54 protein-coding genes and 1 tRNA gene (2 of these 55 only partly in view) are annotated in these 56,111 nt (G+C 70.5%); 40 read left to right on the forward strand and 15 right to left on the reverse strand.

What is annotated here, in order from left to right:
- Together KLO01_RS09795 and KLO01_RS09800 are read right to left on the reverse strand one after the other, a co-directional pair.
- A protein-coding gene (locus KLO01_RS09795; RefSeq protein ID WP_371860268.1) for a 2-oxoacid:ferredoxin oxidoreductase subunit beta crosses the window boundary here: on the reverse strand, positions 1–339 show its start. Its footprint begins 774 nt before the window's first position; 339 of the gene's 1,113 nt are visible here — the first part of the coding sequence; the start codon lies at positions 337–339; the stop codon falls past the left edge of the window.
- Positions 336–2,204 (reverse strand): 2-oxoacid:acceptor oxidoreductase subunit alpha, encoded by a 1,869-nt coding sequence (locus tag KLO01_RS09800; RefSeq protein WP_147064567.1) that lies wholly within the window; start codon positions 2,202–2,204, stop codon positions 336–338. Before KLO01_RS09800 ends, KLO01_RS09795 begins: the two co-directional genes overlap by 4 nt.
- Before the next feature lie 194 nt (positions 2,205–2,398).
- Here KLO01_RS09800 and KLO01_RS09805 point away from each other — a divergent pair, with 194 nt between their 5' ends.
- The 3 genes from KLO01_RS09805 (at position 2,399) to KLO01_RS09815 (ending at position 5,022) form a co-directional block, all read left to right on the forward strand.
- Positions 2,399–2,698 carry a hypothetical protein gene (locus KLO01_RS09805; protein ID WP_147064569.1) on the forward strand — a complete coding sequence of 100 codons (300 nt, stop codon included), beginning with the start codon at positions 2,399–2,401 and terminating at the stop codon, positions 2,696–2,698.
- Between the two features lie 3 nt (positions 2,699–2,701).
- The gene (locus tag KLO01_RS09810) at positions 2,702–4,429 is read left to right on the forward strand and encodes an alpha/beta hydrolase (protein WP_147064572.1); all 1,728 of its coding nucleotides are present in this window, start codon (positions 2,702–2,704) and stop codon (positions 4,427–4,429) included.
- Positions 4,430–4,590: 161 nt separating this feature from the next.
- Positions 4,591–5,022 carry an LppA family lipoprotein gene (locus KLO01_RS09815; protein ID WP_186827993.1) on the forward strand — a complete coding sequence of 144 codons (432 nt, stop codon included), beginning with the start codon at positions 4,591–4,593 and terminating at the stop codon, positions 5,020–5,022.
- A 105-nt stretch (positions 5,023–5,127) separates the two neighbouring features.
- On the opposite strand, the gene KLO01_RS09820 is transcribed toward KLO01_RS09815, so the two are convergent.
- Entirely contained in the window at positions 5,128–5,493 is a 366-nt protein-coding gene (locus tag KLO01_RS09820; protein WP_147064575.1) for a hypothetical protein, read from the reverse strand.
- Between the two features lie 202 nt (positions 5,494–5,695).
- On the opposite strand from KLO01_RS09820, the gene KLO01_RS09825 reads away from it, so the two are divergent.
- A complete protein-coding gene (locus KLO01_RS09825; protein ID WP_186827994.1) occupies positions 5,696–8,614 on the forward strand; it encodes a helix-turn-helix transcriptional regulator in 2,919 nt (972 codons plus the stop codon).
- A 19-nt stretch (positions 8,615–8,633) separates the two neighbouring features.
- On the opposite strand, the gene KLO01_RS09830 is transcribed toward KLO01_RS09825, so the two are convergent.
- On the reverse strand, positions 8,634–8,918 hold the full coding sequence (locus KLO01_RS09830; protein ID WP_147064580.1) for a DUF4242 domain-containing protein: 285 nt from the start codon (positions 8,916–8,918) through the stop codon (positions 8,634–8,636).
- A gap of 105 nt (positions 8,919–9,023) precedes the next feature.
- Here KLO01_RS09830 and KLO01_RS09835 point away from each other — a divergent pair, with 105 nt between their 5' ends.
- From KLO01_RS09835 to KLO01_RS09860, 6 genes are all read left to right on the forward strand, one after another.
- The gene (locus KLO01_RS09835) at positions 9,024–9,383 is read left to right on the forward strand and encodes an NADH-quinone oxidoreductase subunit A (RefSeq protein WP_147064582.1); all 360 of its coding nucleotides are present in this window, start codon (positions 9,024–9,026) and stop codon (positions 9,381–9,383) included.
- 4 nt (positions 9,384–9,387) lie between these two features.
- Entirely contained in the window at positions 9,388–10,047 is a 660-nt protein-coding gene (locus KLO01_RS09840) for an NADH-quinone oxidoreductase subunit B (protein WP_147064584.1), read from the forward strand.
- A complete protein-coding gene (locus tag KLO01_RS09845; RefSeq protein WP_246136169.1) occupies positions 10,047–10,478 on the forward strand; it encodes a DUF2568 domain-containing protein in 432 nt (143 codons plus the stop codon). The genes KLO01_RS09840 and KLO01_RS09845 overlap by 1 nt, the downstream gene beginning before the upstream one ends.
- Positions 10,475–10,891, forward strand: a complete 417-nt coding sequence (locus KLO01_RS09850) for a DUF2256 and DUF3253 domain-containing protein (RefSeq protein ID WP_147064588.1) — start codon at positions 10,475–10,477, stop codon at positions 10,889–10,891. The genes KLO01_RS09845 and KLO01_RS09850 overlap by 4 nt, the downstream gene beginning before the upstream one ends.
- 179 nt (positions 10,892–11,070) lie before the next feature.
- Positions 11,071–12,120 carry an SGNH/GDSL hydrolase family protein gene (locus tag KLO01_RS09855; protein WP_147064590.1) on the forward strand — a complete coding sequence of 350 codons (1,050 nt, stop codon included), beginning with the start codon at positions 11,071–11,073 and terminating at the stop codon, positions 12,118–12,120.
- A gap of 95 nt (positions 12,121–12,215) precedes the next feature.
- Positions 12,216–12,782, forward strand: coding sequence for an NADH-quinone oxidoreductase subunit C (locus KLO01_RS09860; RefSeq protein ID WP_246136137.1), 567 nt, complete (start codon positions 12,216–12,218; stop codon positions 12,780–12,782).
- Between the two features lies 1 nt (position 12,783).
- Here the strand turns inward: KLO01_RS09860 and KLO01_RS09865 are convergent, their stop codons facing one another.
- Both KLO01_RS09865 and KLO01_RS09870 read right to left on the reverse strand, forming a co-directional pair.
- Positions 12,784–14,301: a multicopper oxidase family protein gene (locus KLO01_RS09865; RefSeq protein WP_246136138.1), complete on the reverse strand. Its 1,518-nt coding sequence runs from the start codon at positions 14,299–14,301 to the stop codon at positions 12,784–12,786.
- A complete protein-coding gene (locus KLO01_RS09870; protein WP_147064592.1) occupies positions 14,288–14,773 on the reverse strand; it encodes a DUF6220 domain-containing protein in 486 nt (161 codons plus the stop codon). The genes KLO01_RS09865 and KLO01_RS09870 overlap by 14 nt, the downstream gene beginning before the upstream one ends.
- 212 nt (positions 14,774–14,985) lie before the next feature.
- On the opposite strand from KLO01_RS09870, the gene KLO01_RS09875 reads away from it, so the two are divergent.
- From KLO01_RS09875 to pepN, 10 genes are read left to right on the forward strand one after another with little or no spacing between them, the layout of a single operon-like run.
- Positions 14,986–15,942 carry a complex I subunit 1/NuoH family protein gene (locus KLO01_RS09875; RefSeq protein WP_147064594.1) on the forward strand — a complete coding sequence of 319 codons (957 nt, stop codon included), beginning with the start codon at positions 14,986–14,988 and terminating at the stop codon, positions 15,940–15,942.
- Positions 15,939–16,499: a 4Fe-4S binding protein gene (locus KLO01_RS09880; protein ID WP_147064596.1), complete on the forward strand. Its 561-nt coding sequence runs from the start codon at positions 15,939–15,941 to the stop codon at positions 16,497–16,499. Before KLO01_RS09875 ends, KLO01_RS09880 begins: the two co-directional genes overlap by 4 nt.
- Complete coding sequence (locus tag KLO01_RS09885) at positions 16,496–17,023, forward strand: NADH-quinone oxidoreductase subunit J family protein (protein WP_147064598.1); 528 nt, start codon at positions 16,496–16,498, stop codon at positions 17,021–17,023. Before KLO01_RS09880 ends, KLO01_RS09885 begins: the two co-directional genes overlap by 4 nt.
- Positions 17,020–17,415 carry an NADH-quinone oxidoreductase subunit NuoK gene (nuoK, locus tag KLO01_RS09890; protein WP_246136139.1) on the forward strand — a complete coding sequence of 132 codons (396 nt, stop codon included), beginning with the start codon at positions 17,020–17,022 and terminating at the stop codon, positions 17,413–17,415. Before KLO01_RS09885 ends, nuoK begins: the two co-directional genes overlap by 4 nt.
- Positions 17,412–19,274, forward strand: coding sequence for an NADH-quinone oxidoreductase subunit 5 family protein (locus KLO01_RS09895; protein WP_147064599.1), 1,863 nt, complete (start codon positions 17,412–17,414; stop codon positions 19,272–19,274). The genes nuoK and KLO01_RS09895 overlap by 4 nt, the downstream gene beginning before the upstream one ends.
- Entirely contained in the window at positions 19,265–20,776 is a 1,512-nt protein-coding gene (locus KLO01_RS09900) for a complex I subunit 4 family protein (RefSeq protein WP_147064601.1), read from the forward strand. The genes KLO01_RS09895 and KLO01_RS09900 overlap by 10 nt, the downstream gene beginning before the upstream one ends.
- Positions 20,773–22,224, forward strand: a complete 1,452-nt coding sequence (locus KLO01_RS09905) for a proton-conducting transporter transmembrane domain-containing protein (RefSeq protein WP_147064603.1) — start codon at positions 20,773–20,775, stop codon at positions 22,222–22,224. Before KLO01_RS09900 ends, KLO01_RS09905 begins: the two co-directional genes overlap by 4 nt.
- A gap of 46 nt (positions 22,225–22,270) precedes the next feature.
- Complete coding sequence (gene htpX, locus KLO01_RS09910; RefSeq protein WP_147064605.1) at positions 22,271–23,158, forward strand: zinc metalloprotease HtpX; 888 nt, start codon at positions 22,271–22,273, stop codon at positions 23,156–23,158.
- Between the two features lie 49 nt (positions 23,159–23,207).
- Positions 23,208–23,816, forward strand: coding sequence for an NADPH-dependent FMN reductase (locus KLO01_RS09915; protein WP_246136140.1), 609 nt, complete (start codon positions 23,208–23,210; stop codon positions 23,814–23,816).
- A 57-nt stretch (positions 23,817–23,873) separates the two neighbouring features.
- Positions 23,874–26,336, forward strand: a complete 2,463-nt coding sequence (gene pepN, locus KLO01_RS09920) for an aminopeptidase N (RefSeq protein ID WP_147064607.1) — start codon at positions 23,874–23,876, stop codon at positions 26,334–26,336.
- Between the two features lie 53 nt (positions 26,337–26,389).
- Here the strand turns inward: pepN and KLO01_RS09925 are convergent, their stop codons facing one another.
- Together KLO01_RS09925 and KLO01_RS09930 are read right to left on the reverse strand one after the other, a co-directional pair.
- Positions 26,390–27,280 (reverse strand): SGNH/GDSL hydrolase family protein, encoded by an 891-nt coding sequence (locus KLO01_RS09925; protein ID WP_147064610.1) that lies wholly within the window; start codon positions 27,278–27,280, stop codon positions 26,390–26,392.
- A gap of 202 nt (positions 27,281–27,482) precedes the next feature.
- Entirely contained in the window at positions 27,483–27,977 is a 495-nt protein-coding gene (locus KLO01_RS09930; protein ID WP_147064612.1) for a YajQ family cyclic di-GMP-binding protein, read from the reverse strand.
- A gap of 86 nt (positions 27,978–28,063) precedes the next feature.
- On the opposite strand from KLO01_RS09930, the gene KLO01_RS09935 reads away from it, so the two are divergent.
- Positions 28,064–28,147, forward strand: a tRNA-Tyr gene (locus tag KLO01_RS09935).
- A 52-nt stretch (positions 28,148–28,199) separates the two neighbouring features.
- Here the strand turns inward: KLO01_RS09935 and KLO01_RS09940 are convergent.
- Positions 28,200–30,149, reverse strand: coding sequence for a glycoside hydrolase family 15 protein (locus tag KLO01_RS09940; RefSeq protein WP_246136141.1), 1,950 nt, complete (start codon positions 30,147–30,149; stop codon positions 28,200–28,202).
- Positions 30,150–30,241: 92 nt separating this feature from the next.
- Here KLO01_RS09940 and KLO01_RS09945 point away from each other — a divergent pair, with 92 nt between their 5' ends.
- The gene (locus tag KLO01_RS09945) at positions 30,242–30,991 is read left to right on the forward strand and encodes a ZIP family metal transporter (RefSeq protein WP_147064613.1); all 750 of its coding nucleotides are present in this window, start codon (positions 30,242–30,244) and stop codon (positions 30,989–30,991) included.
- A 9-nt stretch (positions 30,992–31,000) separates the two neighbouring features.
- Here the strand turns inward: KLO01_RS09945 and KLO01_RS09950 are convergent, their stop codons facing one another.
- Positions 31,001–32,134, reverse strand: a complete 1,134-nt coding sequence (locus KLO01_RS09950; RefSeq protein WP_147064615.1) for a zinc-binding dehydrogenase — start codon at positions 32,132–32,134, stop codon at positions 31,001–31,003.
- Positions 32,135–32,236: 102 nt separating this feature from the next.
- Here KLO01_RS09950 and KLO01_RS09955 point away from each other — a divergent pair, with 102 nt between their 5' ends.
- Genes KLO01_RS09955 through KLO01_RS09970 form a run of 4 tightly spaced genes read left to right on the forward strand, consistent with a single transcriptional unit; the run spans position 32,237 to position 35,984 of the window.
- Positions 32,237–32,827: a nucleotidyltransferase family protein gene (locus KLO01_RS09955; protein ID WP_147064617.1), complete on the forward strand. Its 591-nt coding sequence runs from the start codon at positions 32,237–32,239 to the stop codon at positions 32,825–32,827.
- Positions 32,828–32,853: 26 nt separating this feature from the next.
- Positions 32,854–33,744 carry an AAA family ATPase gene (locus KLO01_RS09960; RefSeq protein WP_147064619.1) on the forward strand — a complete coding sequence of 297 codons (891 nt, stop codon included), beginning with the start codon at positions 32,854–32,856 and terminating at the stop codon, positions 33,742–33,744.
- Positions 33,713–34,876: a vWA domain-containing protein gene (locus KLO01_RS09965; protein ID WP_246136142.1), complete on the forward strand. Its 1,164-nt coding sequence runs from the start codon at positions 33,713–33,715 to the stop codon at positions 34,874–34,876. Before KLO01_RS09960 ends, KLO01_RS09965 begins: the two co-directional genes overlap by 32 nt.
- Positions 34,869–35,984, forward strand: a complete 1,116-nt coding sequence (locus KLO01_RS09970) for an XdhC family protein (protein WP_147064621.1) — start codon at positions 34,869–34,871, stop codon at positions 35,982–35,984. The genes KLO01_RS09965 and KLO01_RS09970 overlap by 8 nt, the downstream gene beginning before the upstream one ends.
- 74 nt (positions 35,985–36,058) lie before the next feature.
- Here the strand turns inward: KLO01_RS09970 and KLO01_RS09975 are convergent, their stop codons facing one another.
- Positions 36,059–36,256 carry a hypothetical protein gene (locus KLO01_RS09975; RefSeq protein WP_147064622.1) on the reverse strand — a complete coding sequence of 66 codons (198 nt, stop codon included), beginning with the start codon at positions 36,254–36,256 and terminating at the stop codon, positions 36,059–36,061.
- Between the two features lie 90 nt (positions 36,257–36,346).
- Between KLO01_RS09975 and KLO01_RS09980 the strand changes: the two genes are divergently transcribed.
- The 3 genes from KLO01_RS09980 to KLO01_RS09990 all read left to right on the forward strand — a co-directional run bounded on the left by KLO01_RS09980 (position 36,347) and on the right by KLO01_RS09990 (position 40,786).
- Positions 36,347–37,303, forward strand: coding sequence for a helix-turn-helix domain-containing protein (locus KLO01_RS09980; protein ID WP_186827995.1), 957 nt, complete (start codon positions 36,347–36,349; stop codon positions 37,301–37,303).
- Between the two features lie 91 nt (positions 37,304–37,394).
- Complete coding sequence (locus KLO01_RS09985; protein WP_147064625.1) at positions 37,395–38,108, forward strand: response regulator transcription factor; 714 nt, start codon at positions 37,395–37,397, stop codon at positions 38,106–38,108.
- Positions 38,105–40,786, forward strand: a complete 2,682-nt coding sequence (locus KLO01_RS09990) for a DUF4153 domain-containing protein (RefSeq protein WP_147064626.1) — start codon at positions 38,105–38,107, stop codon at positions 40,784–40,786. Before KLO01_RS09985 ends, KLO01_RS09990 begins: the two co-directional genes overlap by 4 nt.
- Positions 40,787–40,898: 112 nt before the next feature.
- Here KLO01_RS09990 and KLO01_RS09995 read toward each other — a convergent pair whose 3' ends face one another.
- Positions 40,899–42,536: an alpha/beta fold hydrolase gene (locus KLO01_RS09995; RefSeq protein ID WP_147064628.1), complete on the reverse strand. Its 1,638-nt coding sequence runs from the start codon at positions 42,534–42,536 to the stop codon at positions 40,899–40,901.
- A 145-nt stretch (positions 42,537–42,681) separates the two neighbouring features.
- On the opposite strand from KLO01_RS09995, the gene aroQ reads away from it, so the two are divergent.
- The 5 genes from aroQ (at position 42,682) to KLO01_RS17185 (ending at position 44,052) form a co-directional block, all read left to right on the forward strand.
- A complete protein-coding gene (gene aroQ, locus KLO01_RS10000) occupies positions 42,682–43,125 on the forward strand; it encodes a type II 3-dehydroquinate dehydratase (RefSeq protein WP_147064630.1) in 444 nt (147 codons plus the stop codon).
- 47 nt (positions 43,126–43,172) lie between these two features.
- Complete coding sequence (locus KLO01_RS10005; RefSeq protein ID WP_147064632.1) at positions 43,173–43,361, forward strand: hypothetical protein; 189 nt, start codon at positions 43,173–43,175, stop codon at positions 43,359–43,361.
- Positions 43,362–43,444: 83 nt separating this feature from the next.
- Positions 43,445–43,621 carry a hypothetical protein gene (locus tag KLO01_RS17175; protein WP_186827996.1) on the forward strand — a complete coding sequence of 59 codons (177 nt, stop codon included), beginning with the start codon at positions 43,445–43,447 and terminating at the stop codon, positions 43,619–43,621.
- A gap of 18 nt (positions 43,622–43,639) precedes the next feature.
- Complete coding sequence (locus KLO01_RS17180) at positions 43,640–43,801, forward strand: hypothetical protein (protein ID WP_186827997.1); 162 nt, start codon at positions 43,640–43,642, stop codon at positions 43,799–43,801.
- Between the two features lie 92 nt (positions 43,802–43,893).
- On the forward strand, positions 43,894–44,052 hold the full coding sequence (locus tag KLO01_RS17185; protein WP_186827998.1) for a hypothetical protein: 159 nt from the start codon (positions 43,894–43,896) through the stop codon (positions 44,050–44,052).
- A gap of 23 nt (positions 44,053–44,075) precedes the next feature.
- Here KLO01_RS17185 and KLO01_RS10010 read toward each other — a convergent pair whose 3' ends face one another.
- Positions 44,076–44,447 (reverse strand): VOC family protein, encoded by a 372-nt coding sequence (locus KLO01_RS10010; protein ID WP_147064634.1) that lies wholly within the window; start codon positions 44,445–44,447, stop codon positions 44,076–44,078.
- Between the two features lie 169 nt (positions 44,448–44,616).
- Complete coding sequence (locus KLO01_RS10015; RefSeq protein WP_147064636.1) at positions 44,617–46,254, reverse strand: HNH endonuclease signature motif containing protein; 1,638 nt, start codon at positions 46,252–46,254, stop codon at positions 44,617–44,619.
- 119 nt (positions 46,255–46,373) lie between these two features.
- Here KLO01_RS10015 and icmF point away from each other — a divergent pair, with 119 nt between their 5' ends.
- The 5 genes from icmF (at position 46,374) to KLO01_RS10040 (ending at position 54,808) form a co-directional block, all read left to right on the forward strand.
- Complete coding sequence (gene icmF / locus KLO01_RS10020) at positions 46,374–49,625, forward strand: fused isobutyryl-CoA mutase/GTPase IcmF (RefSeq protein WP_147064638.1); 3,252 nt, start codon at positions 46,374–46,376, stop codon at positions 49,623–49,625.
- A gap of 350 nt (positions 49,626–49,975) precedes the next feature.
- Positions 49,976–50,782, forward strand: coding sequence for a DNA adenine methylase (locus KLO01_RS10025; RefSeq protein ID WP_275938379.1), 807 nt, complete (start codon positions 49,976–49,978; stop codon positions 50,780–50,782).
- A gap of 8 nt (positions 50,783–50,790) precedes the next feature.
- Positions 50,791–51,969 (forward strand): metallophosphoesterase family protein, encoded by a 1,179-nt coding sequence (locus KLO01_RS10030; protein WP_186827999.1) that lies wholly within the window; start codon positions 50,791–50,793, stop codon positions 51,967–51,969.
- Positions 51,966–53,846: an ORC-CDC6 family AAA ATPase gene (locus KLO01_RS10035; RefSeq protein ID WP_147064645.1), complete on the forward strand. Its 1,881-nt coding sequence runs from the start codon at positions 51,966–51,968 to the stop codon at positions 53,844–53,846. The genes KLO01_RS10030 and KLO01_RS10035 overlap by 4 nt, the downstream gene beginning before the upstream one ends.
- 5 nt (positions 53,847–53,851) lie before the next feature.
- Positions 53,852–54,808 (forward strand): hypothetical protein, encoded by a 957-nt coding sequence (locus KLO01_RS10040; protein ID WP_147064647.1) that lies wholly within the window; start codon positions 53,852–53,854, stop codon positions 54,806–54,808.
- Between the two features lie 172 nt (positions 54,809–54,980).
- Here the strand turns inward: KLO01_RS10040 and KLO01_RS10045 are convergent, their stop codons facing one another.
- Positions 54,981–55,718, reverse strand: coding sequence for an IclR family transcriptional regulator (locus KLO01_RS10045; protein WP_246136144.1), 738 nt, complete (start codon positions 55,716–55,718; stop codon positions 54,981–54,983).
- Positions 55,719–55,835: 117 nt separating this feature from the next.
- Between KLO01_RS10045 and KLO01_RS10050 the strand changes: the two genes are divergently transcribed.
- Positions 55,836–56,111: the 5' portion of an MFS transporter gene (locus tag KLO01_RS10050; RefSeq protein WP_147064651.1), read on the forward strand. It continues 141 nt past the right edge of the window; the window shows 276 of its 417 coding nt (coding positions 1–276); the start codon lies at positions 55,836–55,838; its stop codon lies off the right edge, out of view.

Raw genomic sequence — 56,111 nt, forward strand, 5'->3', positions numbered from 1 at the left:
GGGCCGCGAGGTCGCCAGACCGGTGGCGATCGCCGGCGCGCGCCCGTGGATCGAGTGCATGCCGTAGGTGTCGAGGTAGTACGGGAAGCGCGAGGAGCAGCCGATGCCCGAGACGAAGGTGATGTTCTCGCGCTTGAGCCCCAGCTCGGGCAGGAACGACTGGACCGCGGCGAGGATGGCGTAGTCGCCGCACCCGGGGCACCAGCGCACCTCCTGGTCGGAGGTGAACTCCTTCTTGGTCTGTGCGGGTGCGTCCGGGGCCAGCAGGGGTATGCCGGCCAGCCCGCTCGGGCGCGCGGCCGCGCCGTTGCTCGTGGTCGGGTGGTCGATGGTGGTCACGCGAGCTCCTCGAGGTGGGTGAGGATGACGTCGGCGAGGTCGACCGTGGAGAACGGCAGGCCGCGGACCGACGTGTGGGGGCGGACGTCGACGAGGAACTCGGCGCGCAGCAACATCGACAGCTGGCCGAGGTTCATCTCGGGGACGACGACGCGGTCGTAGGACCGCAGCACCTCGCCGAGGTTGGCGGGGAACGGGTTGAGGTGGCGCAGGTGCGCGCTGGCGACGGAGTGACCGGCGTTGCGAACGGCCCTGACCGCAGCGGCGATCGGGCCCTGCGTGGAGCCCCAGCCGAGCACGAGGAGGCGCGCCTCGCCCGAGGGGTCCTCGACGACGACGTCGGGGATGCCCGCGATGCCCGCGACCTTGGCGGCACGCAGCCGCGTCATCTTGTCGTGGTTGTCGGGGTCGTAGGAGATGTTGCCGGTGACGTCGGCCTTCTCGATGCCGCCGATGCGGTGCTCGAGACCGGCGGTGCCGGGGACGGCCCACGGCCGGGCCAGCGTCTCGGGGTCGCGCAGGAACGGGTGGAAGACCGGCTCGCCCTTGTCGTCGACGCCGTTGGGCTCGCTCGCGAACTCGACCTGCAGGTCGGGCAGCTCGCTCACCTCGGGGACCGCCCACGGCTCGGAGCCGTTGGCGAGGTAGCCGTCGCTGAGGATGAACACCGGAGTCCGGTATGCCGTCGCGATCCGGACCGCCTCGAAGGCGGCGTCGAAGCAGTCGGCCGGCGTCGAGGGCGCGACGATCGGGACGGGGGACTCGCCGTTGCGGCCGTACATCGCCTGGAGCAGGTCGGCCTGCTCGGTCTTGGTCGGCAGGCCGGTCGAGGGGCCGCCGCGCTGGACGTCGACGATGATGAGCGGCAGCTCGAGCGAGACGGCGAGGCCGATGGTCTCGGACTTGAGCGCGACACCCGGGCCGGACGTCGTGGTCACGCCGATGGCGCCGCCGAAGCTCGCGCCGAGGGCGATGCCGATGCCGGCGATCTCGTCCTCGGCCTGGATGGTCGTCACGTCGTGGCGCTTGAGCGCCGACAGCGCGTGGAGGATGTCGGACGCGGGGGTGATCGGGTAGGACCCGAGGACGAGCGGCAGCTTCGCCTGGTGCGCGGCGGCGACGAGGCCGTGGGCGAGCGCGGTGTTGCCGGTGATGTTGCGGTAGGTGCCGGGCGGCATCACCGCGGGTGCGATCTCGTAGCTCGACGCGAAGTCCTCGGTCGTCTCGCCGTAGTTCCAGCCGGCCCGCAGCGCCGCGAGGTTGGCCTCGAGGATCTCGGGGTGGGCGCCGAACTTCTTCGTGAGGAAGGCCTCGGTGCCGGTCGTCGGGCGGGTGTACATCCACGACAGGAGCCCGAGCGCGAACATGTTCTTGGCGCGCTCCTTCTCCTTGCGGGTCAGGCCGTCGAACGCGGCGAGCGCGTCGACGGTGATGCTCGTGAGGGGCACCGGATGCACGTGGAAGGACTCGAGGCTGCCGTCGTCGATCGGGCTCTCGGCGTAGCCGACCTTGGCGAGGTTGCGCTTGGAGAACTCGTCGGTGTTGACGATGATCGTCGCGCCGCGGGGGACGTCGGCGAGGTTGGCCTTGAGCGCTGCCGGGTTCATGGCGACGAGGACGTCGGGAGCGTCGCCCGGCGTGAGCACGTCGTGGTCGGCGAAGTGGAGCTGGAAGCTCGAGACACCGGGCAGCGTCCCCTGGGGCGCGCGGATCTCGGCGGGGAAGTTGGGCAGCGTCGAGAGGTCGTTGCCCATGGCCGCCGTCTCGGAGGTGAACCTGTCGCCGGTGAGCTGCATCCCGTCGCCGGAGTCACCGGCGAAACGGATGACGACGCGATCGAGCTTCTGGACGGTCTTGCTGGACATGAACACCTGACTCGAGAGACGTCGGTCGGGACGCGTGCGTCGTGTCCCGACGTGGTGTCCCCATCGTACGACCGAGGTAAGGCAAGGCTATGGAGGTGTCCATGCACGCCCCGTTGCCGGGGAGCTCTCCCCATTGCCCGGGCAGGGGAGGGCTGACAGGCTGGCGCCGGGGACACACACGACGGGGGGTGCAGATGGCGTACGAGGTCGAGATCAAGGACCTGCGCGACTCGGCGAAGGCTGCTCGGACGGCTGCCACCGAGGTCGCGCGCCAGACGCCGGGCAGCCACCTCACCGGCGCGGGCACCGGCATGCCCGGCGCCGCCAGCATCGCGGTCATGGCGCGGGTGAGCTCGGGGTGGACCACCGAGCTGTCCGACTGGGCCAAGGCGGCTCGCGGCTACGGAAGCACGTTGGACACCAACGCCGACCAGTACGAGCTCGACGACGAGGCCGCCCGTGACGCGTTCGGGCCCCTCGGCCAGGGGCGGTGACGAGTGCCCCTGACCTGGTCCGACATCACGGCGTGGAGGCACGAGCCACTCGCCACCGCCGAGCGCGAGCTGCGCACCACGCGACGCGACCTGCTCGACCTCGCCGACGAGCTGGCGACGATGGGCCTTCCCAGGAACTGGACCGGCGACGCCGCCGAGACCTCAGGCACCCGTCTCGGCACGGTCGCCGACGACCTCCGCGACGTCGTCGCGGAGGTGTCCGCGGCATACACCGCGGTCTGTGACGCGGCGGACGGTGTCCTCGGCGTCGTGGGTGCCGTGGACCAGGCGAAGGAGTACGCCCGCCTCAGCTCCCTGACGATCAGCGCCTCCGGTGTGGTCACGACCAACGAGCTCCTCGTATGCCGTGTCGACGACACCGAGGAGGACGTCGAGGCCCGCCGTGCCCGGCAGGCCCAGGTCGACGAGTGCGTCACCCGGATCTCCGAGGCCCTGCGCAAGGCCGCGGACGTGGACGCGGACCTCTCCGCCGTCCTCACGAGCATCGAGCGGGGCCGGATCGACGGTGGCAAGGGCACGCTCGCGCAGGCCTCGGCGATCGGCGAGGTGGAGGGCGACCTCAGCGTGCTCGAGCCGCCGCAGGGCGGCTCCCCGACCCAGAACGCCGCGTGGTGGGCGACGCTCTCGCCGGACGAGCGCGCCCTCGTCATCGCCCTGCACCCCGGGTGGATCGGCAATCGCGACGGCATCGACGCCACGTCGCGGGACCTGGCCAACCGCAACCTCCTCGACACGCGCCGCACCCACGTCACGTCGAGGCTCGCCGAGCTCGAGGCCGGCTTCGTGAGGGCCGACGGCACCCTCGACCCGGTCTTCTACCAGGACCACATCGACGAGTACACCGACCTCAAGGAGGAGCAGGGAGCGATCGCCACACTCGACGAGATGCTCGCGCGTCCCGGTGAGCACCAGCTCATCGGTGTGGACTTCACGACGCCTCGCACGCAGGCGATCGTCGCCAACGGCAACGTCGACACCGCCGATCACGTCGCCGTCTTCACTCCCGGGCTGACCTCCACCGTCGAGGGCATGGGCGGCTACGACTCCTCCATGGCTCAGCTGAGGCTCCGCACCGAGGAGGAGCTGTTCAACCGCGGAGAGTCGGGGACGGTCGCGACGGTGACGTGGCTCGACTACCAGGCGCCGCAGTGGGGCACGACGTTCGCCGGTGACTCCGTGGCCCTCTCGGGGTCCGCCGAGGACGGCGGCCGTGACCTCGCGGCGTACTTCACCGGCCTCAACGCCTCCCGGCTGGAGGACCCCGACCTCACCGCGCTCGGCCACTCCTACGGTTCGACGACGACGGGCTACTCGCTCCAGCACGAGGGCACGGGTGTCGACCGCGCCGTCTTCTTCGGCTCCCCGGGGCTGGGGACGAGCGACCTCGGTGACCTGCACCTGCCCGAGGGGAACGCCTACTACGCGGAGGCCAAGTGGGACCCGGTCGGCGACCTCGGCCGGTTCGGCAGCGACCCCACCGGTCTCGACGGGATGAACCACCTCGAGACCGGCGACGGCCAGTCCGCGGACGGACGCTCCTGGCACGGTGTCACGGGCCACTCCGACTACCTCCAGGACGGCTCGACGAGCCAGTACTCGATGGCGCAGGTCGTGGGCGGCCACCCGGACGACGTCATCGAGGGCCACAATGTGGGCTTCTGGACCGACCCGCTCGACGCCCAGCCGTGGTGGCCGGGGTTCCTCAAGTGAAAGGCGACGACCCGATGACCGGCCATCGCCGCACTCCGACCGACCGACGACGCCCCGGGGCACGGGTCGCGACGAGGGCAGTCGTGGTCGTCGCCGCCGTCCTGGCCCTGCTTCCCGGGTGCACCGGGGGAGCCGGCGACACCCCCAAGACAGGAGACCCAGTGGACGCACGACAGCAGCTCGACTCGCGTCGCAGCGAGGCCGAGGCCAAACGAGACAACCTCGCCCTCCTCACCGAGGTCCGTGAGGCCCTGAGCCAGGTCAATCCAGCTCTGAAGTGGCGCACCCCCGAGCCCGCCGTCGACTCCGGCTCCCTGTGCAAGGAGCCCTTCGACGCGGTCGACGGCGCCGGGACGCTCAACCTCACCGCCGGTGGAGCGTTCGGTGCGATCCCCGACGCCGACTGGCCGCGCGCGTGGGCGGCGGTCAAGGAGGTCGCGGCCAAGCGTGGCTACGGCGACGAGCACACCCTCAAGGACGAGCCGGGTGCCCACCAGATGTCGGTCTACGACAAGGACGGTTCCGAGCTGTCGGTCGGCACGAACGTCAACACCGTGGCGACGATCTACGGAGCCTGCTACCTCACCAAGTGAGGCACCGCGACAGCCCGACTAGGTCTACGCAGGCATGCGCCGGGCACGGGAAGGCGTGGCGCCCCCCCGGGATTCGGGTGACGCCACGCCTCGTCAAGGTCTGGGTCAGGCCGGGCGGTGCCCCGACGCGTGCGGGTGACGGTGCCGCGTCGTGACGAGGGCCGCGCCCGCGAGCGCTGCCGCGCCGAGCACGACGACGCCGAGCTGTCCCGGCTCGAGACCGAGCAGGCCTCCCTCGACGTGGAGGTCGGGGATCGAGGCCGGAGCGCTGCGGGGGACCGTGGTGGTGCCGGCGCCCTGGCAGGCGGCCCGGTCCTCGGGGACGACGTTGCGGCAGGAGGCCGACGAGGTGGTGCCGGGGAGGGCGTCCCCGGGGCCGATGTCCTTGGCCGACGTGGGGCCGGCGAGGAGGAGCAGGCCGAGCAGCGATCCTCCGACAGCTGCGGTGCCCCGTGCGAGGTGAGTGTTCACGGTGTGTCCTTCCATCGGTGGGGATCTCTGTGCCAACGACGTTAGGGACGCGGCCGAGCCGGCACCTGACCAGGACTGGCGACCTCCGCAGTGCCGCTGGCATGGCCAGATCTGGCCATCTTCGGAGCGAGGTGAGCGTGCGCCACCGTGCGGTTCGGGCGAGTGCCGCACCACGGCATACGACGGGCCTACCGTGGGTGACGTGGAGCGGTGGACGCCCCCAGACCTCCCGGCCCGATGGCGGGTCCACGCCAGCCCGTTCGTGGGCCGGCGCGCGGAGTTCCGCGCCCTCGAGGAGGCGTGGGCCGCCGTGGAGTCGGGGGTCGCCCAGGTCGTCTTCCTCGAGGGTGAGGCCGGCGCGGGCAAGTCCCGCTTCATCGCGGAGGCCGGCCGGATCCTGCACGCCCACGGTGCGGCCGTCCTGCTCGGGTCGTGCGTGGCCGAGGGTGGGGCGCCCTACCAACCGTTCGTCGGTCCGGTCGAGGCGCTGACGTCGGCGGTTCTGGCAGGTGAGCTCGCGGAGGTGCCCGGTGACGGGGGGACGGCACTCGCCCAGCTCCTGGGCACCCTCGTCGGGACCGGCGCGGCCATCGGGTCCTCGCGCCCCCCGACGACCCGTGAGCTCCACGCGGCGCTCGTCACGGCGCTGCGAGCCGCTGCCCGGGAGCGCCCGGTCCTGGTCGTCCTCGAGGACCTGCACTGGGCCGGTGCCACCTCACTCGAGCTGCTGTCCCACGTGGCCCGGCACACCGGCGACGTCCGGCTGCTGTGCCTGGCGTCGTACCGCAGCACGGCCCCCGACCGGTCGGCGCCGCTGGCCGGCGCGGTCGCCGAGCTCCACCGGCTCGAGGGCGTGAGCAGGGTCCGGCTCTCCCCGCTCACCGAGGGCGACGTCGCGGAGTACGTCACGGCGCGCACCGGCGCACCTCCCGACAGGGCGCGTGCGGTGGCGCCGTTGCTGCTCGAGCGCACGGGCGGCAACCCGTTCTACCTGCGCGAGGTCGTCAGGGACCTCGTGGACGCCGGGGGCGATGGCCTCGCGCACCTCGGCTCCGGTGAGCTGCCGACGCCGCAGACGGTGCGCGACCTGTATGCCGGTCGCCTGGGGCGGCTGGGGACCGGCACCCGCCGGCTCGTGGAGGTCGCGGCGGTCGTCGGGGACGAGGTGCCCGTCGAGCTCCTCGCCCGCGTGGCAGGGCAGGACGTGGACGAGACGCTCGAGGGCCTGGGCCAGGCAGAGATGGCCGGCCTGCTGCGGAACCTCGCGGGTGACGGGTCGCGCGTCGCCTTCGACCACGTCCTCTGCCGGCAGTCCGTGCTGGACCTCATGCCCCGCAGCGACCTGCTCCACCTCCACGTCGACGTCGCGCGAGCCCTCGAGGCGGGCCCCTCGTCGGTGCCCAACCGGGTCGAGCGCATCGCCCACCACTACGCACGTGCCGAGGTCCTGGGACACCGCCGCGAGGCCGTGCACTACCTCACCGAGGCGGCGTCGGTGGCCCGTGCCCGGCTGGCGCACCACGAGGCGGGGCAGGCCCTCGCCCGGGCGGCCGAGCTCGCCGACGACGACGCCGACCGTGACGACCTGCGCCTGCTCGCGGCGGAGTCGTTCCGGGCCGCGGGTGACTTCGCAGCGGCGTGCGACCTCGACCGGGCGGTGGCGGCGCAGGGCAGCCAGCGCGACCGGCTCCGCGCGGCCGTCGCCTTCGAGGGTGCGACCTGGCGCATCGGGGACCTGGGGTTCGAGGCGGCGGACCTGCTCGCCACCACCCTGGGCCAGGCCGACGTCGCGGAGACCGACCCGTTGCGGATCGCCGCCGTCGCGAGCCTGGGTCGGGCGCTGACGTTCACGGGTGACTTCGACCGCGGACGCGAGGTCTGCGCCCGGGCCATCGAGCTGGCCACCGCGTCCGGTGACCGCGCGACCCTGGCCCACGCCGTGGAGTGCAGCATCATCATGAACGTGCGGCCCCGGACCGCTCCGGAGCAACGGCCCCGGTGCGAGGAGCTCGTCCGTCTCGGCACCGCCGGGGGCGAGTCCGAGTGGGTCTTCAACGGTGCCTCGATCCTCGCGCTCGTCGCCCACCTCGTGGGTGACGCGGAGCAGTACGAGCGGTCCCACGCGGACCTGGTGCGGGCCGCGGCGGCGAGCGGCGAGCCGTTCTTCCAGGTCCAGTCCTCGTGCTTCGAGTGGGTCCGGGCCTTCGTCCGGGGTGACCTCGCCCGGGCTGAGGCGATCGGGGAGGAGCTCCTGCAGGCCCACCGCGTCGGCACCCGGGCCGAGCTCACCGAGCGGCTGTCGGTGCAGACCTTCGTCCTGCGCAGGGAGCAGGGACGGCTCGGGGAGGTCGCACCGTTCATCTCCGGGAACGAGTCCGTCGAGCAGCACTGGACCCCGGGGCTGCTGGCCCTCTATGTCGAGCTCGGTCTGCGCGAGCCGGCCCGCCGGGTGCTCGACTGGCTCGTCGAGCAGGACCTGGCCCGGTTCGTGGCTTCGCCCACGTGGCCGGCGACGATCGCCTTCGTCACCGAGGCGGCGGTCTGGCTGCGCCACCGACCCGCCGCGGACCGGCTGCGTGAGGCGGCGGAGGAGTACGCCGGGCACAACCTCACCGTCGGGCCGATGCTCGCCGCCTTCGGCTCCGCCGACCGCTACCTCGGGATGCTCGAGTCGACCCTGGGCCGCCCCGGGGCCGAGGGCCTGCTGCGGTCGGCGATCGAGATGGACGGCCGGATGGGCGCCCCGCTCTTCGTGGCCTATGACGCCGTCGCGCTCGTCGAGCACCTCCGTCGCTCGGGGGCCGGACCCACGGCGCTCGAGGTGGCCCGCCACGACGCCTCGGCACGCGTCGGCGCCCTGCACTCGCCGAGGCTCACCGCGAGCCTGGAGCGCGTCGTGCCACCTCGTCGCCGGGCCGACGGGCTGACCCCTCGCGAGGTCGAGGTGCTGCGGCTGCTCGCGCAGGGCCTGAGCAACCGGGCGCTCGCCGAGGAGCTCTTCATCAGCGAGAACACCGTGACCAACCACGTGCGCTCGATCCTCATGAAGACCGGCGTGACGAACCGGACCATGGCGTCGAGGTATGCCGCCGAGCACGGCCTGCTCGACCCCGGCCCCTGAGCGGGTGTCCGGCCGGGTCTCAGCCCACGGACTCCCGGATGTCGTGGCTCGCGCCGTCAGGCGTGAGGGTGTGCGTCACCTCGACGATGACGTCCGCGGGGACGCCGGCGCGCTCGGCGGCGCGCAGGATCGCCTCTGCAGAGTCGGCCTCGTAGAGGCAGAACGTCCTGCGACGGTCCGCGGACAGGAACGAGTAGAGCCAGCGCACGTGCTCGTCGTCGTTGATCTCACGGAGCTCACGCGCGTCCTCGGGCTGGAGGTCGAGCCGGTCGGCGAACTGGCGCTCGATCATGAAGATGGCCATGACCCTCCTCTCTGCGCTCGCAGTCTAGGCCCGGGACGCGACCGCGCGGGTGGTCATTTCGGTGCAGCCCGTCCGGTTCGGGTGCGGCTCGCTAAGGTGACCTGCATGACCGGATACGTGGCGGCGGCAGCGGTGCTGGCCACCGGCATGCTGCTCGTCATCGCGGCCATGGGTGCCCGTGTCCTGCTCGCGCCGCGCGCCGCGACGCCGGCCAAGCTCACGACCTACGAGTCCGGTGTGGACCCGGTCGGGCAGGGCTGGGCGCAGAGCCAGGTGCGCTACCTCTCCTACGCCTTCCTCTACGTCGTCTTCGCCGTCGACGCCGTCTATCTCTTCCCGTGGGCCTACGTCCTGCGTGATGCCGACCTCGGTGTCGCCTCGCTCGTCGAGATCGCGGTGTTCATCGGGATCATCGTCGTCGGGCTGCTCCACGCCGCCCGGCGCGGGCTGCTGCGATGGACGTGATCGCATGAGTGACGTGAGCGACGTGACCCACGACCGGTCCGTGCCGCTGCCGATGCCCCGCGTCGGCCCCGTGGGCGAGCACGCGCCGAAGCCGATCCGTGTCGTCCTCAACTGGGGCCGGCGCTACTCGCTGTGGGTGTTCAACTTCGGGCTGGCCTGCTGCGCCATCGAGTTCATCGCCGCGTCGATGGGCCGGCACGACTTCATCCGCCTCGGGGTCATCCCGTTCGCGCCCGGGCCACGCCAGGCCGACCTCATGGTCGTCTCGGGGACGGTCACCGACAAGATGGCCCCCGCCATCCGGCGCCTCTACGACCAGATGCCCGAGCCCAAGTACGTCATCTCGTTCGGTGCGTGCTCCAACTCCGGTGGGCCGTACTGGGACTCGTACTCCGTGACCAAGGGCGTGGACCAGCTCATCCCCGTCGACGTCTACGTCCCGGGCTGCCCGCCGCGACCCGAGGCCCTGCTGCACGGCATCATCCGGCTCCAGGAACAGATCGCCGGCGAGCGCCTCTCCGGCCGGGCGATCGCCGAGCGCCTCGGTGGCGCCGGACGGCTCGGTCCGGCCGACGGCGAGGGCGCCGCGGCCCCCCGCTACACCGCCCACCGCACGGGGTCCGCCGCCGAGGTGACGCGCGCTCGCGTCGAGCCGCCTCGGTGATGCTCGTCGCCCTCGGGCTGCTCGCGTTCGTCATCGAGTTCGCCTTCATGGTGGGCGTGTTCATGCTCGCGTCCGGCAGCGTCGGCGGGGGAGTGGCGGGCAGCCTGCTTGGCGTCCTCGCGGTCGTCGTCGTCGCTGCGCTGTGGGGACTGTTCCTCGCTCCTCGGGCGAGACACCGACTGCCCAAGCTGCCGCGGGCGCTCGTGGCCGGGGGCGCCGTCGCCTCCGTCGGGGCCGGGCTGCTCGGCCAAGGGCACCAGCGCTTCGGTCTCGTGCTGCTCGGGGCCGGGCTCGTCCTCGTCGCGGCCCAGATCGCCCTCGACGACGGCCTGCCCGCGCCGCCGCCGCAGCGTCGACGGGCTCGCGGGGAGGCCGGGGACGCCCCGGAGACACGGCGCTCACGCCGGCGTCAGCGCTCGCGACGACGATGAGCGCCCAGCGGGAGCCCAAGACGTGCGCGGCGTGCGGTCGACGGATCGAGTGGCGCAAGAAGTGGGAGAGGGACTGGGACCAGGTCCGCTACTGCTCGGCCGCCTGCCGTCGCCGAGGCGTCGGTGCCGTCGACCGGGCTCTGGAGGGCTCGATCCTCGACCTGCTCGGCAACCGGGCGGCCGGCGCGACGATCTGCCCGTCCGAGGCGGCGCGGGCGGTGGCGGCGTCTGACGACGGCTCGGGTGCAGGCCCTGGTGCGCAGGAGTGGCGAGCCCTCATGGAGCCGGCCCGCCGCGCCGCCCGTCGGCTCGTCGACGCGGGCGAGGTCGAGATCGTCCAGGGCGGCAAGGTCGTCGACCCGTCGACGGCCAAGGGGCCGATCAGGGTGCGGCGCGTCCACGGCCGCGGCTGACCACGCACGCCGCGGGACGGCATACGCACGACGTCCGCGACCGTGGTCGCGAAGCCGACCAGCACTGCGGACGCAAAGGTTCGCTACCCGCAGGTAAGAACTTGGCAAAGTTCTGTGACGGGGGTCACTGCCCGGCCCTAGGTTGCGAGCACCAGTCCTGCCACCCATGGGAGATGTCAATGACGACAGTTCGAGCGTTGGGCCTGATCGCCGCGGGAGCCGCCGCGACCAGCCTCGTGATCAGTGCCGCGCCTGCACAGGCCGCCAGTTTCTATGTCGCCCTGGGCGACTCCTACTCCTCGGGGACCGGCACCCGCAGCTACATCGCTGACGGCACCTCCTGCCAGCGCTCGACCTCGGCCTACCCCTCGCTCATCGCGGCGTCCAAGGGGCTGGCCCTCAACTTCCGCGCCTGCTCGGGCGCCACCATCCCCGACGTCACCAACACCCAGCTCAGCGCCCTCACGTCGTCGACGACCCACGTGACGCTCTCGGTGGGCGGCAACGACGCCGGGTTCGCCGACGTGCTCACCGAGTGCGCCATGCCCGGCTGGGCGAGCAACTGCAACGGCGCGATCGACACCGCCCAGAGCTTCGTCAACAACGTGCTGCCGGGCCGGCTCTCGACGCTGTACACGTCGATCCGGAGCAAGGCGCCCAACGCCAAGGTCGTCATCGTCGGCTACCCGCGCATCTTCCAGGGTGAGGACTGCAACGCCCTCACGTGGTTCTCGCCGGCCGAGGAGACCCGTCTCAACGCGATGGCGGACCTGCTCAACAGCAAGACGGCGGCCGCTGCGAGCGCCAAGGGCTTCAGCTTCGCGAACCCGACGTCGCGCTTCATCGGCCACGCCGTGTGCGACGACGTCGAGTGGCTCAACGGCCTCTCGAACCCGATCAGCGAGAGCTACCACCCCAACAAGCCGGGCCACGCGAGCGGCTACGCGCCCACGGTGAGCACGCCGCTCACCGGCAGCGCGTTCCGCCTCACCTCGGCGACGTCGAAGCGTGCGGCCGCCAGTGCCGATCGCCTTGCGGCGCAGCAGCGCTCGTATGCCGTCCAGGACGCCTCGATCACGCCGAAGGAGTTCCGCACGCCGAACCTTCGGACGGCCGCGGTCAAGGCCGCTGCGGCACGCGCCGGTGTCGACCTGTCCTCGCGGGCGAGCATCGACGCCGCCGACCGCGTCTGGTCCGCCCGCCAGGCGAAGCAGGCCGCGACCCGCTGACCACCACGACTTCTTGCCCCGTTGGGACGCCGAGCGCCAGCGAGGTGTCCCAACGGGGCAAGAAGTCGGACCAGCTGTCGGTCTAGGGTGACGACGTGAGCACCGACGTGAGCACCGACGAGCTGCACGACGTGGCGCCGGCCGACTGGCACGGGGCCGTCGCGGCCGCGCACGCGACCGGGTTCACGTTCTTCGACTGGCTCAGCGCCGTCGACCGCACCTACGACGAGGCGGCGCCCGGCTACGACGTGGTGCTCAGGGCCCTCGCCCTCCAGCGCCGCGACTCGGTGACGGGTGACCAGGTCGCGGGAGTGCACGGCATACGGATCGCGACGCGGGTCCCCGAGGGTGCCTCGCTCGCCTCGGTGACCGACGTGTATGCCGGCGCGGCCTGGCACGAGCGCGAGACGCACGAGATGTTCGGGGTCGAGTTCGAGGGGTTCGACGACGGGTCCGGGTCCGGGCTGCGGCCGCTGCTCCTGCCCGACGGCTTCGAGGGGACGCCGCTGCGCAAGTCCTTCGTCCTCGCCGCGCGCGCGTCGAAGCAGTGGCCCGGTGGCAAGGAGCCGGGTGAGGGCCACGACTCCGCGAAGTCGCCGTCGCGCCGCCGCGTGCAGGCGCCCGGGGTGCCCGACCCGTCCTGGGGACCGCGCGAGTCCTGACTCACTCGGGCTCGTTGGGGGTCGTGCCGCCGAGCCGGTAGGGCGTCGTCACCCCCTCGTACACGAGGTGGGCGAGCAGCCCCTCGCGGGCGTGGGGGAGGTTGTGGCAGTGGTCCATCCAGATGCCGGGGTTGTCGGCGACGAACGCGACCTCGTAGCGCACGCCGACCGGGACCTCGAGCGAGTCGGTCCACCACGGGCTGCCCGTGGCCTTCACACCGTTGCGTGAGAGCACGACGACGTGGTGCCCGTGCAGGTGCATCGGGTGGGTCTCGTTGCTGCGGTTGAGGATCTCCATCCGCACGACGTCGCCCTCGGTGACGGTGAACATCGGGATGTTCGGGTAGAGCTTGCCGTTGACCGACCACCACACGCCCGGGCGACCCTTGACGAAGCCGGGCCGCCGACCGATCGAGTACGCGAACGTCCGGTCGGGCCGGTCCGGGTCGAACTCCAGCGGCGTCGGCGAGCCGTAGGTCAGCAGGTCGACCGAGGCCTTGGGTCGAGGGGTCGGGGGCGTCGTCGACCCGGCCGGCCCCACGACGAGCGAGGCGCCGCTCAGCTCGACGCGGACGGCGCTCGTCGCCGGCACCTCGACGAGGAGGTCGGCCCGCCCGCCCGCGGGGACGACGTAGGCGCGGCCCTCGACCTCGCCCGGCGCGTTGACGTCGGTACCGTCGACCGCGACGACCCGGTATGCCGCACCGCTCACCCAGAGCGGCGCGACGCCGGCGTCGGTGTTGACGACGCGGACGCGCACCCGGGTGCCGGGCGCGGCGTCGACGTGCTGCTCGCCGACGCGGCCGTTGATGGTGCGCCTGCCGCCGTAGGTGTGGGAGAGGGCGACGACGTCGGTGGGGGCCGGCGACGCGCCCGCGCTCTTCGGTGTGATGACGACGGCCCCGAGCAGGCCCTTGCGCACCTGCTCGTGCGAGACCTGGTGCGAGTGGTACCAGTACGTGCCGGCCTGCGCGGCGACGAACCGGTAGGTGCGCGACTGCCCCGGGTGCACCGCGTCCTGCGTGACCCCGGCGACGCCGTCCTCGGCATTGGGCACGTCGAGCCCGTGCCAGTGCAGCGTCGTGCCACCGGGCACCGACTCGTTGACGAGCGTCACCTCGACGAGGTCGTCCTGGGTCGCGCGGATCACGGGCCCCGGGGAGGTGCCGTTGAGGGTGATGCCGGGGACGGTGGTGCCGGGCGCGATCGTGATCCGGCCGGTCGCGGCGACGAGCCGGACGGTGACGTCCGCGGGTCCCTTCTCCTTCTCGACGAGGTCCTTGACCGACACCGTGTCGACGTCGGCGCCGGGCAGTCCGTGCCCGCTCCCGTGACCACCGGCGGCGGCCACGATCCCCGGCTCGTGGACCCCCAGGTCCATGACCGACCACGAGTCGGGCATCCGGCTGGCGTTCCACATCCAGAGCAGGGGGAGCGTGACGACGAGCGTCGCGACAAGGGCCAGCAGGAGTGCCAGCCGGCCCTTGTCGCGAGGTGGGGCGTCGTCAGGCGATGACACGTTCCCTCGGGACGTCGGACGTCGTCGCGTCGCCACCGACGAGACGGCGCGACCGCCAGAACGTCCACACGGCCGACGTGAAGAGGAGCAGAGCGTTGATCCCGTGCAGCGCCCCGAGGACCGGGAAGCTGTGGCCCATGAGGCCCAGGGTCACCTGGAGCAGGACGAGACCGAGGACGATGGCTCCCCACTTGACGCCACCGGGGACCTTCGCGAAGAACGACGACACGAGGAGGAGGAGGGCGAGGAGCGGGATGACGAACATCCCGTTCATGCCGTGGAGGACGAAGGCGATGAACTCCGAGAAGGGGGCGTCGCCGCTGTCGAACGCGGCCTCCATCCCTGCCTTGTCGATGACGCCACCGTCCTCGATGTACTTCCCCATCCCGGCGTCGCCGTAGACGATGAATGACGCTTGGAGCATGACTTCGACGGCGATCAGGCCGGCGAGCACGCGGTAGACGTTCCGCATGTTGGAGCCTTTCTGACAGGGCCCGGCCGAGACGACGTCACTGCCGCGCCGCGAGAACTGCGTGTAGTGGTGCCCGTGCGATGTGGTGAGGCTCCGGCTCAACCACCGATCCATGGTCCCGCCGAGGCCCCCGACTGTCCGCTCATCAGCCAAAAATGGCCCTTCCGGGCGGCGCCCACCATGGGGTGCCGGTCCCAACTAGGCTGCCTCCGATGAGCGTGCTCGAGGTCGTGGTGAGGTCGGTGGCCGTCCTGGCCGCCTTCCTCGTGTTCCCCCTCCTCGTCGGCCAGGCCGAGCACAAGCTCATGGCGCACATGCAGGGCCGGCTCGGACCGATGTATGCCGGTGGCTTCCACGGCTGGGCCCAGCTCGTCGCCGACGGGGTGAAGTTCGTCCAGAAGGAGGACATCACCCCGCGCGCGGCCGACCGCACGGTCTTCCGGATCGCACCCTTCGTCGCGCTCGTGCCCTACCTGCTGGCGCTCGGTGTCCTCCCGCTCCAGTCGGGGGTGGCCGGGGTCGACGTCCCCGCCAGCGCCGTCCTCGTCCTCGCGGCGACGAGCGTCGGCGCCCTCGGCACGCTCATGGCCGGGTGGGCGAGCGCCAACAAGTACGCCCTCCTCGGTGCGCTCCGCTCCGCCGCCCAGCTCGTGTCCTACGAGCTGCCGCTGGTCCTCGCCGTCGCGTCCGCGTGCCTGGCCGCCGGCACCCTGAGCCTGTCCGGCGTCGTCGCGGCGTGGAGCCCGTGGTGGCTGCTCTGGCAGCTCCCCGGGATGCTCGTCTTCCTCGTCGCCGCGCTCGCCGAGCTGCAGCGCCCGCCGTTCGACATGCCGATCGCGGACGCCGAGCTCGTCATGGGCCCGTGGACCGAGTACACCGGGCTGCGGTTCGCCTTCTTCCTCCTCGCCGAGTACGCCGGGATCGTCGTCTTCTCGGTCCTCTTCGCCGTGCTCTGGCTCGGCGGCTGGCGCGGCCCGTTCGACGAGCACCTCGGCTGGCTGTGGACCCTGCTCAAGGGGTTCGTCGTCGCCGTCCTCGTCATCTGGTTCCGCGTCGCCTGGCCGCGCATGCGCGAGGACCAGCTCCAGCGTCTGGCGTGGCTCTTCCTCCTTCCCCTGGCCCTGATCCAGCTGGCCCTCACCGGAATTGGCGTGGTGATGACGCAATGAACGACGAGACCAAGCGCAACGGACCGACGAACAAGGGACTGCTGCCCGGCATACTCAAAGGTCTGGCGACGACCGCGAAGACGGCCACGCGCACGACGCACACGCACGAGTACCCCGACGTCGCGCCCGACCTGCCACCGCGCAGCCGCGGCGTCATCGCGCTGCTCGAGGAGAACTGCACGAGCTGCATGCTCTGCGCCCGCGAGTGCCCGGACTGGTGCATCTACATCGACTCGCACAAGGAGACGGTCCCTGCGACGACCGAGGGTGGGCGCGACCGGCAGCGCAACGTCCTCGACAACTTCTCGATCGACTTCTCGCTCTGCATGTACTGCGGGATCTGCATCGAGGTGTGCCCGTTCGACGCGCTCTTCTGGAGCCCGCAGTTCGAGTACGCCGAGACCGACATCCGCGACCTGCTCCACGACAAGGAGCGGCTCGGCGGCTGGATGGAGACCGTGCCGCCGCCGCCCGCGCTCGACGAGCGCGCGGCCGAGCCGGCCGAGGTTGCCGCCGCGAACAAACCTGCCCGTATGCCGCGGGGTCGCGCCACATGACCTCTCTCGACCTCGCGTTCGCGGCCTGCGGACTGCTCGCCGTCGTGGCGGGTCTGCTGGCGGTGACGACCCGGCAGGTAGTGCACGCCGCCCTGTGGCTCGTCGTCGCGCTGCTCGGGGTCGCGGGGTGCCTGCTCGTGCTCGGTCACGAGCTCGTGGCGCTGGTGCTCGTCCTCGTCTATGTCGGCGCGATCGTCGTCCTCGTCCTCTTCGCGCTCATGCTGACCCGCGCGCCCATCGGCCCGGATCTCGCGCACGCGGTGCCGTGGTGGCGCCGGGTGCTCGCGGGGCTGGCCGGTGCCGCGACGACCGGGCTGCTGCTCGCGGCGCTGCTGCCGCTCGCCGGCGAGGCGGTGGAGCGCCGCGAGGTCGCGAACGCCGCGGTCGCCACCGAGCTCTTCGGCACGTGGGTGTGGCCCTTCGAGGCGCTGTCGGTGCTGCTGCTCGCCGCCCTCGTCGCCGCCCTCGCCGTCTCGCGTGGCGCCGGTGTCGACACCTCGAGGGGCGGGGGTGGTGCCGCGTGATCCACCTCGCCGGTCCCTATGTCGTCGCCGCCCTGCTCGTCGGGCTCGGCGTCATGGGTGTGCTCGTGCGTCGCAACGCCGTGCTGCTGCTCATCGGCGTCGAGCTCATCCTCTCGGGCTCGCTCGTGCTGCTCGTCGCGTCGGGTGCCACGTCGGCGTCGCGGTGGGAGGCGTCGAGCATCCTGCCGCTCTTCGTCATCACCATCGCCGCGGCCGAGGTCGTCGTGGCGCTCGCGGTCATCCTCACGGCGTTCCGGCTGCGTGGCTCGATCGACCTCGACGAGCCCTTGGACGAGCGACTGATTGCCCCACCGCGAGGCCCTCGCTCCGCTCCCGCCTCGCGATGGGGCAATCAGTCGGGGGTCGGGGCGAGTGGGGGTGAGGGGGCATGAACGGCGCCCTGTGGGTCGCCCACCTTCTCGTCGGGATCCCCGTCCTCGCCTCGGTCCTCACGCTCGCGCTGCGTCGCACACCGGCGCTCGCCGCCCTCGTCGCGACCGGCGCCGGGCTGGTGTCGGTCGTCGTGTCCTTCGTGGGGATGGCCGTCGCACCGACCCGTGGCGTGAACCTCCTCCAGCTCCGTGAGCCGCTGCGCGTGGGTTCGATCGAGATGCCGTTCGAGCTCGGGTCGGGTCCGTCGACGGTCGCCGTCGCCGCCGTCGTCGCGGTCGTCGCCGCAGCAGTCCTCGTCTTCACCCGCTGGTACCTCGCCGACGACGACCGCCTGGCCCAGTTCGCCGCCACGGTCCTGCTCTTCACCGCCGCGATGATGCTCGTCGTCCACGCCCGCGACCTCGTCCTCACCCTCGTCGGGTGGGAGGTCATGGGGTGGTGCTCCTACCTCCTCATCGGCCACTGGTCGCGCAAGGAGTCCGCACGCCGCGCCGCGCACAAGGCGTTCCTCGTGACGCGGGTGGCCGACATCGCCTTCGTGCTCGGCATCGTCATCCTCGCCGCCGGTGCCGGCTCGACCGGTCTCGACGCCGTCGTCGCCCACTGGTCCGAAGGGGGCGTCGAGCCGTGGGTGCGCAGCCTCGCCCTCGCGTTCGTGGTCATCGGCGTCCTCGGCAAGTCGGCGCAGTTCCCGTTCCAGGACTGGCTCCCCGACGCCATGGAGGGCCCGACGCCTGCCTCGGCACTCATCCACGCGGCGACGATGGTCGCCGCTGGCACGGTCGTCCTCGCCCAGCTCTTCGAGGTGCTCGTCGTCGCCGACGGCGCGCGGTGGCTGCTCGGGCTCGCGACCGCCGTGACGATGGTCGGCGCCGCCGTCCTCGCCCTCGGGCAGTCCGACCTCAAGCGCCTCCTCGCGTGGTCGACCGTGAGCCAGGTCGCGATCATGCTGTCCGCGCTCGCGACGACGACGAAGGAGCTCGGCCCCGACCCGGCGCTGTTCCACCTCTGGTCGCACGCAGTCTTCAAGTCGCTGCTCTTCCTCACGATCGGGTGGCTCTCCGTCGTCGCCGGCTCGACGCTCGCGGTCGCCCTGCGCGGCAGCGCCAACGTCCACCAGCTCGCCCGGGTGGCGTGGCTCTTCGGGCTGCTCGCCCTCGCCGGCGCACCCTTCGTCGTCGGTGGGCTCTCCAAGGAGCACGTCATCACCACGGCCTACGAGGGCGCGATCGGCGCCGGCGGACCCGGCGTCATCGTCCTTGCGGCGCTGCTCGTCACGGTCGTCCTCACCGCCGCCTACGCGACCCGCGCCCACCTCGTCGTCGCTGCCGCGCTGCCCGACGGCGAGTCCCTCGACGACGAAGCCCGTATGCCGTCCGCCCCCGTCATCGTCGCCCTGGCCGTCCTCACCGTGGTCACCGTCGTCGGTGGGTTGGTGCTGCTCACGGGACTGTTCGACATCCACGGCGTCTCCCCATGGTGGATGCTGCTCACCGTCGTGCTCATCCTCATCGGGGGCGGCACCGTCTGGTCGGCGCGCAGCCGGACGACCGACGGCGACCCGCGCGACGCCTTCGTCCGCACCCCGCGCCAGCGCGCCCTGGCCGACGGTGGCCTCGGGTTCGACACGGCATACCGACGGGTCGTCGTGACACCGGTGCTGGGACTGGCCCGTGTCGTCGCGTTCCTCGACCGCGAGGTCGTCGACGGCTACGTCCGTGGAGCGGCGGCGTCGGCCGGCATCGCCGGCTGGCTCACCGAGCGCGGTCACCGTCGTGAGGCCGCCTCGGGCGGCGTCGCGCTCGTCGCCCTCGGGCTCCTCGTCGCGGCCGGGACGGCGGTGCTCGCGTGGCGCTGATCCTCATGTTGCTCGTGCCCGGCGCCGTCGGGCTGTGGCTCGTCACCGGTGGCCGGGCGCTCGCGCCGTCGACCGCGCGGCTCGTCGCCCTCGTCGCTGCCTCCGTGGGCGGCGCAGCGGCCGTCGCAGCGACCGTGATGCGCCCCGTCGTCGACCGTGCGTGGATCCCCGACCTCGGGGTGCGGTGGCACTTCGAGGTCGACGGGGTGAGCGCCCCGCTCGTCGTCCTCACCGCCGTCATCGGCGTCCTCGTCGTCGCCCACGCGTTCGTCGAGCAGCCGTGGGCCGACGCGCCCGGCAGCGGCAGTGCCGCGACCTATCTCGGTGCTCTGCTGCTCGTCGTGGCGGGTGCGCTCGCGGCCTTCTCGGCCCGCGACGCCGTGCTCTTCTTCCTCGCGTTCGAGGTCGTCCTCGTGCCGATGTGGGTGCTCATCAGCCGCTACGGCGACCGCCACGGCGCCGCGGCCCGTGCGGACGCGTCGGCGCGGTTCATCCTCTACACCGCCGTCGGCTCGACGCTCATGCTCGTCGGGATCCTGCTCCTCGTGACGCGGGCCGGGACGGCCGACCTCGGCGAGCTGCCGTCGGCGGCGGCCGGGCTGGGCCTCGGCGAGCAGACGACGATCGCGCTGCTCCTCACCCTCGGCCTCGCCGTCAAGGTCCCCGTTTTCCCGCTGCACACCTGGCTGCCCGCCGCGCACACGACCGCGCCCACCGCGGGCTCGGTGCTGCTCGCCGCCGTCCTCCTCAAGCTCGGCACCTACGGCCTCGTCCGGCTCCCCATCGCCAACGTGCCCGACGGGTTCGCCCGCATCGCGCCGGTGCTCGCCATCGCGGGGGTCGTCGGCATCCTGTGGGGAGGCCTCATCTGCCTCGTCGAGCGCGACCTCAAGCGGCTCATCGCCTTCTCGTCGGTGGCGCACATGGGCTTCGTCGTCCTCGCCCTCGCCTCGGGCACCGAGACCGGGCTCCAGGCGGCGCTCATCGGCAACATCGCGCACGGCGTCATCTCGGCCCTGCTCTTCGTCATCGTCGGCGGCCTCAAGCACCGCTGGGGATCGGTCGACCTCGCCGTCGTCCGCCCCGCCCTGCGCGAGGTGTCGCCCCGGCTCGGGTTCGCGCTCATCCTCGGGCTGGCCGCCGGCCTGGGCCTGCCCGGCCTCGCCGGGTTCTGGGGCGAGTTCCTCGCCCTCCTCGCCGCGTGGAATCCGGCCCACCACACCGGGATCCTGCGCACCTGCGCCGTCATCGCCGCCGTGGGCGCGGCGCTGGCTGCGGCCTACTCGCTGCGCGTCGCTCGGGTCGTCTGGGTGGGTGACGCCGTGCCGGACGACGTCGCCGGCGACCCGGACGCCGCTCCCTCGACCCCGGACGCGCGCTCCGTCGAGCTCGCCGTCATGGGTGTGCTCGGCACCGCGGTCGTCGCCATCGGCGTCGCGCCCTTCCTCGTGCTGTCGGTGACGGCCGACGCGGTCACCGCCCTCGTCGGAGGCGGCCGATGACGCTCCAGATGCAGTGGAGCCTGCTCCTGCCCGTCCTCCTCCCGGTCGCCGCGATGGTCCTCGTCCTCGTCGTCGACGCGGTCGCGCCGCGTGCCCGCCTCGCCGCACCCGTCATCGGGGCGTTCGGCCTCGTCGGGGGAGCGGTCACGGCCCTGCCCGGGCTCGTCGCCACCGGCCCACGCCTCACGCTCTGCACCCCGGCGCCTGACGGTCGCTGCCTCTGGGACGGCGGCCCGCTCGCGAGCACCCTCCAGGTGGCGGCGCTGCTCGCGACCCTCGCCGTGCTCGCCCTCATGTCGATCCGGCGGGCGGGCGTCATCGAGGTCGTCCTGCTCCTCGCCTCGGCGAGCGGCGCCGCCGCGGTCGTCGCCTCGCGCGACCTCGGCACCTGGCTCATCACCCTCGAGCTGGCCACGCTGCCCGTCATCGCGCTCGTCGCCTGGCGCGACCGGCGCGCCGCCGCCCACGGAGCCCTCACGCTGCTCACGACGTCGCTCGTGTCGTTCGGGCTGCTCGTCCTCGGCACGGCGCTCTGGGTCACGGCGACCGGAGACCCCACCCTCACCGGTCAGTCGCTGGCCGCTGCGTGGGAGGCCCCCGAGACCCGCACCCTCGCCGGGCTCGCGACGGTCGTGCTCCTCGCCGGGCTCGCGTTCAAGCTCTCGGCGGTGCCGTTCCACGCCTGGACGCCCACGACGCTGACGTCCGGCCCGCTGCCGGTGTCGGCGCTGCTCGCCTCGGCCTCCAAGCTCGCCGCCGTCGGCGCCCTCGTCGTCGTCCTCGCGCCCTACGACGCCGTCGTGGGCGGGCGCCCCGGTCCGCACGTCGTCGTCTCCGCCCTCGTCGTCCTCACCGTCGCCTCGATGCTCGTCGGCACCGTCATGGCGCTGCGCCAGAGCGAGGTCGTCCGCCTCCTCGCGTGGTCCACCGTCGCCCAGGCCGGCTGGATCCTCCTGCCCCTGACGGCGCTCACGGTCGCCGGCCGTCAGGCTGCCGCGGCCTACGCCCTCGTGTATGCCGTGGCCAGCCTCGTCGCGTTCGCTGCGGTCCGCGCCGTCCACGGATGGCGCGTCGAGGACGGCCGGGAGCTCACGGCATACCGCGGTCTGCTCCGACGCGACCCGGTCGCGGGAGGGACGCTGGCCCTGGCGCTGCTCGTCCTCGCCGGGCTGCCGCCGGGGGTCATCGGGCTCGTCGCCAAGGTCGTCGCGCTGCGCCCGGCCGTCGCAGCGGGGCTGTGGCCCGTCGCGCTCGTGGCGGTGGTCGCCGCGGTCCTCGGGATCGCGGTCTACGTGCGCTGGTTCGCGGTGCTGTTCGGTGAGCCCGAGGCTGGTGCACCGGCCCGCCCGCGGTCGCGCCGGGCGAGCCTCGCGGTCGCCGTCGTCGGTGCCGCGGTCCTCGTCGTGACGAGCGTGCTCCCGCAGCTGCTCGTCGGGCTGGTCTCATGATGGTTGTCGCGGAACGTTTCTGCCGAGGTCGAGCGTTGGAGGAGACATGCACAACCATTTCAACGGCCTGAAGACCGCCGGTCTCTTCGGGCTCATCTTCGGTCTGCTGCTCGCCCTCGGCTGGGCTGCGGCGATCTACTTCAACAGCAGCGTCTTCATCCTCGTCTTCGCCCTCATCGGTGTGGCGGTGACGTTCTACTCGTACTGGAACAGCGACAAGCTCGCCATCAAGGCGATGCACGCGTTCCCGGTGAGCGAGACCGAGGCGCCGGCGATGTACCGGATCGTCCGCGAGCTCTCGACCAAGGCCGGCCAGCCGATGCCGCGCCTCTACATCTCGCCGACCGAGGCGCCCAACGCGTTCGCGACCGGTCGCAACCCGCAGAACGCCGCCGTCTGCTGCACCCAGGGGATCCTCCAGCTGCTCGACGAGCGCGAGCTGCGCGGCGTCCTCGGCCATGAGCTCATGCACGTCTACAACCGCGACATCCTCACCGGCTCCGTCGCCGCGGCCATCGCCGGCGTCATCAGCACCGTCGGCCAGATGCTCTCGTTCAGCGCGATGTTCGGCGGCAACCGCGACAACGACAACCCCGGTGGCGCGATCGCCGGCCTCGCCATGGCGTTCATCGCCCCGATCGCCGCGATGTTCATCCAGCTCGCCATCTCGCGCACCCGTGAGTACGACGCCGACGAGGACGGCGCCACCCTCACCGGCGACCCGCTGGCCCTCGCGTCGGCGCTGGCCAAGCTCGAGGCCGGGGTGTCCCGGGCGCCGCTCGCGCCCAACAAGGACCTCGTCAACGCGAGCCACATGATGATCGCCAACCCGTTCCGCGCACAGGACATCTCCCGCCTCATGGCGACGCACCCGCCGATGGCCGACCGCATCGCCCGCCTCCAGGGCATGGCGACGGGCTACCGCCCGAACTGACCCGCCCTCCCGCTGGCGACGGCCCGGGTCCGGTGACACGCTGGAAGGCGTGACCCGGACCCGGGCCGCCGTACGTTCCCAGGAGGTCGGCGTGACGCACAAGGTCGGATATCTCATCGGAAGCCTGTCCAAGGACTCGATCAACCGGGTCCTCAGCCAGTGCCTCATCGCCGTCGCACCCGACGACCTCGAGTTCACCGAGATCCCCATCGGTGACCTCCCGCTCTACAACCGGGACCTCGACGACGCCTACCCGGCGGAGGCCACGGCGCTCAAGGACGCGATCGCCGCCTCGGACGCCCTGCTGTTCATCACGCCGGAGTACAACCGCTCCATCCCCGGCGCGCTCAAGAACGCCATCGACTGGGCCTCGCGACCGTGGGGGCAGAACTCGTTCGACCACGTCCCCGCGGGCGTCATCGGCGCCTCGGTCGGGGCCATCGGCACGGCGCTCGGGCAGCAGTCGCTGCGTGGGTGCCTGAGCTTCTGCAATGCCCGCCAGATGACGGCGCCGGAGGCCTACATCCAGTTCGACCCCGAGGTCTACCTCGCCAGCGGCGAGGTGACCGACGCGGACTCGAAGGCGTTCCTCACGGCCTACATGGCCGAGTTCCGCGACCACGTCGAGCGCGTGCTCACGGTCCTCCCGCGCGGCTGACCCCGGCTCGGCCGCGACCCCTGACGGACGGCCCCGGCCGTGTGACACCATCGCGGCGTGCCATCTCTGACTCGCGACGAAGCCCGGCAGCGGGCGCAGCTCATCTCCGTCCAGCGCATGGAGGTCGACCTCGACCTCGACCGCGGCACGGAGCACTTCGGGTCCAGCACCCGGATCACGTTCTCCTGCAGCGCTCCTGGCAGCGCGACGTTCCTCGACCTGCGCGCGGTGAGCGTCGAGACCATCGAGCTCAACGGCATACCGGTCGACCCGGCCGCGGTCGTCGACGGGCGGCTGCCGCTCGCGGACCTCGGGGCCGACAACGTCGTCGAGGTCCGGTCGACGATGGCCTACTCGCGCGACGGCCAGGGGCTGCACCGCAGCACCGACCCGGCCGACGGCGAGGACTACGTCTACGGCCACCTCTTCCTCGACGCGGCCCCCACGGTCTTCGCGTGCTTCGACCAGCCGGACCTCAAGGCGTCGTATGCCGTGTCCGTCCGCGCGCCCCAGGAGTGGGTCGTCCTCGGCAACGGCCGCGCGACGCGGACCGCGCCGGGCCAGTGGGACCTCAGCGAGACGCTGCCGCTCGCGACGTACTTCGTCACCGTCTGCGCCGGGCCCTACGTCTCGGTCCACGACGAGCACGACGGCATCCCGCTCGGCATCCACGCCCGCCGCAGCCTCCAGCGCGAGCTCGAGGCGCACGGGCCGCAGATGTTCGAGGTGACGAAGCAGTCGTTCGACCACTACCACCGCACCTTCGACGTCCGGTACCCGTTCGGCGACTACGACCAGGTCTTCGTGCCCGAGTTCAACGCCGGGGCGATGGAGAACCCCGGCTGCGTGACCTTCCGCGACCAGATGCTCTTCCGCGGTGCTGCCACGCGCCAGGAGGTCATGCAGCGGAGCAACACCATCGCGCACGAGATGGCGCACATGTGGTTCGGCGACCTCGTGACGATGCGCTGGTGGGACGACCTCTGGCTCAACGAGTCGTTCGCCGAGTTCATGGCCTACACCGCCACCTCGCGGGCGACCGAGTTCACCGACAGCTGGGTCGAGTTCGGCATCTCGCGCAAGCAGTGGGGCTACGCCGCCGAGCGGGCGCCCTCGACCCACCCGGTCGCCGGCTCGCCCGCACCGGACGCCCAGAGTGCCCTCGCGAACTTCGACGGCATCTCCTACGCCAAGGGCGCCTCCGTCCTGCGCCAGCTCGTCGCCCACATCGGCGAGGAGGCGTTCAACGCCGGTGTCACCGCCTACCTCCGCTCGCACGAGCACTCCAACGGCGAGCTCTCCGAGTTCCTCGCGACGATGGAGGAGGCGCACGGCTCCTCGCTCGCCGACTGGAGCGCGGCGTGGCTCGAGACCGCCGGTGTCGACGTCCTCGCCCTCGACCGCGACGGCACGCTGACCCGCACCACCCCGCAGGCCCACCCCGCCGACCGCTCGCACGCGCTCGACGTCGCCGGCTTCGACGACGGCGCCGAGGTCTTCCGCACCCGGCTCACCCTCGACACCGCGTCCGCCACCGTCGACGGGGTGCAGCGCGAGGCTGCCCTCCTCGTGCCCAACGCCGGCGACCTGACCTGGGCCCAGGTCGACCTCGACGCCGAGTCGCTCGCCGCCCTGCCGAGGGAGCTGCCCCGGCTCGACGACTCGATCGCCCGCTCGGTGCTGTGGGGCGCCGTTCTCACCGGTGTCTACCGCGCGAGCGTCGACCCTGCGGTCGCCCTTGACGTCTTCACCGCTGCCTGGCCGCACGAGAGCGACGACGCCCTCATGTCGCGGGTGGCGCTCGCCTTCACCGACCGGCTCGTGCCGCAGTTCCTGCCACCGGAGGGTGTCGCAGGGGCCAGGGCACGTCTCGCCAACGCCGCCCTCACGACGTTCGAGGTCGCCGAGCCCGGCTCGGACCGTGCCCTCGTCGCGGCCCGCGTCCTCGCCGCCACGACGACGGACGAGGCGCGGCTCGAGGCCTGGGTCTCCGGCCGGTCGCTGCCGACCGAGCTCGAGCACGACTCCGACTTCCGCTGGATCGTGCTCCAGACCATGGCCCGTCTCGGCCTCGCCGACGAGCACCGCATTGCCGCGGTCGAGGCCGACGACACGACCCTTTCGGGACGCCTCGCCGGACTGGCCGCGCGAGCGGCGCGACCTGGCACGCGCGAGAAGGCATGGGCCTGGTCCGAGATCTCCGGCAACCGCGAACGCTCCAACTACGAGCTCAACGCCCTCGCGACCGGGTTCTGGTCCAGCGGCTCCCTCGAGGACCTGCGCCCGTATGCCGCGCGCTACGTCGCGGACATCCCTCGCCTCGCGGAGTGGCTCGGGGCCGACGCGCTCGACCGGGTGGCGACGCTGGCCTTCCCCTCGCGCATCGTCGAGACCGAGACGGTGGCTCTCGTGCGGGCCGCGATGGAGCGTCCGGACGTCACGTCCGGCGTGCGCCGCTCGATGGGCGACGAGCTGAGCAAGCTCGAGGAGGCGCTGGCCTCACGCTCCCGCTGGAGCTGAGACCGGCGCCCCCTCGCCCCCTCCCGGGGTCGCCTGGTCGGAGGTGGCTCCGATCAGAGGGCGACCCTGGCCGAGATCTGGTCGGCGTAGGCCCGCTCGCCCGCAGCGTTCGGGTGGACCGGGACGTAGTTGAGCGACCCGGCGAGCGGCTCGACCCAGCGCACCCACGGCAGCTGGCACGCGTCGCGACCGGCGGACGGCGCCCACATGTCGACGAAGGTCGCACCGTTGTCGGCGGCCGCCTGCTTGAGCGCGGCGTTGAGGGTCTGCTCGATGCCGTTGACGTAGGGCACGTCACCGGTCGCGATCGGCATCTTCGCGAAGCAGCCGGTGGTGGGCGGGAGGATCTGCGGGTAGCCCGGGACGACGATCCGCGCCTGGGGTGCGCGCGCCTTCGCGGCGGCGATGGCGGCACGGACGGCGGGATAGGTCTTGGTGCGGATCGTGTCGGCGTAGGACGAGCCGTAGGTGTCCTTGCAGGGGCTGCCCTGGCCCGCGGTGCCGAGCCCGGCCGTCGCGCACTGCCGGATGATGCTCGTGAAGACGCTGGAGTCGTTGCCGCCGATCCCGATGGTGACGAGGCGGGCCGCGGGGGTGACGGCGTCGAGCTGCGGGGTGACGCCGGTGAACTGGGACGTCGTGAAGTCGCTGGTGTCGGCGCCGCCGCAGGTGACGTCGGTGAGCGCGCGGCCGCTGCGCTGGGCGAGGAGCTTGGGGTAGTTGAGCGCCGACTGGGTGCACTGCGGGTTCGCCGTGGGGCTCAGCGGGAGGACGCCGGAGCCGGCGGAGAAGCTGTCACCGAGGGCGACGTAGGGGCCGGCGGGGACACGGGGACCGGTGGTTGCTCCCGTGGCGGCCAGGGCCGGGCTCGCGAGCCCGAGGGCGAGGGTCGCGCCGGCGGCGCTGGTGAGGGCGGCGAGGGCGAGGGCGGGGCGGCGGCGCATGTGAACTCCGTTGTTCGGCGGCGTTGGTTACCTCCACGTAACCAGAAATCGCGCCGCCGTGACGCGCCAGGGTGGCGCCGATCACGTCCCGGCCCCACGGCATACGCACGCACGTCCGGAGGCAAACGCGAGGGTCCGGAGGGGAACGTTCCCTCCGGACCCTCAAGCTCCCCGCACGGGGAGCACAAGCTGAGGCGCTCGCTCAGCGGTAGTTCGTGTACTGCAGCGCCACGTCGAGGTCGGCGCCGCTGAGCATCCGCTGCACGGCCTGCAGGTCGTCGCGCGACTTGCTCGACACGCGCAGCTCGTCACCCTGGATCTGCGACTTCACGCCCTTGGGGCCCTCGTCGCGGATGAGCTTGTTGATCTTCTTGGCGTTCTCGGTCGAAATGCCCTGCTTGAGCGGCACGTCAAGCTTGTACTCCTTGCCCGACAGGCGCGGCCCACCCTCGGGCATGTCGAGGTGCTTGAGCGAGACCTTGCGCTTGACGAGCCAGGTCTGGACGACGTCGAGGACGGCGAGGCAGCGCTCCTCGGAGTTGGCCTGCATGGAGATCGACTCACCGGACAGCTCGACCTTGGCGCCGACGTTCTTGAAGTCGTAGCGGTTCGCGACCTCCTTGGCCGCAGCGTTGACCGCGTTGGCGATCTCCTGCTTGTCGTAGTTGCTCACGATGTCCATGGAGCTGTCCGCCACGGGTCCTCCTCGTTCGGGTGCCCCGGGGGCGTGCGGGGGCACGGTTTCGTTGTTGCGTGGTTGGCTTGCTATCCTTCCACGCGCACGGCGGGTTGCCCGAGCGGCCAATGGGAGTGGACTGTAAATCCATCGCGAAAGCTTCGAAGGTTCGAATCCTTCACCCGCCACCAGTGCTTGGAAGGCCCCTGACCGGTATGCCGGTCGGGGGCCTTCGTCATCCCCTCACCGTGCGCTCTGCGTGGGGGAGCCGGTGGCGGAGTGTGCGGGGCCGCGGTCCAGCGTGAGGGCGGTGTTGATGAGGCCCACGTGGCTGAACGCCTGTGGGGTGTTGCCGAGGTGGCGCCGGGCCACCGGGTCCCACTCCTCGCTGAGCAGGCCGACGTCGTTGCGGACCTCGAGCAGGCGCTCGAACAGCTCGCGGGCCTCGTCCGTGCGGCCGGTCAGGGCGAGCGCGTCGGCGAGCCAGAAGCTGCACGCGAGGAACGCGCCCTCGTCCCCGGGGAGGCCGTCGACCGTGCCGTGCTCCCCGGTCGGGTCCGCGTCGGTGCGGTAGCGCAGCACGAACCCGTCTTGGCAGAGCTCTCGGCGCACGGCGTCGACGGTGCCGACCACCCTGGGGTCCTCGGGTGGGAGGAACCCGACGCGGGGGATGAGCAGGAGTGCGGCGTCGAGACCGCGGGATCCGTAGTACTGGGTGAACGTGTTCCGCTCCGCGTCGAAGCCGCGCTCGCAGACCTCGTCGTGGATGGCGTCGCGGGTGGCCCGCCACCGGTCCAGCGGGGCGCTCAGCCCGGAGCGTTCGGCGGTACTGATCATCCGGTCGAGCCCGACCCAGGCCATGACCTTGGAGTGCACGAAGTGCTGGCGTGGGCCGCGCACCTCCCACAGCGAGCTGTCCTTCTCGCGCCATACGCTCTCGAGGTGGTCGGTGAGCAGGCACTGCAGGGTCCAGGCGTCGTCGTCACCGGCGAGGCCGGCCTCGCGTGCGCTGTGCAGTCCGTCGAGGAGCTCGCCGTAGACGTCGAGCTGGAACTGTCCGGCCGCCTCGTTGCCCACGCGCACGGGCCGCGACCCCTCGTAACCCGGGAGCCACTCCAGCTCGGTCTCCGCGAGACGGCGACGGCCGGTGAGCGAGTACATGATCTGCAGGTCCTTGGGGTCGCCCGCGACCGCCCGCAGCAGCCAGTCGCGCCACGCCTTCGCCTCGTCGGTGTAGCCACCGCCGGTGAGGGCCTGGAGCGTGAACGCGGCGTCGCGCAGCCAGCAGTAGCGGTAGTCCCAGTTGCGGGGGCCGCCGACCTGCTCGGGCAGCGACGTGGTGGCGGCCGCGGCGATGCCACCGCTCGGTGCGTAGGTGAGGGACTTGAGGACCAGCAGGGAGCGACGCACCGCCGCGCCGTAGCGGCCGTCGTAGGTGCAGTGCCCGACCCACTCGCTCCAGTAGCGGTCGGTGTCCGCGAGGGCCCGCTCGGGGTCGTAGCGGCGCGGCTCCGGCTCGTACGACGGCGCCCAGGTGAGCACGAAGGGGATCCGGTCGCCGGCGCCGACCGAGATCTCGGCCCGGCTGCGCAGGTTCTCGCCGCGCAGCGCCACCGGGGTGTCGAGCCACAGGGAGTCCGGGCCGGCCACCGCGACCCAGCGTCCACCCGAGTGGCGCACCCACGGCACGACCCGTCCGTAGTCGAAGCGAACGACGAGCTCGACGCCCATCTCGACCCGGCCGCTCACGCCCTCGACGATCCGCACGATGTCGGGCTGGGTCTGGCGCACCGGCATGAAGTCGATGACCCGGACCGTGCCCTCGTCGGTCTCCCACAACGTCTCGAGGACCATCGTGTCGTCGCGGTAGGCCCGGTGGGTGCAGACGCCGCCCGCGAGCGGGGCGATCCGCCAGCGTCCGGCCTCGGGCCCGCCGAGCAGGGCGGCGAACGACGCGGAGGAGTCGAAGCGGGGCAGGCACAGCCAGTCCATCGACCCGTCGCGGCCGATGAGCGCGGCAGTCTGGAGGTCCGACACCACGGCGTAGTCCTCGATCCGGGACGGTGGTGCACCGGGCCAGAGGTCGGTGGGCTCGTCCGCGCCGCTCTCCGCCTCGCGCGTCCCGCGGGCCTCGCGCCCCTTGCGCGTCTCGCGCATCTCGACCTCTCGCTCGTCGCCGTCCGGTCCCTGCAACCTACCCAGCGCACACCCGGGGTGAGGCCCAACGACGTCGACGGCCACGATCCGGGGTAGAACTGCTGTCGACCCGTGAGAGGACGTGGCACATGCCCGTGTGGGCTCAGGCTGGACTGTGGGGGCTGCTCGCGGGCGGTGCGCTCGTCGTCGGCGCCGCCGTGGCGTGGTTCGTGCGCGTCCCGCAGCGGGTCGTCGCGACGATCATGGCGTTCGGCGCCGGCGTCCTCATCTCGGCGCTCTCGTTCGACCTCGTCGACGAGGCCCAGCGGACCGGCGGGCTCGTGCCGACCGCCCTGGGCTTCCTCGGGGGCGCGGTCATCTATGTCGCCGCCAACGTCCTCCTCTCCAAGCGCGGGGCCCGGCACCGCAAGCGCTCGCACGAGATCCAGGGCTCCGAGGACGAGACGCCCGGCAGCGGCGCGGCGATCGCCATCGGCGCCCTGCTCGACGGCATCCCGGAGTCGATCGTCCTCGGGCTGACCCTGCTCACCGGCGAGGGTGTGGGCATCGCGGTGTTCATCGCGATCTTCCTGTCGAACCTGCCCGAGGGTCTCTCGAGCGCTGCCGGCATGAAGGCCTCGCACCGCAGCGCGCGCTACGTCTTCGGCGTCTGGGGCGCCATCGCCGTGGCCAGCGGTCTGGCGGGGCTCCTCGGCGTCCTGCTGCTCGAGGGCGCGTCCCCCGAGACCGTCGCCGCCATCACGGCGCTCGCGGCCGGTGCGATCCTCGCGATGGTCGCCGACACGATGATCCCCGAGGCCTTCGAGAAGACCCACCTGTATGCCGGTCTCGCCGCGACGGTCGGCTTCCTCACCGCGTTCGTCATCGGCCACGCCTAGGCGCCACCGTCAGGGCGTGAGGATCTGCCGGACCTCGGTCCCCGCGTGCAGCCGGTCCAGCGCCGCGTTGACGTCGTCGAGGGGCACCGAGCGTGAGGTGACGAGGGCATCGGCAGGCAGGACCCCGGCGGCATACAGGGCGAACAGGCGCGGCAGGTCGCGGCGCGGGACCGACGAGCCCATGTAGGAGCCGAGGATCGACTTCTCCTCGCCGACGAGCGACGCGATGGGGACCGAGATCTGGTGCCGCGGGTGGGGGAGCCCCGCGACGACGATGCGTCCGCCGCTGCGCGTCGCGGCGTATGCCGTCGCGAGCGCGCCCGGGTGCCCGGCCGCCTCGATCGCGACGGTCACGCCACCCCGGGTCAGCTCGCGAAGGTGCTCGACGGCGTCGTCGCCGGCGAGGACGCCGTGCGTCGCGCCGACCGCCGTGGCGGCGTCGAGCTTGGCCGGCACGGTGTCGACGGCGATGACGGGGTGGGCCCCGGCGAGGGCGGCCGCCATGACGGCGGAGATCCCGACGCCACCGAGCCCGATGACGGCGACGGCCTCGCCCGGGCGCACGACCGCGGTGTTGAGGACCGCGCCGGCCCCGGTGAGGACGGCGCACCCGAAGACCGCCGCCACGTCGAGCGGCACCTCGTCGGGGACGGGCACGAGCGAGCGCGGGGAGACGACGGTGAGCTCCGTGAACGCCGAGACGCCGAGGTGGTGGTGGAGCTCGGCGCCGGACGCGTCGCGGAACGGGCGTCGGCCGGTGACGAGCCGTGCCTCGCGGTTGGCGGCCTGGGCGTCGGCGCACCGCACCGGGTGGCCACCGGCGCAGTCGGCGCAGTGGCCGCAGGAGGGTACGTAGGAGCAGACGACCCGGTCGCCGGGCGCGACGTCGGTGACGCCGGCACCGACCTCCTCGACGACACCGGCCGCCTCGTGCCCGAGCACCATCGGCAGCGGGCGGGGACGGTCGCCGTTGACGACCGACAGGTCGGAGTGGCACAGGCCCGCGGCGGTGATCCGCACGAGCACCTCGCCGGGACCGGGCGGCTGGAGCGTGACCTCCTCGACGCTGAGCGGGGCCGACCGGGCGAACGGCTGGTCGTCGGTGGACCGGCGCAGCACGGCCGCCCTCGTCGTGATCGTCATCGCTGCCTTCCGCCGGTACGGGCTGGGTCGGACCCCATTGTCCCCACAGAACCTTCTGCAGAACCCCTTCGCACCGTCCGCGCCGGATGGCACAGTGTGCGGATGGCTGACGGAGGGGTCGCCGGGCTCGTGCTCGCGGCAGGCGCGGGACGGCGCATGGGGGGACCCAAGGCGCTGCTGCGCCTCACGCCGTCGGGCCCGTCGCTCGTCGAGACCGCGGTGACCCGCCTGCACGACGCAGGGGTGGGCGACGTCCACGTCGTCGTCGGCTCGGCGGCCGAACAGGTGACCCAGCGGGTCGAGCGGGCCGGCGGCATCGTCGTCGCGGCGACCGACTGGGCCGAAGGCATGGGCGCCTCGCTGCGCCGGGGTCTCGAGGCACTGACCGACACCGGTGCGGACGCTGCGCTGCTCATGCTCGTGGACCTGCCCGACGTGGTCGCCGAGGTCCACGCCCGGCTCCTCGAGGCGGCCGACGACGAGGGTGAGCTCACGGCGGCACTGGTGCGGGCGGCATACGACGGTCTGCCCGGACACCCCGTCCTCCTCGGCCGCGCGCACTGGGCCGCGGTGCGCGAGAGCGCGGTCGGCGACTCGGGCGCTCGCGACTACTTCAGGGCCCAGCGGCCGAGGCTCGTCGAGTGCTCGGACCTCGCGACCGGGCGGGACATCGACAGGCCCGCTGACGTCTGATCGGGCGGCGTGTGACGATGCTCCGTATGGATCTCGCCCCTGCCACTGCTGCGGACCTGCGCACGGCGCTCGAGGGCACCGGCTACCTCGTCGACGACGAGCTCGCGACGATCGCGTGGCTCGCGACCCGGCTGTCGCGTCCGCTGCTCCTCGAGGGTGAGCCCGGCACCGGCAAGACCGCGCTCGCCGAGGCGCTCGCGCTCGCGGCCGGCGTCCCGCTCATCCGGCTCCAGTGCCATGAGGGGATCGACGCGAGCCAGGCGCTCTACGACTGGGACTTCCCGCGCCAGATCCTCCACCTGCGCGCGGTCGAGGCGGTGGACGCGGGTGAGGGCAGGGGCTCGCTCGACGAGGTCGAAGCCGGGCTGTTCGAGGAGCGCTTCCTCGTCGCGCGACCGATCCTGCGGGCGCTTCGTGAGGCGCCGGCGGTCCTGCTCGTCGACGAGATCGACCGGGCTGACGACGAGTTCGAGGCGTTCCTGCTCGAGGTCCTGTCGACGTGGCAGGTGAGCATCCCCGAGCTCGGGACGGTGCGCGCGACCGTGCCCCCGCTCGTCGTCCTCACGTCCAACCGCACCCGCGAGGTGCACGACGCGCTCAAGCGGCGCTGTCTCTACCACTGGCTCGAGCACCCCTCTCTCGAGCGGGAGCTCGCCATCGTGCGCTCCCGGGCGCCCGAGGTGTCCGAGGCGCTGGCCGAGCAGGTCGTGCGCGCCGTGCACGCCGTCCGCGAGGACCCCGAGCTGCTCAAGCCGCCCGGTGTCGCCGAGACCCTCGACTGGGCGCGCGCCCTGCACGAGCTGGGGGTGCGCGACCTCGACACCGCCTCAGCGGCAGCGTCGCTCGGTGTGGCCGTGAAGTACCGCGAGGACTCCGAGCGGGTGCGTGCCTCGCTCGACCGGATCCTCGGCCGGTGAGGTCGTGACACCCTCTCGGCCCGTCGTTCGGCCCGCCGACGAGGTCCTCCTCGGCTTCGCTCGTGCCCTGCGGGCTGCCGGTGTGGCCGTGACCGCAGACCGCGAGCGCACCTGGCTGCTCGCCGCCGCCACCGTCGGTCTCGAGGACCAGGCGGGCGTGTATGCCGCGGGGCGGGCCACGCTCTGCGGCTCGCCTGCCGACCTCGAGAGGTACGACCTCGTGTATGCCGTGTGGTTCGGTGCCCAACGTCCCGCGGCTGCACGCCGGGCGCCGTCTCGCCCCCCGACGACGATGGCCGACCTGCGTGACGGCCGCGACGGTGACGGCTCTGACGAGGGTGAGGAGCTCGACGCGGACGACGTGCGGGCTCGGGCCAGTGCCACGGAGGTGTTGCGGCACAGGGACATCGCCTCGATGTCGGCCCGTGAGCGAGCCGCCCTGGCGCGGATGTTCGCGACCCTGCGCCCGCGCCCGCCGCGACGCCGCACCCACCGCACGTCCCCGTCGAGGCGGGGCCGGGTCGACGCCCGCGCGACGCTGCGCGAGATGGTCCGACGGCACGGCGAGCCCGGGCCGGTCCGGCGGCGCCGTCGTGCCGAGCGGCCGCGCCGGGTCGTCGTCCTGCTCGACGTCTCCGGCTCGATGAGTGCCTACGCCGACGCGTTGCTCCGCCTCGCGCACGCGTGGTGCCGGACGCCCGGTCCCGTCGAGGTCTTCACCCTCGGCACGCGGCTCACCCACGTCACGGCGGCGCTGCACCAGCGCGACCCCGACCGCGCCCTCGTCGCCGCCGGGCTCACGATCCCCGACTGGTCGGGTGGCACGCGTCTCGCCGACGGACTCAAGGCGTTCCTCGACCGCTGGGGGAGGCGTGGCATGGCCCGCGGTGCCGTCGTGGTCCTCGTGAGCGACGGGTGGGAGCGGGGCGACCCCGAGGGCCTCGCCGAGCAGATGCGCCGCCTGCACGCGCTGGCCCACCACGTCGTCTGGGCGAACCCGCACCGCGGGCACGACGCCTACGAGCCGGTGCAGCAGGGCATCGTCGCGGCCCTGCCGTACGTTGACTCCTTCGTCGCGGGTCACTCGATGGCCGCGTTCGCCGAGCTGCTGGAGGTCGTCGCCGATGCGTGAGGTGCTGCGCGAGCTGCGCGACTGGTGGGAGGCGGGTGAGCCCGTGGCGCTGGCGACGGTCGTCGACACGTTCAGCTCGTCACCGCGCCCGCCCGGTGCCGCGATGCTCGTCGGGCCCGACGCCACCGTCGTCGGCTCGGTGTCCGGAGGGTGCGTCGAGGGTGCCGTCTACGAGGTCGGGCAGTCCGTCCTGGCCTCTGCCACAGCAGAGCTCGCGCACTACGGCATCGCCGACAGCACGGCATACAGCGTGGGTCTGTCGTGCGGCGGAGAGCTCGACGTCTTCGTCGAGCGGGTCGACCGTGAGAGCTTCTCCGAGCTGGGCGGTGTCGCCGACGACATCGACGCCGGGCGCCCTGTCGCCGTCGCCACCGTCGTCGCACACCCGGACCCGACATGGGTGGGGCGCCGGCTCGTCGTCAGGCCGGACTCGGTGGTGGGCGAGCTCGGCAGCGACCGCGCCCACGACGCCGTCACCGACGACGCCCGCGGACTGCTCGACCACGGCACGACCGAGACCCTGACCTACGGACCCGACGGCGAGCGACGCGGTGAGGGGATGCGGGTCTTCGTCGCGTCGTACGCACCGAAGCCGCGAATGATCGTCTTCGGCGCCATCGACTTCGCGGCGGCGGTCGCCGAGATGGGTGCCTTCCTCGGGTATGCCGTGACCGTGTGCGACGCGCGCCCGGTCTTCGCGACGGCGGCGCGGCTGCCGGCGGCGGACGAGGTGGTCGTTGCCTGGCCGCACGCCTACCTGCGTGACGAGGCGGCTGCGGGGCGGGTCGACGGGCGCACGGTGCTGTGCGTGCTCACCCACGACCCCAAGTTCGACGTGCCCCTGCTCGAGGTGGCGCTCCGGCTGCCTGCCGTCGCCTACATCGGGGCGATGGGCTCGCGCCGCACCCACGACGACCGGATGCGGCACCTGCGCGAGGCGGGGCTCACCGAGACCGAGCTGTCGCGGCTGTCGTCACCGATCGGGCTCGACCTCGGCGGGCGCACCCCGCAGGAGACGGCGGTGTCGATCGCCGCCGAGATCGTCGCGCTCCGGTGGGGCGGGGCGGGCGACCGGCTCACCGAGCGACAGGGCCCGATCCACACCTGATCACCCTCGACTTCTTGCCCCGTTGGGACAGGCTCGCTGGCGCTCGCTGTCCCGACGGGGCAAGAAGTCGAATGTCAGGCGGCGCGGTCGTAGGCGTCGAGGTCGTGCAGGACGCGACGGCTGTCGGCGTCGTGGTCGACGTGGTGGCGGAAGTCGTCGGACCACGGGGCGACCCGCTGGCGACGGTTGTTGCGCTCGAGTGCCCAGACGAAGAGGGCGGTGAGGACGAGCGCGGGGACGAGGGGGACGAGGTTCTCGATGAAGGTGCTCATGGCACAAGTTTGATGCCCGACCACATCCTGCCACGAGTGGCAGACCTGCCCCTCTTGCACAAGATGCTGCCACGCTGTCATGCTGCAGGGATGGCCCTCCGCTCCGTCGCCGTCGTGCTCCAGGATCCCGTCGCGATGTTCGAGTTCGGTGTCCTGTCCGAGGTGTTCGGCATCGACCGCACCGACGACGGCGTGCCGCCCTTCGACTTCCGGGTGTGCGCGGAGCGTCCGGGGGAGCCGATGCACGCGGACGGCCAGACGATGCTCGTCGCGCCGTTCGGGCTGGAGGCCGCGGCCGACGCCGACCTCGTCGCCATCCCGGCGAGCAGCTCGGCGGACCACCCGTCCGAGGCCGTGATGCAGGTCGTGCGTGACGCCGTCGAGCGCGGCGCCTATGTCCTGTCGGTCTGCTCGGGGGCCTTCACGCTCGCGGCGGCCGGTGTCCTCGACGGGCGCGAGTGCACGACGCACTGGCGGCACAGCGACGAGCTCGCCTCGGCGTACCCGCTCGCGCACGTCAACCCCGACGTCCTCTATGCCCACGACGGCACCGTCATCACGAGTGCCGGCACCGCCGCCGGGATGGACGCCTGCCTGCACCTCGTGCGCAGCGAGCACGGGGGAGCGGTCGCCAACCGGATCGCGCGCCGCATGGTCGTCTCGCCGCACCGCGACGGCGGGCAGCGCCAGTTCATCGACCGGCCCGTGCCCGTCACCGAGTGCGAGAGCATCGGGCCGGTGCTGCAGTGGCTGCTCGAGCACCTCGACGAGCCGCACACCGTCTCGGCCCTGGCCCGTCGCGCGTCGATGTCGTCACGGACCTTCGCCCGGCGGTTCGTCTCCGAGACCGGGACGACGCCGCACCAGTGGGTCACCGACCAGCGGGTCCTGCGGGCGCGCGAGCTGCTCGAGGAGACCGACCTGTCGATCGAGCAGATCGCCGGCGACGTCGGGTTCGGGTCGGCCGCGCTGCTGCGGCACCACTTCTCGCAGTGCACAGGTCTCACGCCGACGGTGTTCCGGACGCGTCACCGCTCGCCCGCCTGACCCGCTCCACCTGTCGCGCCCGACCGATCTTCACGAGATCTCCACAGGTCGTGCCCACGCGACTCGCAGGGAGGCTCCTACTGTCAGTGGCATGACGACAACAGGTGCGGGGACCGTGGGCGGACCGAAGGCGACGGTGCTCGTCGTCGAAGACGAGCCGACGATCAACCAGGCCGTCACCGACCGCCTCCGCGCCGAGGGCTACGCCGTCCACCAGGCGCACGACGGTCCCGGCGCCGTGGCCGCCTTCGGTGAGCACGCTCCTGACGTCGTCGTCCTCGACGTCATGCTCCCCGGCTTCGACGGCCTCGAGGTGTGCCGCCGCATCCAGGCGATGCGCCCCGTCCCGGTCCTCATGCTCACGGCGCGTGACGACGAGACCGACATCCTCGTCGGCCTCGGGGTCGGCGCCGACGACTACGTCACCAAGCCGTTCCGGATGCGCGAGGTCGTCGCCCGCACCCACGCCCTCCTGCGCCGCGTCGAGCGCGCCGCCGAGCTCGCCTCGGTGCCGGCGCCCACGACCCACGTCGGCGAGGTCCAGATCGACGGGCCCGCCCGACGCGTCACCGTCGACGGCGCCGAGGTGCACCTCACGCCCCTCGAGTACGACCTGCTCGCCGCGCTCGCGGCCACCCCCGGAGCGGTGCGCTCGCGCGAGCAGCTCATGAGCGAGGTGTGGGGCTGGTCCGACGCCTCGGGCACCCGCACCCTCGACAGCCACGTGAAGTCCCTGCGCGCCAAGATCGGCGCCACCCGCGTCCGCACCGTGCACGGGGTGGGCTACGCCCTGGAGACGACGTGAACACCGTCGAACCCCTCGAGGGCGTCGGCTCGATCAAGGTCAAGCTGGGCCTCCTCGTCGGCGCGAGCTGTGTCGTCGCCGCGCTGTTCGCGACGATCGGCGACCGTGCGGGAATGCCGATCTGGCTCACGCTCCCGGTCACCGTCGCCCTCGCCCTCGCCGTCGTCCAGTGGCTGGCCCGGGGGATGACGGCGCCCCTGCGCGAGATGACGCATGCCGCGAGCCGGATGGCCGCGGGCGACTACGCGCAGCGGGTCTCGACGGCGTCCACCGACGAGGTGGGGCAGCTCGCCCGCGCGTTCAACGCCATGTCGGCCGACCTGGCCGACGCCGACTCGCAGCGCCGACAGCTCATCGCGACGGTGTCGCACGAGCTGCGCACCCCGCTCACCGCGCAGCGGGCGCTGCTCGAGAACCTCGTCGACGGGGTCGTCCAGCCGGATGACGCAGCGCTCAGGGGTGCGCTGACGCAGTCCGAACGCCTGAGCGACCTCGTCGGCGACCTCCTCGACCTCTCCCGCATCGACGCGGGTGTGGCCCCGTTGCGCCTGGAGGAGGTCGGCGTCGCGGACCTTTTGCGTGGAGCGGTCGCCGAGGCGGAGCTCTCCTCCCGCACCGTCACGCACGTATGCCGTGTGGTCCCGGAGGACCTCGCCGTCACGGCCGACCCCGCTCGCCTCAAGCAGCTCGTCGCCAACCTGCTCGACAACGCGGCCCGGCACAGCCCGCCGGACGGCGAGATCCAGCTCGTGGCAACGGCTCTCGACGACGACGGCTGGTCGCTGGACGTCATCGACCAGGGCCCGGGCATCCCCGCCGACAAGGCCGCCAGCGTCTTCCGCCGGTTCGGCACCGGCGACGACTCGGGGGGTGGCACGGGCCTGGGCCTGGCCATCGCGTCCTGGGTCTGCGAGCTGCACGGCGGCTCGATCTCCGTCCTTCCCACCCCGCCCGGCGGACGAGGCGCGCGGCTGCGCGCGGTGCTGCCACGGCATACCCGATCCCGTGTCCGTGAGGCGAGCACGCCTGCGGCACAGACCATCTCGGAGGTTCCCATGACGACCACGCCCGTCCCACCACCTGCGCAACCGGCGCAGCCCGCGCGACCCGCGCGTCCCGGCCAACCCGCGGCCGCGACGGCCTCGACCGGCGTCGCGAAGCCCGGACCGCCGCCGTTCACCGACCAGCTCTTCGGGAAGTTCTGGCCCGAGGCCGGCCTGCGGCCGCAGCCCCAGCTGCTCATCGGTGCCCTGCTGCTCGGCCTCTTCGCGTCGATCACGCTGCCGGACAGGCGAATCGGTGTCGCCGCCTGCCTCGTCGTGCTGCTGGCCGCCGGACTCATGCTCCGGGCATCCACGGAGAAGCGCGGCCCCTGGAGCGTCGCGTGCGTCGTGGTGGGGGTCGCCCTCACGATGATGACGGTGGTGCGGGCGACCGAGTGGATCGGGGTGCTGTCCGTCATGCTCGCTGCGCTGCTCCTCGCGGCGACGGTGACGCGGGCGCGCTCGTTCATCAGCATCCCGCTGTCGGCGATGTCGTGGGTGCTCGCCGGGCTGCGCGGGCTGCCGCTGCTGGGGCGCACGCTCACGGCGACGAGCCGGATGCCCCTGCTCTGGCCGGTGCTGCGGACCGTCGCCATCGCCGCCGTCGGGCTCGTGCTCTTCGGTGGGTTGTTCGCCTCGGGCGACGCGATCTTCGGGTCGTGGGCGCAGTCGCTCGTGCCGGACCTGCGCTGGGACACGATCATCGCCCGCATCTTCGTCTTCGTCTTCGTCGCCGGTGTCGCGCTGGCCGGTGCCTACCTCGCGCTCAACCCGCCGAGGATCGCCGACCTCGACGTCCCGCGGGGTGCTCCCGTCCGGCACCGGTGGGAGTGGCTCGTGCCGCTCGGAGTCGTCATCGCGCTCTTCGCACTGTTCCTCGTCGCACAGGCCACGGCGATGTGGGGCGGGCACGAGTACCTCCGGGAGACCACCGGCCTCACCTACGCCGAGTACGTCCACGAGGGCTTCGGCCAGCTCACGACGGCGACGTTCCTCACCCTCGTCGTCGTCGGCATCGCCACCCGGAAGGCGTCGCAGGAGACGGCGTCTGACCGGCTCGCGCTGCGGGTCTCGCTGCTGGTGCTGTGCACGCTGACCCTGGCCGTGGTCGCGTCGGCGCTCTACCGGATGTCGCTCTACCAGGAGGCCTACGGATACACCGTGCTCCGCGTCTTCGTCGACGGGTTCGAGCTCTGGCTCGGGCTGCTCATCGTCCTCATGATGGTCGCGGTCGTCCGGCTCAACGGGACGTGGGTGCCGAGGGCGGCGCTCATCTCGGGGGCCGTGCTGTTCCTCGGGTTCGGGCTGATGAACCCCGACGGCTGGGTGGCGTCGCGCAACATCGACCGCTTCCACGCGACCGGCAAGCTCGACACCTACTACCTCGCCGGCCTCGGCGTCGACGCGACGCCCGCGATCCTCGCCGGGCTCGACGACAAGCAGGCCGCGTGCGTCGTCACCTGGCGCATGGAGAAGAGCGCCGACCGCAGCGACGACGTGCTCTCGTGGAACCTCGGCCGCGACCGTGCCTTCGACGCCGCCAAGGGCAGGGACCTCACCGTCGACCCGACGTTCTGCAAGGGCTTCGGCGACGGCTTCGTCCCGACGGACACTCGCTCCGAGATCTTCGACTGATTGCCCCACCGCGAGGTGGGAGAACTCGACTTATTGCCCGTTCGGGCTGCTCCGTGGACGCCGCTTGTTCGCGGGGACGGACCCGAACGGGCAATAAGTCGGTGTGGAGGGGTCAGCGGGAGTTGGCCGCCTGCAGCTCCTTCCTGAGGTCGGCGCTCATCCCGGGCTGTGCTGCCGATGACCGGCGGGCCGTGGCGCTCGTGGCGCTCGCCGGCGTCGCGTCGGGCGGGGGCACCGGCTCGCACTGCACGTCGGAGCGGTTGCCCGCCTTGCGTGGGTCGAGTGCGCCGGTGAGCAGGTAGTTCGCGATCCGGTCATCCGTGCACGAGACGCCCGACAGCGACCCGGAGTGGGTCGTGCCGCCGACGCCCTCGATGAGGACCGACTTCGGGAACCGCCTGCGGACCTCGAGGGCACCGGGGAACGGCGTCGCCGCGTCGTTGGTCTCGGCGATGAGCAGGATGCTGCCCACTTTCGAGCCCTTGACGTTGACGGGCTTGCCCGGTGTGGCGTCCCAGTCGAGGCAGGGGGCGTTGTACCAGGTGTTGTTCCACGCGAGGAACGGGTGCTTGGCGTGGATCCGCCAGGCGTCGCGCTCCCACGTGCGCCACTTCGTCGGCCACTGCGCGTCGCTGCACTGCACGGCGTTGTAGTTGGCGAAGGTGTTGTCGGAGCCGGGGCCCGTCGGGTCGCCGTAGTAGTCCTTGGCCGGACCGAAGTCCCCGTTGACGGCTGCGGCGAACATGTGGGCGGTGCCGTCCCAGTCGTAGACGTAGTAGGCCGCGCCGGTGAAGATGTCGTTCCACTCGGCGGCACCGAACGTGCCCTCGGGCTGCTCGGCGAGCCGGTTGAGGATCCGGTAGTACGTGCGCAGCAGCGCGCGACCGTCGGTGCCCAGGCCGTACTCCGCGTCGTGCTCGGCCACCCACGAGAAGAAGGTGCCGATGTTCCTGTCGAACTGCACGTCCTGGTTGAGGTTCGCCTCGTACCAGACGTCCTTGGGGTTCACGACCCCGTCGAAGACGAAGCGTCGCACCCGCTCGGGGAACATCGTCGCGTAGACCTGCCCGAGGTAGGTGCCGTACGAGAAGCCGTAGTAGTTGATCTTGTCGGCACCGAGGGCCTTGCGGATGGAGTCCATGTCCTGGGCCCAGTCCGTCGTCTTCGTGTGGTCGAGGAGGATCGCGCCGGGGGCCGCGGCGCAGTCGCGGGCGTACTGCCGCGCCTTCTCCCGCCACGCGCGCATGATCTCCCGGGTCTCGGGGACGTAGGGCGGGCGGCCCGGTGCGAAGTAGTCGGGGTCGCACGACAGCGATGGCACGCTCTCACCCACGCCACGAGGGTCGAACCCGATCCAGTCGTAGGGGTCGCCGCCACCGTTGGGGACGGCGCCGCCGAGGCGCGCCAGACCGAGTCCGGAGGCGCCGGGGCCGCCGGGGTTGGCGAGCATGACGCCCTGAGCGGCCGCGTCCGAGGTCTTGTGCTTGATGCGCGAGACCATGATCTTGATCTTCATGCCGGACGGCTTGCGGTAGTCGAGCGGAACGGTGAGCAGTCCGCACTGGGCGCCCGCAGCCTTGAGGCTCGCGCGGACGCAGGTGCCCCACGGGATCGGGGGCGGTGTGTATGCCGGCGTGCTGGTGTGCGAGCCGGTGGGCTTGGTCTGTGGTGTCGCCTGGGCGCCCGAGGCCGACGCGAAGCCTGCGCCGAGCAGCCCGACTGCGGCCACGGTGGTGACCAGCTTCCTCATGAACCCTCCTGTGGGGTGTGGACGGACCGCAATGTCGCGGCCCTTGGCCACATTGCCGAACCCGGCGGGTCCGCAAAAGGTTCGAATGGGTCTTGCGGAACGGAGGCGGAGGTCCCTCGCGCTGCACGGACGGCATACTCGGCGCATGGACTCGACGACGGTGCTCGTCCTCAACGGCCCCAACCTCAACCTGCTCGGTGAGCGCGAGCCCGAGATCTACGGCAGCGACACCCTCGCCGACGTCGAGGCGCTGTGCCGCGCGGCGTGCGAGGCGGCCGGGCTGACGCTCGACTTCCGACAGAGCAACTCCGAGGGCACGCTCGTCGACTGGGTCCAGGAGGGACGGCGCGGGATCGCCGGGCTGGTCATCAACGCGGCGGGCTACACGCACACGTCGGTCGCGCTGCGGGACGCGATGTCGGCCGTGACAGTGCCCAGCGTCGAGGTGCACATCAGCGACATCCATGCGCGCGAGGAGTTCCGGCACTTCAGCTACCTCACCGACGTCACGGACCACCAGGTCATCGGGCACGGCGTGGGCGGCTACGTCGAGGCGATTCAGTGGGTCGCGACGCAGCAGCACGGCTAGCCTGACCGTCCGGGCCGGACGCGGCTCACCGGCAGCAGGGGGCACCCATGGTCTGGATCGTCGTCGGCATCGTCGTCGCCATCGGGCTCCTCGGGTGGTACTTGAGTCGGCGTGACTCCTCCAGTCGCGGTCAGGTCGCGTCGCACTCGTCGGTGGACGCCCAGGCTCCGTTCCGCCAAGAGGGCAACGGCGGCGGTCTCGGCGGCGGATCCTTCACCGGTGGCGGCAACACCTGAACCCCGGTTTCACTCCTGTCCAACGGGCGCCCCGACCGCTAAGTTGGGCCCACGCTGAGGTTCCATCAGCAGGGGAGGCAGTCATGTGGCAGCTCATCGTCGGTTTCGTCGTCGTCATCGCCGTGCTCGTGTTCGTGCTCAACCGCCGTGGCAGCGGCGGGCTCAGTTCCTCCACCCGTGACACCGTCGAAGGTGCCCTGGCCGAGTCCCGTTGGGAGGGGCGCGGTGGCGGCTACGGTGGCGGCACCGGAGGAATCTGAGCGGCGGGGGGGCCCAGCATGAAGTACGTCCTTCTCATCATCATCGTCATCGCGATCCTGGCGTGGTACCTGAGCCGCCGGGGCTCGTCAGGACCGACGCAGGGCTCACCCGATGCGGCCCCGGGCCACCTGCACCAGCAGCTGCCGCGTGACGGCGGCATCGGTGGCGGGGGCGTCTAGGGCGGGTTCGTCCGAGGCATGTTCGCAGGCCCCCGAGGGGGCCTACCGTTGATCACCGGACCCGTACGCGGCCCGGAGGATCGGAGCACCCCATGTGGATCTTCGTTGCCATGATCGTCGTCATCGTCCTGCTCGTGTTGTACCTCAACCACCGAGGCGCGACCGGAGCGGGCGACAACTTCGCGTCGTCCGAGGCAGACGCCCTCCCGCACCTCGGCGCGGAGTTCGGGCAGGTCAAGAAGAAGCGCTGAGGCCACCGGCGGCCACGGCCGCGTCACCCCTGGCGCACGATCTGCTGGAGCGTCCAGCGGTTCCCGTCCGGGTCCGCGAACGTGACGAACCGACCCCACGCCTGCTCGTCGACCTCGCTCGCCTCGACACCGGCCTCCACGAGGGCAGCCCGCGTCGCATCGGCATCGTCGATGACGACCTGCACGTTGCGCATCGACCCGGGCTCGTCCTCGCTGATGCCCTCGCCGAACGCGATCGAGCAGGCCGACCCCGGCGGCGTCACCTGCACGAACCTCAGCCCAGGCTGCACGGTGTAGTCGTGGTCGACGTTCCACCCCAGCTTCCCCTCGTCGAACTCCTTGGCCCGGTCGGGGTCACTCACGGGCACGAAGATGAGCTCGATGCGGTAGTCCATGGCTGCTCCAGTCGCCTCGTCGTCGCCCGGACGCCGTCGTCCAGGACGCTGGAGACGACGCTAGACCCGCACGCCGACAGCCCGCTCGGCGTCGCCGTGCCCCGCTTGAGGGCTCCCCGGCTGGCGACGCGCACGGTGACCCGACCAGCCGGGCGCCTGCCTCACTGGATCAGGCTGCTTTGGAGTCAGGGCAGGACAGGACGGCCTCGGCCAGTGCCTCCGCCTCGAGGTCGTCGGCGAGACGCAGCAGCACCGGCTCGGGCAACACCGACGCCCACCCATCGAGTGGCCCGGTGTCGAGCCGGACGCGTCGGCCATCACCTCGACCCGGCGCTCCCCGAGCGTGCCGCAGCTCGCGAAGACGACCCTTCAGCTCCCTGTCGTAGCTCCCGATGTCGAGGTCCCACGTCACCGACCGACCGTGCTCGTCGGGTGGATGGACCGCAGCGATGAGGCGTCTGTCATGGACGAGGGTGTGGTGGCGCTGGCACAGGAGCGCGGCGTTGACGAGGTCCGACGGCCCGCCGTCGACCCAGTGGACCAGGTGGTGCGCCTGCGTCCAGGCCGCCGGTGCCGTGCAGCCGGGGTAGGTGCATCCGCCGTCGCGGTGCCAGAGCGCGCGTCGCTGGGCTCGGGTGTAGAGCCGGGTGGCGCGACCGAGGTCGACGACCTCACCGTCGGCGCCCAGCACCACCGGGATAAGGTCGGCGTCGCAGGCGAGCTGACGCACCACCGACGGTGCCAGCAAGGTCCCGGCTGCGCGCGAACCCATGACGCATCCGCCCCCGTCACCCGAGAGGCCCGAGCCTCCAGGGCCAGCGCTGGCCGAGCCTCCGCCGCCACCAGACCCCGAGCGGCCGATCCCGGCCACCCCCGCCAGCCCAGCCAGCAGCTCGGCCAGCCCCATGCTCACGTGCAGGGCGGTCGACGCCGCTCCCGGCGCCGCGGCCGCACCCTCAACCGACGCCACCCGCCCCAGCACGGACGCCAACGCCTCGACCCGCCGCTGACCGGCACCGGGCATGTCAGCCGCGCCGGTCTCGGGGTCGGGACACGGCTTCGACAGCGGTCCGATGGCGGCCTCGAGCCGAGCGGCCTGGTCGGGCGTCATCGCCATGCGGTACTCGGTGAGGTCGCCCTCGGCGACGACCGGACTCGACAGGAACGCCCCGCCGCGAAGTCGGCGCTGCTGGTCGTCGAACTCGCCCTCGAGCCCGTATGCCGCCACGAGCCATGGCCGGATCCGGCGTGCCTCGGCCTGCCCCCGCCGCACGCCGTGGTCGAGGATCGCGCGCGTCACGGTCGGCACGGCCTCGGGCACGAGCAGGTCACGCATCCGGGCGACCTCGCGCAACGCCGTGAGCGCGAGTCCCACGCCCACCTCGCCCGTGAGCACGCGCCCCCACACGATGCCCTCGGGCCGCCCATCGTCGGCATAGGCCCCCGCCTCGGGCCCGCCACGCGACCACAGGCCACCCGGGGTCGAGGACGCCACGTCCTGCGCGAGCTGCGCCACCTGACCCGCGCCACCCTGTCGCAACGAGGGCGCGTGCTCCCGCACCCACGCGTGCACCGAACCGGCGCCGCGCCGAGCCGACGCGAACTCGCCCCGATGAGCCGCCTCCGCCGTGACCTGCACCTGGGCCGCCCGGGCCCGCGCGGCGACCTCGTCGGCGGCCGCCATGAGCTCCGCGAGATCCTGCCCGGACAGCGTCGCCAGCGCATCGCCGACCCCGGCGAGACCGTCGCGAGCAGCACCCAGGACGGCACGCAGATCCGCTGCCCCCACCGCCTGCTGCTCGCCCATCGAGCCCTCCCTCACCGACTACGACGAACCTATCGGCGAGCACTGACAGCGGTCGGGGGCGGACGGCATACACCGTTCGTGACTTCCGGGTACTTAGTAGGACGTCCTACTATTTCTCCATGACTGCGACGTCCCCTGAGGCTCCCGAGCTCCACGTGCCCACGAACCCGGTGCGCATCGTCACCGCCTCGAGCCTGTTCGACGGGCACGACGCGTCGATCAACATCATGCGGCGGATCATGCAGAGCCAGGGTGCGGAGGTCATCCACCTCGGGCACAACCGCTCCGTCCAGGAGGTCGTCGACGCGGCGATCGAGGAGGACGTCCAAGGCGTCGCCGTCTCCTCTTACCAGGGCGGCCACGTCGAGTACTTCGAGTACCTCGTCCAGCTCCTCGCCGAGGCCGGCGCCGGCCACGTCAAGGTCGTCGGCGGTGGCGGTGGCGTCATCGTCGCCGACGAGATCAACCGGCTGCGTGAGGCGGGCGTGACGATCTTCAGCCCTGAGGACGGCCAGCGGCTCGGTCTCGTCGGGATGATCAACACCGTCATCGAGGACTGCGACACCGACCTGTATGCCGTCCGCTCGGCCGACATGTCGGCCGTCCTGTCGGGCGACCGGGCCGCCGTCGCGCGCGCCATCACCGGCGCCGAGACGCGCAAGCTCAGCGACGAGGACCGCGCCGAGCTCACGCGCGCAGCAGAGGGACGCCACGTCCCCGTCGTCGGCATCACCGGCACCGGTGGCTCGGGCAAGTCGAGCCTCACCGACGAGCTCGTTCGCCGCCTGCGCGTCGACCAGCAGGACAAGCTCCGCGTGGCCGTCGTCGCCGTCGACCCGACCCGTCGCCGCGGTGGCGGCGCGCTGCTCGGCGACCGCATCCGGATGAACTCGCTCGACGGCGACCGCATCTTCTTCCGCTCGCTCGCGACCCGCGGCGGCCGCGAGGTGCCCGAAGCGCTCGAGGACGTCATCACGATCCTCAAGGCCGCGGCATACGACCTCATCGTCATCGAGACGCCCGGCATCGGCCAGGGCGACGCCGCGATCGTGCCGTTCGCCGACGTGTCGATGTATGTCATGACGCCCGAGTTCGGGGCGCAGAGCCAGCTCGAGAAGATCGACATGCTCGACTTCGCCGACCTCGTCGCCATCAACAAGTTCGAGCGGCGCGGCGCCATGGACGCGCTGCGCGACGTGGGCCGCCAGCTCGTCCGCAACCGCAACGCCTTCGGCAAGAAGCCCGAGGACATGCCGGTCTTCGGCACCTCCGCCGCGACGTTCAACGACGACGGCGTCACCGCGCTCTACCAGGAGCTGCGAGGCCTGCTCTCCGAGAAGGGCCTCGAGTTCTCCGAGGGCGTCCTGCCGCCCGTCGACGTCCGGCACTCGTCGGTGCTGCGCCAGATCGTCCCGGCCGCGCGGGTGCGCTACCTCTCCGAGATCACCGACACCATCCGTGGGTATCACTCGCAGACCGAGGCGTATGCCGCCCACGCGCGTCGCGTGCAGCGGCTCGAGTTCGTGGACGACGAGCTCGCTGCTGCCGGTCATGAGGACCACGCCGTCGACCAGCTGCTGGCCGAGGTGCGCAAGGCGCTGCCGACCGAGGTCGGCGAGGCGATCGAGAAGTGGCCCGCGACCGTCGAGGCATATGCCGGTGACGAGCAGGTCGTGCGGATCCGCGACAAGGAGCTGCACACCTCGCTGGTCAAGGAGTCGCTGAGCGGCAACAAGATCCGCCGTGTCTCGGTGCCGTCGTTCGCCGACCACGGTGACCTCGTGTCGTTCCTGCGCCGCGAGAACCTGCCCGGCTTCTTCCCGTTCACCGCGGGCGTGTTCCCGTTCAAGCGCGACAACGAGGACCCGGCGCGCATGTTCGCCGGTGAAGGTGACCCGTTCCGCACGAACCGCCGCTTCAAGCTGCTGTCCGAGGGGCAGCCGGCGACCCGCCTGTCGACGGCGTTCGACTCGGTGACGCTCTATGGCCGCGACCCCGACCCGCGCCCCGACATCTACGGCAAGGTCGGCACCTCCGGCGTCTCGATCGCGACGCTCGACGACATGAAGGCGCTCTACGACGGGTTCGACCTCACGTCACCGTCGACGAGTGTCTCGATGACGATCAACGGCCCGGCGCCGACGATCCTCGCGTTCTTCCTCAACACGGTCATCGACGGTGAGATGGCGAAGTTCTCCGAGCGGGAGGGGCGCGAGCCCAACGAGGAGGAGGCGGCCGGCATACGGGCGCTTGCTCTTGCGTCGGTGCGCGGCACGGTCCAGGCGGACATCCTCAAGGAGGACCAGGGGCAGAACACGTGTCTGTTCTCGACCGAGTTCTCGCTGCGGATGATGGCCGACATCCAGGAGTGGTTCATCGAGCAGCAGGTGCGCAACTTCTACTCGGTGTCGATCTCGGGCTATCACATCGCCGAGGCCGGGGCGAACCCCATCAGCCAGCTCGCGTTCACGCTGGCGAACGGGTTCACGTATGTCGAGGCGTATCTCGCGCGCGGCATGGACATCAACGACTTCGCGCCGAACCTATCGTTCTTTTTCAGCAACGGGATGGACCCGGAGTACTCGGTCATCGGGCGGGTGGCTCGCCGGATCTGGGCGGTCGCAATGCGCGAGAAGTACGGCGCGAACGAGCGGTCGCAGAAGCTGAAGTACCACGTGCAGACGTCGGGTCGGTCGCTGCACGCGCAGGAGATGGACTTCAACGACATCCGCACGACGCTGCAGGCGCTCATCGCGATCTATGACAACGCGAACTCGTTGCACACCAACGCTTTTGACGAGGCGGTGACGACCCCGGGGCCGGACTCGGTGCGTCGGGCGCTGGCGATCCAGATGATCATCAACCGCGAGTGGGGCCTCGCGATGAACGAGAACCCGCTGCAGGGGTCGTACGTCATCGACGAGCTGACCGACATGGTCGAGGCGGCGGTGCTGGCGGAGTTCGACCGGATCTCGGAGCGCGGGGGAGTGCTCGGGGCGATGGAGACGGGCTACCAGCGCGGGAAGATCCAGGACGAGTCGATGCTCTATGAGCACCGTAAGCACGACGGATCGCTGCCGATCATCGGTGTCAACACGTTCCGCAAGCCCGACGCCGAGGGTGGGACGCCGCAACACGTCGAACTCGCACGGGCGTCGGAGTCGGAGAAGGAGTCCCAGCTGGCCCGGGTCCGGGCGTACCGCGAGGCGCACTCGGTCGAGGCCGAGGAGGCGCTGGGCCGGCTGCACGAGGCGGCGATGTCGGGCGACAACGTGTTCGCGGTGCTCATGGATGCGGCACGGGTGTGCACGCTCCAGCAGGTGACGGACGCCTTCTTCGAGGTGGGTGGCCAGTACCGCCGCAATGTTTGATGGTGCTCCCAGCCATGCTGCCGCGCGAACTACATCAGCATGCGCGTCCGTTGGGCGCAAGGCCGCGTGATGTCAGGACCGACTGGCTTTTGATCGGCGCACTTTCCCACCCAGACCTGACCACTTGGCCGAGTCGCACCGGCGGCTGAGGTGGGTGAGCCCACCACACTGGAGAAGCGAGGAAAGCTGCGGCCCGGGAGGGGAAAACTCGGCCCGCGTGTATGCAATCGAGGCCGGATGTCGCTCGGTAGGGTGAGCGACGGATCTGTGCGCCGTGCGGCATAAGTCGCTAGCATCCGCACCAGCCGAGTGTGAGGTATACCTGAGTGAAGGGCGTCGAGGGGGCCGTGATGGATTCGCCAATCCGATGGGCAGGGAGCAAACGCGCCCTTCTGCCAAGGCTGCGCGCAGCCATGCCGACCGACTACTCCCGATATATTGAACCGTTCGCTGGGTCGGCGTGTCTATTTTTTGAAGCGTCCCCGCGGTCTGCGATCCTTGGCGACTTCAATGGTGAGTTGATTCGCGCCTTTCAACATCTTCAAATCGACGTGGAAGCAGTCATCCGTGAAATCCGGCGTTGGGATGAGGATGGTGGTGACTACTATGATGTGCGAGCCTTGCAACCCAACATTGGATCATCTGCTGAGGCCGCACGATTTCTCTACCTCAATCGCTTCGGGTTTAACGGAGTCTACCGGACAAACCGATTGGGCCATTATAATGTTCCCCGGGGAGCGCGTACTGGCAAGCTTCCGTCGGGCGATGACTGGCGCCGCGTTTCACGGGGCCTTTCGACTGCAAAGCTGCGACATCAGGATTTTAAGCGAACCATCGCGCTTTCTCGCGCTGGCGATTTCTTGTATGTCGACCCCCCCTACGTCACCACCGCGCGGAGCACGTATGGCGAATACGGGTACGGGTCATTTGAAAGCAGCAAAATGCAGCAACTGCGGGCCAGTCTTCAGCGTGCGGACTCGCGCGGAGTGAAGATCATGCTCTCTTTTGGCTCGATTGAAGGCTTCGAAGATCTTCTGGAGGCATGGACAGTTGTCGAGATCGAGACGACACGAAAAATCGCGGCTAAACTCGAATCCCGTTCTCGGGTGGGTACAGAGATTCTAGCCGTCAACTACTCCGCCCGAAGTTTGATATGACGAGCCATGTGAAGATCGCCGTCATCAGTGATATCCACGCGTACACGGCGGCGCAGCTTGAGCCGGGAGAGCTCCGTCCCTCGTTCGTGGAGGTGTCAAACCCTTCGGACTTACCTGGCCAGAACCCCTTCTCCGCGTTGAAGGCGCTTATAGATCAAGAGTCGCTAACCGCGGACTTCTTGGTCTGCGCCGGCGACATGGGAGATAAGGCTCACCCAGATGCTATCCGATATTCGTGGGAGCGAGTTCGGGCGCTGGCGAAGCAACTGGGTGACGCCACAATTGTGGTCACTTCGGGCAACCACGACCTTGACTCGCGGTATATGTACAACGACTACGACGCAAAGGCGACCTTGCAGGGTCTTGAGGAGTACCCTTTCGATAGCGGTGCGAAGAACAATGAGTATTGGGCCCGCAACGCTGTTGTGATTGAGACCGAAGCAGTTCGCTGGGCCGTGCTGAACAGCGCGGCATACCACGGTTACGCGGAGGAGTGGAAGCACGGTCGCATCTCCAAAAGGACCCTCGCCTACCTTGAGGAGCTACTCAAGAGCACATCGCAAGACAAGCTGAACGTCCTCGTTTGCCATCATCACGTTTACAAAATTGGATCCGTGGATCTCGGGGACTACAGCGCAATGGAAGCGGGGTCGGCGCTATTGCAGCTCTTGGAATCCGCCAAGTATGGCAACTGGTTGGTCATTCACGGACATCGGCACTGGCCCAGCGTCACGTACGCCCCAGGTAGCAACAGCTCGCCGGTGGTCTTCTCCGCAGGAAGCTTGTCGGCCGTTCTGTACGACGAGCTGGCCGACAAGGCAAGAAATCAGTTCTACATCCTTGAGCTCGATACCCCGCCACAGGCTGGGCGCATGAGGGGCCGATTCAAGGCGTGGGACTGGGTCTCGGACGAGGGCTTCAGTCCGGCTCAAGCTCGCTCAGGTCTTCCTCACGACGGCGGATTTGGCTCAACAAAAGCCGGATCGACCCTCGCAGATGACATCCACGTAGCCTTCGGCTCGTTAGGTGATCAATTCGCCCCTTGGAGCAAGATGGTCGAACTCGTGCCTGACTTACTTCATTCCACGCCAAATGACATGGCGGTGTGTATATCAAGACTAGACACGCACTACGGTCTTATTGTGCTTGAGCACAACGGGCGTCGACACCAAATAGGCAGGGCATGAGTATGACCAACTCAGAAGGAGTCCTTACTCAAGACGCGTTTTCGTCATTTAATGCGCGCGCGGTGCCAGCGCGTGTCCTTGCGAAAGACTTCATCCCACCCTTTCAGTTCGCCACGCTAACTCGCCGCGCCCACACAGTGATTGTGGGTCCCCGTGGGAGCGGTAAGACAACCCTGTTGAAGATGTTGACTCCCGAAGCTCTTCGCGATTCTGACGAAAGCGAGTCCCTGCAGGGGCAACCAGGCGTTGGATTCACTGGCATTTTCGTTCCAACGGACATCAGCTGGAGCGCGCAGCTCGATGCGTATCGAGAACTTGGTTTCTCTGACAGTCAGGCTTCGTCTCTTGTCTACGCGAGTTTTACCACGGCCGTCCTCAGGGCCTTCGTCAGCGCAGTTCATCAACGAGTGACCATCCAGACCCAGCCGCGACTTCTGCTTGTTCCCAAGTTGGCCTTCGAACCCTCGACGGAGGCCAGTCTTGCGCGATCCTGGGCGGACTCGTGGGGTCTTACTCTTAGGATTCCTAGTTTGCTGGGAGTGCGGGCCGCCTTGAGCCAGCAATTGGTCGAGATCGGTCAGTTTGCGACCAAGGAACGCCATCTTTCAGTGGAAGATCGTGGGAAGCGGTTCGCCGATCATCCAGCACTCGATCGGCCGTTGATGGCCGAACTCTCCGCAGGACTGGACAGCCTTGAGTCGGTGTCCCCTGAGTCCATCGGAGAACGCTGGGCGCTCTTGTTCGATGAACTAGAGCTCGCGCCGGCTGAGATACGGGCTGAATTGCTTCGCTCACTTCGGAGTGTTGATGAGCGCTTCCTGTTCAAGCTCTCGATCAGTCCGTTCGGGGCCGACCTCGACCAATTCACGTCGGCTCTGTCGGCGATGCCCGGGCATGATCACGACGAAGTATCGCTGAGTTATGGTCGGAAGGAAGAGGGTATTGGGTTTTCACTTGAGTTGATGGCGGCTATCCTCGCCCGTAGGCGTCACAAGCCCGATGATCTCGCATTCGTCCTCGGGCCGTCTGACTTCCCGGTGGAGTCTACCGTCGCTGTGCCAACGAATGGTTCCACGGAGGCGCGCCGCAATCGCTACTTCCGAGCGCTCTATCGTGACGATCAGACCTTCAAGCGGTACGTTCACAGGCATTCTCAAAGTATCGAGGAATTTTTGGCGCTTGAAGGGGACAGCCGTGCGCAATTTGTCCGTAAGGTAACTCCCATCGTAATCGTCCGCTCTGCTTTTCGCATTCCAGATGACAGCTTTGCTGCCGGGAGTCGGCGATATAAGACAAGGAAGAATCCCGATATATATCGAGGTTTGACATCCTTGGCTACCGTGCTCGAGGGGAACCCGCGATACATCATTGGGGTGATGAACGAACTGCTCGATGAAGCCGGTCAGGGGAAAATTGGCGGACCGCGACAGACCGCCGAGATTACAAGGGCGGCAAACCGCTTTCGCGCTCTTCTGACGACCATCCCGGCCCCGGTCGTGCCTGGTATTCGGCGCCGTGGACTACTTCCCATAATTGACATGCTTGGGACCTTCTTCCGTGAGCGAATCGTAGCGGACGATTTCACGCCGGACCCAATAGGTTCGTTTATTGTCGATTCACACGTTTCGGACGAGATACTCGCCGCAATCGGCAGCCTGTTGAACGCGGGGGCTTTGGTGTACGTGCCGGAGCCGGGCGGCGTAGCCATTCTGACCTCCCTGCGAGGAAAAAGGTTCCGCTTGAACTATTTGCTCGCCTCGCAATATGGCATGCCCCTTCGACTCGAGCGCGAGCAGTCCATCAGCGCGATCGTGGAGCGCCAGAGGATCAAGGGAGACAGCAATCAGCCGAGCATCTTCGAAATCTTGGGGGACTGAACGCCGTGCTGCGGGTCAAAAGTGCTGCACCATCCGACCGGTACGATCTCCTCCTCGGCACATTGGGGTACGAACCCAGGTGCATCCAGGTTCCATCGAAGCTGGCGGGAATCGCAGACAGCAAGCTCGCCTGGGCTTTTGATTCAAAGGGAGTCCTTGCTTTCGATGAGAACCACGCTTGGTATTCTGATGCCGGTTTTCCGATAGCATGGGGTTCGGAGTCGAGTCTCACGGATGCGCTTACACTCGCAATATCGCCCTTCGCCCAGAGAGGCGGTGACTTGTCACTTGCCATTGACATTTCCTGCATGTCGCGAAACCTTATTGCAGAGTTGCTTCTAGCTCTAGATCGGCTGGCTGATGGTCATTCGATATTTGTTGATTTCTGGTATTCTCCTGCTCAGTTCGATCCGGCCGCCAGTAAGGATGCGACGATCCAGATCGCGAAACCAATTTCGCCGGAATTCGCTGGAATAACGTCAGATCCCTTACTGCCGGTTTCGGCCGTCATAGGCGTGGGCTACGAGCCAAATTTGGCTTTGGGGGTTTCCGAGTATCTCGATGCTGCCCAAGTTTACGCATTTTCACCGCGGGGCCACGATCCCGGTTTTGATGAGGCATCGGACGCCGCGAACTCTACTTTCTTTCTGGCGCCAAACCTCGTTCGCCGTTCGGAATACGACATACGTCGGCCACTCGAGCTCTACGCTCGACTTGAGTCCTTGACTTATGGGATTTCTAGGAACAGTCGCGTTGCGGTCGTTCCACTAGGACCAAAGATCTTTGCGCTTTGTGCATTGCTGGTGGCCATGCGAAGCGATCAGCCGTTGACAGTATGGCGCTTCAGCGGTGGGGATGGGATCAATGTCCGACCTACGCGGGCGGGCGGTGAGCCAGTTCATCTGTCGGTCCATTTCTTCAGCGAGTCGGGCGTCCATGAGGGCTGGAGTCCTGAGTCTTGAGAGTCCAGCCTGCGCTTCGTCCGGGCGTCGGAGCCGGGACGGCGGCGTACGGCTCGGAGCGCATAGGGAGGGGCGTGGTTTCGCCACACCTCGATTCTTGTCTCCTATGGGAACTTGGGGCGGGCAGCTCGCTCGAGGTTCGGGTGCTGTGTGGCACCTGTCACCCGTGGAACTACTCAGCTGTTAGTGCTGCGGTAACTGCTCCGGTGGCGAATATCAGGGCTGCGTCAACGCCCGGAAGGTGTTCGGGGTTGTAGCGGACTGCTGGCATCGAGATTGATAGGCCTGCCGCTGCGACGCCCTCGGAGTCGCGGACTGCTCGGCCGACGGCGACGACCCCCTTCTCGGAGAGCCCCCGGTTGACAGCCAGGCCTCGTGACCGGATGCGAGCCAGTGTCCGAAGCAGTCGCGGCACGTCTGGGCGCTCGACCTCGCGGCCGGCATACCGGTCCGCGGAGTACAAGTCCTCTACCTCGCCGTCACTCAGCTCCGCCAGCAGGATCTGCCCACCCGTCACTCGGTGAGCCGGGAAGACCATCCCCTCGCGCGAACCCACCCGCAGCGCTTGGGGCGACTCCACCGACGCGATGAACCGCGCCGTGTCCCCAGTCCGGATCGTGAGGTTCACCGTCTCGCCAACCAGCGCCACCAGGTCCTGCATCGGCCCCAAGGCCGCCGCCCGCAAAGCCGACGTCTCCGACGGCGAGTTCCCCGCCAGCTCGAGCACCGGCCCCGCCCGATAGCCACGGTCAGCGCTCTGCACCGCGAAGTCCCGATAGACGAGCATCGCCAGCAGCCGGTGTGCCGTCGACCGAGCCACCCCCAGCCGTGAAGCAGCCTCCGCCACCGTCAGCCCACCCTCGAGCTGCAACCACGTCGCGAGGCGCAGCGCATGGTCGACGGATGTCACGGCATACGTGGGTTTGGTCTTGAGCTCACGCGCGTTCACTCGACAGGTCAAGCACAAGGGATTCTGCTACCAGAATTCACTGTTCCGCTCCACCGAACGACCGCCACTCTCGAACGCATGGCAACGACGCCCACCCCCACCGCACAGCCCACCCGGTTCCGCCCGGCCTGGCTCGTGATCCTGCTCTGCTGGCTCATCGTGGTCTTCGACGGCTACGACCTCATCGTCTACGGGACGACCCTTCCTTCGATCCTCGCCGAGCCCGGCTGGGGCCTCACCGCCACCAGCGCCGGCCTGATCGTGAGCCTCGCCTTCCTCGGGATGCTCGTCGGGGCCCTGGCCGCCGGCCGCCTCGCCGACGCGCTCGGCCGCCGCCGCACCATCCTCTGGTGC

Origin of the sequence: Knoellia locipacati (assembly GCF_007992835.1) — a bacterium.
GTDB lineage: Bacteria > Actinomycetota > Actinomycetes > Actinomycetales > Dermatophilaceae > Knoellia > Knoellia locipacati.

Bases quoted from the DNA above. Each gene is read 5' to 3' on its own strand.
- KLO01_RS09855 (WP_147064590.1), top strand. From the start codon at position 11,071: ATGACGACAGTTCGAGCGTTGGGCCTGATCGCCGCGGGAGCCGCCGCG.
- KLO01_RS09830 (WP_147064580.1), bottom strand. From the start codon at position 8,918: ATGGCCATCTTCATGATCGAGCGCCAGTTCGCCGACCGGCTCGACCTC.
- KLO01_RS09835 (WP_147064582.1), top strand. From the start codon at position 9,024: ATGACCGGATACGTGGCGGCGGCAGCGGTGCTGGCCACCGGCATGCTG.
- KLO01_RS17185 (WP_186827998.1), top strand. From the start codon at position 43,894: ATGTGGATCTTCGTTGCCATGATCGTCGTCATCGTCCTGCTCGTGTTG.
- KLO01_RS09985 (WP_147064625.1), top strand. From the start codon at position 37,395: ATGACGACAACAGGTGCGGGGACCGTGGGCGGACCGAAGGCGACGGTG.
- KLO01_RS09805 (WP_147064569.1), top strand. From the start codon at position 2,399: ATGGCGTACGAGGTCGAGATCAAGGACCTGCGCGACTCGGCGAAGGCT.
- KLO01_RS09950 (WP_147064615.1), bottom strand. From the start codon at position 32,134: ATGACGATCACGACGAGGGCGGCCGTGCTGCGCCGGTCCACCGACGAC.
- KLO01_RS10015 (WP_147064636.1), bottom strand. From the start codon at position 46,254: ATGGGCGAGCAGCAGGCGGTGGGGGCAGCGGATCTGCGTGCCGTCCTG.
- KLO01_RS17180 (WP_186827997.1), top strand. From the start codon at position 43,640: ATGAAGTACGTCCTTCTCATCATCATCGTCATCGCGATCCTGGCGTGG.
- KLO01_RS09850 (WP_147064588.1), top strand. From the start codon at position 10,475: ATGAGCGCCCAGCGGGAGCCCAAGACGTGCGCGGCGTGCGGTCGACGG.
- KLO01_RS09960 (WP_147064619.1), top strand. From the start codon at position 32,854: ATGGATCTCGCCCCTGCCACTGCTGCGGACCTGCGCACGGCGCTCGAG.
- KLO01_RS09885 (WP_147064598.1), top strand. From the start codon at position 16,496: ATGACCTCTCTCGACCTCGCGTTCGCGGCCTGCGGACTGCTCGCCGTC.
- KLO01_RS10010 (WP_147064634.1), bottom strand. From the start codon at position 44,447: ATGGACTACCGCATCGAGCTCATCTTCGTGCCCGTGAGTGACCCCGAC.
- KLO01_RS17175 (WP_186827996.1), top strand. From the start codon at position 43,445: ATGTGGCAGCTCATCGTCGGTTTCGTCGTCGTCATCGCCGTGCTCGTG.
- KLO01_RS10025 (WP_275938379.1), top strand. From the start codon at position 49,976: ATGGATTCGCCAATCCGATGGGCAGGGAGCAAACGCGCCCTTCTGCCA.
- KLO01_RS09945 (WP_147064613.1), top strand. From the start codon at position 30,242: ATGCCCGTGTGGGCTCAGGCTGGACTGTGGGGGCTGCTCGCGGGCGGT.
- aroQ (WP_147064630.1), top strand. From the start codon at position 42,682: ATGGACTCGACGACGGTGCTCGTCCTCAACGGCCCCAACCTCAACCTG.
- KLO01_RS09955 (WP_147064617.1), top strand. From the start codon at position 32,237: ATGGCTGACGGAGGGGTCGCCGGGCTCGTGCTCGCGGCAGGCGCGGGA.
- KLO01_RS09905 (WP_147064603.1), top strand. From the start codon at position 20,773: ATGACGCTCCAGATGCAGTGGAGCCTGCTCCTGCCCGTCCTCCTCCCG.
- KLO01_RS09845 (WP_246136169.1), top strand. From the start codon at position 10,047: ATGCTCGTCGCCCTCGGGCTGCTCGCGTTCGTCATCGAGTTCGCCTTC.
- KLO01_RS10005 (WP_147064632.1), top strand. From the start codon at position 43,173: ATGGTCTGGATCGTCGTCGGCATCGTCGTCGCCATCGGGCTCCTCGGG.
- KLO01_RS09895 (WP_147064599.1), top strand. From the start codon at position 17,412: ATGAACGGCGCCCTGTGGGTCGCCCACCTTCTCGTCGGGATCCCCGTC.
- KLO01_RS09875 (WP_147064594.1), top strand. From the start codon at position 14,986: ATGAGCGTGCTCGAGGTCGTGGTGAGGTCGGTGGCCGTCCTGGCCGCC.
- htpX (WP_147064605.1), top strand. From the start codon at position 22,271: ATGCACAACCATTTCAACGGCCTGAAGACCGCCGGTCTCTTCGGGCTC.
- KLO01_RS09970 (WP_147064621.1), top strand. From the start codon at position 34,869: ATGCGTGAGGTGCTGCGCGAGCTGCGCGACTGGTGGGAGGCGGGTGAG.
- KLO01_RS09975 (WP_147064622.1), bottom strand. From the start codon at position 36,256: ATGAGCACCTTCATCGAGAACCTCGTCCCCCTCGTCCCCGCGCTCGTC.
- KLO01_RS10035 (WP_147064645.1), top strand. From the start codon at position 51,966: ATGAGTATGACCAACTCAGAAGGAGTCCTTACTCAAGACGCGTTTTCG.
- KLO01_RS09800 (WP_147064567.1), bottom strand. From the start codon at position 2,204: ATGTCCAGCAAGACCGTCCAGAAGCTCGATCGCGTCGTCATCCGTTTC.
- KLO01_RS09880 (WP_147064596.1), top strand. From the start codon at position 15,939: ATGAACGACGAGACCAAGCGCAACGGACCGACGAACAAGGGACTGCTG.
- KLO01_RS09995 (WP_147064628.1), bottom strand. From the start codon at position 42,536: ATGAGGAAGCTGGTCACCACCGTGGCCGCAGTCGGGCTGCTCGGCGCA.
- KLO01_RS09980 (WP_186827995.1), top strand. From the start codon at position 36,347: ATGGCCCTCCGCTCCGTCGCCGTCGTGCTCCAGGATCCCGTCGCGATG.
- KLO01_RS09870 (WP_147064592.1), bottom strand. From the start codon at position 14,773: ATGCGGAACGTCTACCGCGTGCTCGCCGGCCTGATCGCCGTCGAAGTC.
- KLO01_RS09925 (WP_147064610.1), bottom strand. From the start codon at position 27,280: ATGCGCCGCCGCCCCGCCCTCGCCCTCGCCGCCCTCACCAGCGCCGCC.
- icmF (WP_147064638.1), top strand. From the start codon at position 46,374: ATGACTGCGACGTCCCCTGAGGCTCCCGAGCTCCACGTGCCCACGAAC.
- KLO01_RS09840 (WP_147064584.1), top strand. From the start codon at position 9,388: ATGAGTGACGTGAGCGACGTGACCCACGACCGGTCCGTGCCGCTGCCG.